Source organism: Halopelagius longus, assembly GCF_900100875.1.
Classification (GTDB): domain Archaea; phylum Halobacteriota; class Halobacteria; order Halobacteriales; family Haloferacaceae; genus Halopelagius; species Halopelagius longus.
Genome location: NZ_FNKQ01000002.1, coordinates 560,124 through 615,571, shown reverse-complemented (window position 1 = coordinate 615,571; position 55,448 = coordinate 560,124). Strand labels below are relative to the sequence as shown.

Below are 55,448 nucleotides of genomic sequence, written 5' to 3'. Positions count from 1 at the left end.
GTTCGCGTTCGTCGACGAGTCGAGCGCGAACACGCCGTTCGGCGCGTCCGCGCCGGTGTCGAACCGGCAGTCGGTCGACCCGCCGCTCCCGTTGAAGAACTCGACGGTGCAGGCGTCGTCGAGGACGTACGGCTCCGCGGGGTCGCCGAGGACGTCCGTCGCGAGCGACGTGGCGACCCTGTCTGCGACTTGGGTTCCGCTCTCGGTTCGCTCGAACGGTTCGAAGATGCCGGGGACGAACGCGACGACGAACGCAACCACGAGGAGGAACAGTCCGACGCCGATGGCGAAGTCGAGCGTCATCTGCCCCCGATCGGTTCGCGTCACCCCACCACCACCCACACCGCGAGCGCGATGGTCTGGAGTATCACGACGAACTTCACCCCGGAGATGAGCTGCGCGCTCCGGATGTAGCCGCTTATGAACCCCGAGAGCGCCGCCTGCAGGGTGACGGCGTGGAAGAACAGCACCGACAGTAAGTTGATGTCGACGCTCCCGCCGAAACTCGGCCCGCCCTGTTGGGCGGCCGCCCCGCCGGAACTGCTCGCCTGCGAGGAGAGGCCGGCCATCACGTCGAGGAACTGCGTCTTCAGGATGGCCATCACCGCGAGCAGGGTGAGGTACGTCATGAGGATGATAGCCACCTGCATTCGCGTCCGGGAGATGCGCTCTCGCTCGATGTCGTCCTGATTCTCGGAGGCCTGCGCCGCCGTCGTCAGCACGTCCGTAATCTGGCTGGAGGCCTCTTGGGCCTTCGAGATGAGTTTGACCGTCCGGGCGAGGCGCGGGATGTGGTACTTGTTGTTGAACTCGACCATGGCGCCGCGGAGGCTCATCCCGTAGTTCACCTTCGCGTGCATGATATCGAACTCGTCTGCGAGTTTGCCCGAGGAGGTGTCCGAAACCGTCTTGATGGACTCCAGTAAGGTCTGGCCGGTGTCGTTCGCGCTCGACAGTTTCCGGAGGTTGTCGGAGAGTTTCCCGACGACGGCCTTCCGCGACCGGACGTTCCACTCGTAGAAGAACGCGAGCGGGATGCCGACGAGGTAGACGGGGATGTACCACCAGACGAACGTCCCCCAGACGGGTTGCTCCAGCATCCCCTCCCACGTCAGGGGCGCGCCGCCGCCGGAGGCGGTGACGCCGACGAACACAAGCGCCGCCGGAACGGTGACGACGAGGGTGTACAGCGGGTTCTCGCGGAAGAAGATGTGCGGTTGTCGGAGCAGTTCCCGCGTCTTGTACGTCCCCTCCCGACTGCGGATGCGGTCGAACACGCCGAAGTCGCCGACGAAGCTCTCGACCAGCCCCATGTGCAGGAGGCCCTCGCGGTGTTGTTGTTGCAGGCGTTTGCTCCCCCCGGACGGTTGGAGGTAGCCGTCGCCGGGTTCGTCCTGCTTCACCGTCGAGACGAGCACCAGAAAGCCCACGCCGGTGAGCGGAATCAGGCCGTAGACGGTGGCGTACAGCAGTTCCTGCTGGGCCTGGTTCAGCATGCTCATGATGACGAGGATGATGATGAGCAGAAGCGGGAACAGAGACAGCGTCATGTACATCTCGCCGAACAGTTCCAGCGTCTCCAGTATCGTCTCCTGTTCCTGTTTCGCCGTCCGGAGGTGCTTCTCCTTCTTGTCGTCTAGGAACTGCTCCATGTTCCCGCCGGAGTTGACGATGGAGAGCATGTCCGTCAGGAACTGCGAGAGGTCGTCCGACGGCGTCAGCATCGCCTGCTCGCGGATGGCGTTCCGGTAGTCGGTGCCGAAGTACTCCGTCTCCTGGACGATGCTCTGGAACTCGCAGGCGACTTCGCCGTAGGTGTCCTCCGCGCGACCCATCGCCTCCAGAATCTCCAGTTGGTTCAGCCCGCCCACGGAGAGGGCGTACATGAACGACACCGCGTCGGGCAGCAGCATGTTTATCTCGCGCTCCCGGGAGGACGCCTTCGAGTAGGGAACCGCCACGAGGGTTCCGAACCCGAGGCCGAATCCGGCGCTCCCGAAGACGAGGCCGGAGACGAGGACGCCCGCCGGCATCGTGAGCGACTTCAGGAACTGCGCGGTGGACTCGTCGGCCACGGGGATGCCGAGACTCAGCGAGTCCGCCGAGAGGATGCCGAACGCGAACAGCGAGTACCCGAGCACCGACCCGACGACCCAAAGCAGGAGGCCGGCGAGGGTGCCGACGGCGAGGGCGTTCGAGAGGTACAGCTCCACCGTCGCGGGTATCCGCGCCTGTTGGAGCTTCAATTCCACGTCGGCCACGAAGTCGCCGTCCTCGTCGAACAGCAGCCGAAACAGCGGGTAGAACGCGTCGCCGAGGGCGTCCGTGCTCCGGTCGAGGCCGCCGGACTCCGACGTCTTCGAGTCGAGACTCACGCGTCAGTCCCCCTCGCCCGTCGCTTCGTCCGACGCGTCGGAGTCGTCCGCCTCGGGTTCGACGCTCTCGAACTCCCCGAAGCCCCACCCGTCGGCGTCGTCGGCCAACTCGGCGGTGTCCACCTCTTGGTTGAGGATGTCCTCGATGCCGAACTCCTCGTCTTCGGTCCACGCGCCGTCGGACGGGGCGTCGGGTTCGTCCCCGTTGTCGGCGTCAGCCGCCTCCGATGCGGGGTCGCCCGCCTCCGTCGACGTGCCGTTCGGTTCCGTCGGCGCGTCGTCCGGTTCCGTCGGCGCGTCGTCCGTCGCCGTCGCGGGGTCGCTTGCGCCGTCAGCGTCGCTTTCACCGTCCGCGTCTTCGCCGTCTGCACCGTCGGACGCCGACTCGCCCGCCTCGGCGGCGTCGTCGCCGGCGTCCAACGCGGGCGTCGAACCGCCGTCGAGTTCCGAGGGTTCGTCCTCGCCCTCGTCCAGTTCGGAGGGGCCGTCCTCGCCCTCGTCGAGTCCCGGCGGTCCGTCGCCGCCTTCGTCGAGTTCGGGGTCGGTCGTCCGTTCGTCCAAGGCGTCGAGTTCGTGTCTGTCGCCGTCGGTGTCGGCGGTCACGTCGGGCTGGTCTCTGAGGTGGGTGAGCGCGTCCGCCACGTCGCCGGGTTCCTGCCCGCGGAAGTCGGGGAACAGTTCCTCCTCGGCCCGCCGGAGAATCCGCTCGCAGAGGTCGAGTATCTCCTCGCTCGGGTCCGGTCGCGGGACCATCTCCTCCTTGTCGGGGTCGACGTTGATCTGGACGGACTCCATCTCCCGGAGGTCTTCGAGGCTCCGTTCGAGTTCGTCGTTCGCCATCAACGCGAGGATGGTGTCGGGGTCGTTGATGTACGCCTGCAGGGTCGCCGCCACCTGCGTGTACGTGTTCAGGCCGTGCTTGATGAGGTACGCGAGGACGACCTGTCGCTTGAACAACTGCAGTTCGAGCGTCTCTTGGCTCCACCCGCGGTCGAACTTTATCTCCTCTAAGGTGTTCGAAGAGCCCATCTTGAGGTACTCGTCCGTCTCGGCCTGCCACTGGAAGACGTCCTGAACGTTTATCTCGTCGTTCTCGGGGTCGTAGTGGTTTATCTCGGTGAGCGACTTGTTCCGTCGGACTTTGTTCCCTTGCACGCGCGTGGAGGTCTGAATCGACACCAGGTCCAGCGCCGTGAACATCGTCTTCGAGACGTTGATGGGTTCCGTGGTGAACCGCTTCAGCACTTCGCCGACGCTGTCGGCGTGGAACGTCGTGTACGTCGTGTGCCCGGTGGACATGACCTGAAACAGCGTCCGTCCCTCCTCGCCTCGAATCTCGCCCATCACGATGTAGTCAGGACGTTGCCGGAGTGCGGCCTCGAGCAGGTCGAACTCGTCCACGTCGCCCTTGTCGTCGTCGCTGAACGACGGCCGGGTGACGGAGGCGATCCAGTTTCGCTGGGGCAGTTCCACCTCGCGGGTGTCCTCGATGGAGACGATTTTCGAGTTCGAGGGGATGAAAAGCGACACCGCGTTCAGCGAGGTGGTCTTCCCGGAGGCGGTCCCCCCGGCGAAGATGAGGCTCTTGTTGTTCTCGATGCAGAGCCACAGGAACGCCATCTCGTCCAAGGAGAAGGTGTTCCAGTTGATGAGGTCGATGGGAGTGAACGGGACGTCCTTGAACTGCCGGATGGTGTAGTTCGTCCCGTGGTCGGACACCTCGCGTCCGAGCGTCAGTTGCGCGCGCGACCCGTCCGGGAGGGTGGCGTCCACCTGCGGTCGTCGCTTCGAGATGCCCTTCCCCGACCGCTGGGCGAGTTTGACGACGAAGTCGTCGAGTTCCGTCTCGCCGTGATAGACGTTCGAGATTATCTGCTCGTAGTCCGAGTGGTAGACGAACACCGGCGAGTTGTAGCCGTCGCAGGAGATGTCCTCGACGTTGATGTCGTGTTTGATGCCGTCGATTCGCTCGTAGCCGATGAAGTCCCGGCGGAGGAAGTACAGCATCTTCTCGACCTGATACTCCGTGAGCGTCTCGGCGTTGTCCGCCAAGACGGCGGACTCGGGCCGGGCGGCGATGCCGTCGAGCGAAGGCGACTCCGCCTCGGGCGGGGAGGCGAACAGGCCGTCGAGACGCCCGCCGAACGCGCCCTCGTTCAGTCCGAGGCGACGCGCGAACGACCCGAGCGAGGAGTCCGTCGGCCCGGCGTCCGCGCCGGACGCCGAGGCGTCGTCCGCGTCGCCGCCGTCGGAGTCGATACCGAACCTGGAGAGAAGCGCCTCCACCGCGCCCGGACCGGCCTCTTCGGCGTCGTCCGTCTCCGACGGCTCGGGTGCCAGAGAGAGCAGATCGGAGTAGCCGTCGTCCGGCCGTTCGTACACGTCGTAGCGGTCCAACAGGTCCAGCGCCTGCCGTTCGATGACGCGGCGGCGGGTCCCCTCTCCGACGCCGACGCTACTCTCGTCGTCGTACTTGATGGCCGTCCGGAGTTTCCCGGTGAGGAACTCCGTCAGGTCGGCCTCGATGCGGTTCTGGTAGGGTTCTATCTGGTAGTACTTCTTCTCGTTCTCCTTTATCGACTGGAAGATGACGATGAAGGAGTGGGGCTTGTTCACCCAGTAGCGCTCTACCTCCTGAAAGTGCGTCTTCTTCTCCATCGGCACGGCCTTCTCCAGGTCGTACCGGTTGACGACAGTGGTCGCGCCGCGTTCGTCGGAGAAGAAGGCGTCCTCGTCGAGTTCCTCGTTGACGTCTACGGTGCGTTCTTCGACGACGTCCGCGAGTTCGTCGGCGCGTTGACCCGCGCGCGCGAGTGCGTTCTCGGTGTACTCGGGGTCGAATCCGAGGGCGTCCTCGGCGTCGAAGCGGACGATGTCGCCCTCGTCGTCGCGGGGGCGGGCCCCGTCGTCCTCGTAGTAGTACTCGCGCTTGTAGTGTTCCCACATCCAGACGTCCTTGACGACCGGCGTGGTCTCGGGGTCGCAGAACGCCTCGAACTCGGCTTGGATGCGGTGGGCCTCCGAGGCGCACTCGCCGACCTTCTCCTCGGTTTCGACGGCGTGGAAGTCGAGGTACTCCTCGGAGTCGACGCTGACCTCCTCCCAGTCCTCGCGCGTCGGCGTCGAGGGTTCGACCGGTTCCTCCTCGGAGTCGTCCCACCGCGAACTCGACGGTTCCTCCGGTAGGTCCCGGGGGTCCACGCCGCCGTACAACGACTCCACGTCGCCCGGTTCCCCGTACTCATCGAGGAAGTGCGCCCACGTGTACTCTCCGACCGCAACTCTCGGTCCGTCGGTCGTATCCTCGTCCGACGCCGGGTCGGTCGCCGCCTCATTCGGCGGCGCTCCCCGGGCAACTTCCCCCTCCAGAGCCGACTGCCCCGAGTCGGCCCCCCTCTCCAACGCGTCGAGGTCCGACCCGTCGTCGTCAGAATCGGACTGACGAACGGGGGCCACCTCGACGTCGTCGTCGCTAGCCATTGTTCTCCGGTGGATTCCCCCCATCAAAAAGACTTCTGGCAATTTAACAAGTCATTTAGTTTGAAATCTTACAGTATTCTACAGGAATAAGGTATATAATATGCGATCCGAGAGGCGAATTAATCTGCGAGACGAATCGAACGGACCGGTAGAGCCGACAGCGCCATCTACGACGTTCCAAATATAAGTGTGACTTAAACGTCACTTGAAGGGGCCGGGCGGCGACCGTAATCGGTCGTTAAGTCGCGGCGCGCGCGGGGCCGTCAGCCGACTTGTCACTCGGCATACATTGGTGTCGGCGCAGTACTGTCAGATGGATGTAGCGTGTCTTTCGGCGGTGTCGAGTCGGGACCGCTTCCGGACGTACGGCGTCGAAAGGCGACGCGAAAAATCGGAGAACCGAGCGTCAGTCGTCGGACTGCGTCGTCTCGGTCGGTTCGCCGCCGTCGGCCGCGGCGGGCGCGGCGTCGTCCGGCGTCGCGGTCGGAGGAGAGTCCCCCGCTTGGACCTCGAACTGTTCGAGGAGGGAGTGCAATCGTTCGGCCCTGTCGGCGAGCGACTGGACGCTGGTCGAGACTTCGGTCAGCGACGACGTCTGTTCCTCGGAGGCGGCGGAGACGTTCTGCGCCTCGGCGGTCGTCTGAGCGCTCACGCCCGCCACGTCCTCAACCATGCTGACCACCTGTTCGGTCGTCCGCGCCTGCTCTTCGGTCGTGTCGTCTATCTCCTGTATGCCGCGGTTCGTCTCCTCGAAGGCGACGACGACTTCCTCGACCGCTTCCAGCGCCTGTTCGACCACGTCGACGCTGTTGGAGACGTCCTCGCCGGTGTCGTGCATGTCGGTGGCGGCCTGTTCGGTCGAGGCGACGGCGTCGGAGATGAGCGAATCGATCTGGTCCGTCGCTTCGCTCGCCTCGGTCGCGAGCGTCTTTATCTCGTCGGCGACGACGGCGAACCCTTCGCCCGCCTCGCCGGCGCGGGCGGCCTCGATGGAGGCGTTCAGCGCCAGCAGGTTCGTCTGCTCCGCGATGCTGTCTATCATCTCGACGATTTCACTGATCTGCTTTATCTCCGTTTCGAGCGACTCCACTTCGTCCACGCGGCGTTCGGTCCGCGTCTCGATGACGTTCATCTCCTCGATGGCGTCCTGCGCGTAGTCGCGGGCGTCCTTCCCGCGTTCGACGGCCCCCTCCGCCGTGGTGGCGACTTCGGACGCCGAAGAGGTGACTTCCTCGATGGTCGCGGACATCGATGTCATCTCGTCGTTGACGGTTTCGAGGTGCTCGTTCTGCCTCGCCGCGCCGTCCGATATCTCTTGGACCGCCCCGCTGACCTGTTCGCTGGCCTGCTGAATCTCCTCGGTGCTCGACGTCACCTGCTCGCTCGCGGCCGCCACCTCGTCGGCGAACGACCGGATTCTGACGACCGTCGCTTCGAGTTCGTCCATCATCCCGTTGAACGACATCGCGATGTCCCGCATGGCCTCGTTCTCGTCGTCGGGGTCGAGGCGTCGGGTCAGGTCGCCGTCGGCGCAGGCGGACATGACGGCGCTGTAGTCGGCCGCCTGCCGTTCGAGGTGTTCCGTCGTCCGGCGGGAGTCCTCGATGCGTTCGCGGACGGTGTCCCGCATCGACCCGAACGCACCGTACAACTGCCCGATTTCGTCCTCGCGGGAGCTCTCGATTTCGACTTCCAAGTTACCGGCTTCGAGTTCCTTCGCCTTCGATCGGAGGTCCTTCAGCGACGAGACGGTGCTCCGACCGACCGTGACGCCGAGAAACGCGAGTCCGGCCAGCGCGGTTCCCAGAAGCAGGAGGAAGTCCTTCCCGACCGACGTTGCGAGGACGTACGCCTCGGACTTCGGGGCGTGGACGGCGACCGACCAGTCGGTCCTCTCGACGGGGGCGTATCCGAGGAGGGACGGTTCGTCTATCAATCCCTCGACGGGGGCCATCTCGATCATTCCGGACTGGCCCGCGGCCTGCGCCGCCGCGTCGGCGAGGACGTACTTTTCGTTTATCGCCTCCCCGCGTTCGTCCATCATCACCTCGCCGTCGCCGGTGTCGACGACCATGCTGAACCCGCCGTTGACGCTCGTGTCCAACTGCGAGGAGATCTTGGAGACGTCGGCGTTGATGACGACGAGGTAGTCATCGTGACCGTTGACCGGAGAGACCCACGATATCGTCGGCCTGTCTCCGACCATGTAGATGTCGGAGCGGTACACGTCGTCGCCGTCCGTCAGGTTACGTTCGTCGGCCGCCCACGCCGCCTCCTTACCGGTGTAAGTCTCGCCCAGCGTGGAGGTGTTGGTGCTCGCTAAGACGGTGTTCGTCTCCGCCTCGACGTAGTGAACCGAGTACACGTCGTCCGGGATGGAGTCGATTTCGCTCATCAGGAACCCGTTGATGCTCAGTGCGTTCTCCGTTTTCATCACCTGATACTCGGAGAGCATCTGCACCGTCTGATTGCGCTGACCCACCCATCGGGCGACCTGACCGGCTTGTAACTCCGCGGACGTCGCTATCTCGTTCGAGACGTCCTCCTTGACCGAATTTTGGCTGTCTGTGTAGGCGTACCCTGCGATGCTTCCCATTGCTAGTAGAACGACTAGGACAACCGTGAGAAATGTGAGTGCGTAGCTCGACCGAATCCGCTTCGGGAGCACGCCCCGTAACGATGGCATACGTCGAAATTATAAACGAGTGCTATATTCTTGCCGCCCCAATTATCAGAACGTGATATCGAGGACCGGCCGACTGGGGTCGGCTCCCGTCGGAAAGGGACAAGGATTTCAACTCATACGGGGATGCGACGGTCATGTCTCGCGACACTGCGACGACTGACGCCGCCGTCAACGGGATGGTCGCACTCGCCCTCTTCGCCGTCGGCGCCCTCGTCGCCGCCAGACTGACGACGGGTCTCGACGGGTGGGTCGGAATCCCTCTCGCGGTGGCGGTGGGGGGCGCCTGTAGTTACTTCGCCTTCCAGCAGATTGCACACGGCGTCTACACCCTCGTCGAGGACGCGACGTCCGGGAGAGCCGAGTAATATCACAAAGCCCATACTTCGGTCGCCGAGTGTCCCCGCGAATGAATCGTCGAACGTTCCTCCGCGCCGGCGTCGCACTTTCGTGCGGACTCGCCGGATGCCTCGACAGCATTAGACCCCCCACGTCGTCCTCGTCGGACGGCCTCTCGTGTCCATCGACGGTCCCCCGCATCGAAAACGCCGACTTCGAAGGCGAGTTCGAGATGAGGTGCAACGCGCCCACCGAATCGGAGACGGAACCTTCGGACACGGCTCTGGCCCCCGACTCTCGTTCGGTCTCGCTCCCGGACGCGGAGATCGCGTTCACGCTCACGAACCGCCGTGACCGGTACTTCAACGCGAACTTCTATCGGTGGGAACTCCAGAAACGCGTCGACGGCGAGTGGTACGCGACGGTCCCCACGCGGGCCGCCGCGAACGCGGGGTCGTCGCTCGCACCCGACGAGTCGCACACGTGGTCCGTCTCCGTAACCAACGACAACCTCGGTACGCCGGTCGAACCGGTCACCGCCGACGAGTCGCTCTCTCTGCGGGCACTCGGCGGGGGGACGTACGCGTTCCTCGTCGTCGGTTCCTACGGCCGGCGGGGTCAGTCGCCGCAGGAGAATCAACCGATAATCGCCTACGCCGCGCCGTTCACGTTGTCGGGCGACGCGCTTCAGTTAGTCCCGACGAACACCGTCCGCGACGTTACCCGCGACGGAAACGCCGTCACCGTGACCGTCGGAGGGGCCGATTCGAACGGTTCCGTCACGGTGACGAAACGGCCCGAGACGGACCCCTCGGACGATGCCGTGTCCGCCGCCTACGTCACGGAGTCCGTCTACGGCGTTCCGGCCCTCCGAAACGCCCTCGCGCACTTCGAGGACGGCGTCGAAGCGGTGACGGTCCGCGACGACGACCTGTTCGGGACTCCGCTCTATCGTGGATTGACGTTCGCCTACGAGGGAACCGTCTACGAAGTGACGGACCGGAGTCTGTGACCGAACGGGAGGGGCACGTCCGCGCGGCGGTCGGTTCGTCCTCCGGAACCCCGGAACGGAAGCGTCGGTTCGCTCGCCGCGTTCACGTATCGGCGGCCGAAAGCGTAACCGAGAACGTCGACCCCTCTTCGGGTTCGGACTCGACTCGGACGTCGCCGCCGTGGCGTTCGACGATGCGCTGACAGAGGGCGAGACCGATTCCGCTACCCGAACACTCCTCTCGGGTGTGGAGTCGCTGGAAAATCTCGAAGATGCGCTCCTGTTCGTCCGGGTCGATGCCGATTCCCTCGTCCCGGACGGAGACTATCACCTCCGACTCTCCGTTTCGCCGGGCGGAGACGTGCACCGTCGGGGGGTCGTCGCCGCTGTACTCGAGAGCGTTACTCACCAGATTCTGGAACAGTTGGCGCAGTTGGTCCTCCTCGCCACGCACCGTCGGTAACTCCTCTATTTCCACCGCGGCACCGCTCTCCCGAATCCGCATTTCGAGTTGCTTTCGAACGTCGTCGAGAACCCCGTCGAGGTCCACCTTCCGGAACGTCTCCTCCTCCGTCCCGAGTCGGGACAGTTCGAGCAACCCGTCGATCATCGCGTGCATCCGTTCCGCGCCGTCGACGGCGTACTCGAGGAACTCTTCACCGTCCTCGTCCAGTTCGTGGCCGTATCGGTCCTCGATGAGGGAGAGGTAGTTCGTGACCATCCGAAGGGGCTCCTGCAGGTCGTGGGAGACGACGTAGGCGAACTGCTCTAAGCGCTCGTTGGACTCCTCCAGTTTGTGGTTCGACTCTTCGAGCCGTTCGACCGCTCTCCGGAGTTCGTCCCGCGTTCGCTCCAGTTCGGCGTTACGCGATTCGAGGCGGCGGGCGTGCGTCTTCGCCAGCGCGTCGCGGCTCCCGACGGCGAAGCCCGCGACGCTCCCGAACGCCGTGAGGACGAGGTAGCCCCGAATCGGGTCGCTGATGCTCTCTGCGGGTTCGAGTTGATAGAGCGCGAGGCTAGCGAACATCAGCCCGAACCCGCCGAGACACCACCGCGCGATGGTCGGGTAGAACTCGGGTTCGATATCGGTACGCGGTAACCGATATCCGCCGTAGAGCAGCACGATACCCGCGGAAACGACGAACAGCGACACGACGAGCACGTTCGACACCGGTTTCCCTTCGAGGAGTTCCACGAACGCCAATCCCACGCCGAGGGCGAGGTAGAAGCCGCCGAACGCGACGACTGTCTCTCTTCCGCGGGAAAGAGATACGGCGTCCGTCCAAAACGTCATCACCGATACTCCGTGCCAAGTGTATTTCAAATTTCACACTGGGAGCGCTATCTTCGTCGTTGCTGTCGTCTCTTGCTCGATATTACGTTCTCGGCCGTTCGGGCGGCGACTCCTCGAATTGACAGAAAATGCACGGTTCGTTTTCGCGTCGAGCGAAACCGAAAACGGGCGTGACGGGATTCGAACCTCGGTCGCTCACTTCGTTCGCTCCCTGATTCGAATCCCTCGGGCCGTTCTCACGGCTCACTGTCGTTCGCCGGAGAACGGGCGTGGCGGGATTCGAACCCGCGATCGAGAGGTTAGGAACCTCTCGCCCTGTCCGCTAGGCCACACGCCCTCGACGGAGAGTAAGAGAGCATCGACTAAAAACGGGTGTGATTCGAAAGACCGCGGGCGGAAAACGGAACTGCTCAGTTGGTTTCGGTCGAGGTGGACGTGGACGTCGCCGTCTCGGTGTCGGCCTCTTCGTCCTCCTCCTCGCCGTTCTCGAACTCCTTCAGTTCCTCCTCGATTTCGTTGCGTCCGCGCTTGAACTCGCCCATCGCCTGACCCGTGGAGCGAGCGAGTTTGGGAATCTTGTTCGCGCCGAACAGCAACACGAGGACGAGCAGAACGATGAGCAGTTCCGGCCCGCCAGGTATCCCCGGGAAGAGGGGGGTCATGGTCGGTGACATCACTACCAAATGCTAACCTAGTCTCGATTATAGGCTTTTTGCTCCCTCAACGTAACGTTTCCCGCTCCGAGAACGGGAGATACCCGCCGAATATCTCCGGTTTAGTCCCTGCACCGCTGATATTCGAACGCCGGTCCCGAGAGAGCGGTCGGTCCCGCGAACGCCCGCCGTTCGCGGGTCGAAACTACTCGCGGCCGACGCCGAACGCGCCTCGGTTGGGGAAGGTTCAACACCGCCGCGTCCGAACCGCGCCCATGGTCGAAGTCGGCGACGACGCCCCTGACTTTACGGCACCGCTCGCGGACGGTGACGTGAGCACCGTGACGCTCTCGGACCGCCTCGACGACGCGCCTCTCGTCCTCGCGTTCTTCCCCGCGGCGTTCACGAGTACGTGCACGACGGAGATGTGCACGTTCCGCGACCGGATGGCGAACTTCGAGGATATCGGCGCAACCGTGTTCGGAATCAGCGTCGATACGCCCTTCGCGCTCAACGAGTTCCGCGACCAGAACGACCTGAACTTCCCGCTCGTCAGCGACACGAACCGCGAGATAGTCCGCGAGTACGGCGTCTCGATGGACTTCGAGAAGTACGGCGTCGAGGAGGTAGCGAAGCGGGCGGTGTTCGTCGTGGACGGGTCCGGCGAGGTGACGTACGCGTGGGTGAGCGACGACCCCGGCGCGGAACCCGACTACGAGGAAGTCGCCGACGCCGCCGAGACGGCGCGCGCCTGACGGCGCCGACGCCGCCGATACCCGGAGGTATTTGCGCCTGCGTCACGAACCGAACGGCGCATGGACGTGACCGACATCGACGACGACGGCGGGCGTGAGTACCGGTCCGGAGAGGACCACGCCTACCCCGACGAGAAACTGAACGAGATTCTACCGGAACTGCTCGACGACCCCGAGGTGACGGCGTATCTCGAAGCGCAGAACGTCAACGCGGTCACGCGGAAGGGGTACAACGACCACGGGCCGAAACACATCGAAATCGTTCGGAACCGTGCGCTTCGCCTCTACGACCTGCTGAAGGCGGGCGGCGTCGAGTTCAACGGCGCGTCGGACCAAGGCCTCGAAGAGGCCGACGAACCGGTCATCGTCGCCCTCGCGGCCACCCTCCACGACATCGGACACATCGTCCACCGGGACGAACACGCCTACTACTCGATCCCCCTCGCCGCGGACCTTCTGGACCGCTTCCTCCCGAAGTTCTACGACAGGGCCGACGCCGTGCGGATGAAAGCGGAGGTGCTTCACGCCATCCTCTGTCACCACACCGAGGAGGACCCCCTCACGCGGGAGGCTGGCGTCATCCGCGTCGCGGACGCACTCGACATGGAACGCGGCCGGTCGCGCATCCCCTACGAGAAGGGCGGCCGCGGTATCAACACCCTCTCCAGTCGGGCCATCGACAACGTCGCCCTCGAACCGGGCGACAGTCGGCCCGTCCTCGTGGAGATAGAGATGGTCAACGCCGCGGGCGTCTATCAGGTGGACAACCTCCTGAAGGCGAAACTCAACAACTCGATGCTCGAAGACTACATCCGCATCGTCGCGGTCAACACGAGAGCCGAGGACCAACTGGTCGAACGCATCGAACTGTAAACTCGGCCGAAAACGGGAGTCTCGCGTCGGTCGCCGTTCAGTCGTCCGCGCTGGCGCGGAGCGAATCCGAGTCGGCGATGGTCAGGTCGCCGCTGAGCGTTCGGTTCGGGTACGGGATGTCGATGCCCGCCTCGTCGAACCGTTCCTTCACGCGTTGGACGTACTTCGCGCGCGTCTTCACGAAGTCGGAGCGACTCGGGTTCGAAATCCAGACGCGCGAGGTGAGCGTCACCGAGGAATCGCCCAGTTCCGTCAGGCGAACGGACGGCGCGGGGTCGTCGAGGATGTCCGAGTCGGCCTCCGCCTCCTCGACGATTATCTCCGTCGCGGCGTCGATGTCGTCGTCGTAGCCGATTCCGAACGGCACCTGCAGGCGGAGTTTGTCCTTCGCCACGGGGTTCTTGATGACGTCGTCGGTCAACTGGGAGTTCGGCACCGTCAGCAGTTCGTTGTCGAACGTCCGCACCCGCGTGACGCGGAAGCTGATGTCCTCGACGATGCCGGAGTTGTCCTCCCACTCTATCCAGTCGCCGATTCTGAACGGCTTGTCGGTGAAGATGAACACGCCCGCGACGAAGTTCTGCAGAACGTCCTGCATCGCCAGCCCGATCGCGAGGGTCGCCGCCGCGGCGATGGTCGCGACGGACTGCAGGAAGTTCGGTAATCCCGCCGCGGTCAACGCGACGGTCAGCGCCGCGAACACGACGATGACGCTGGCGATTCGTCTGAGCGGTCGCCGCGCGTGCGGTTCGAGTCCCCGCCGGTGCATCATCCGCGAGAGGAAGGGGAGGAGGACCACTTTCCCGACGAGGTAGACGACGGCGAAGGCGACGACGAAGGCGACTGTCTTGCCGAGGAGGGCGGCCGACGCCTCTCCGAGGAACCCCTCGAACAGTCGGGCGATTACGCCGTCTAAGCCGTTCACTTGGAGGGTGAGTCCGGCACCGCTCATCGAGTGACGACGGCGGTGTTACCTCTCGTTTCGACGACGTTCGCGTTGACCCGTTCCGCGAGGTCATCGGCGAGTTCTTCGACCGTGGTTCCGGCCCGCACCGCGCGGAGGAACTTCACCTTCACGAGTTTCCTATCGGCCAGTTGGTCGGACAGTTCGTCGGTCACCGCGCCGATTCCGCTCTTGCCGACCCACACCGTCACGTCCACGTCGTGTGCTTCCTTCCGCAGTTCCTGTTTGTCCATACCTCCGTTAACGGCCGAGTACGTTTGAACGTTAAGGGTCCGTGAACGTCGTGCCCGGTCAATCGTGCGGGTAGCGCTTCGTCGCGCCGCAGTCGCAGCGAACGACCACCCGGCCGGGGCGGAGTCGGACGCGCGCGTTGACGCCGGGGCGGAGGTACGCGTCGCAGTCGTCGCAGGTATAGCGGCGGAACGCCCGCGGGAGGCCGGTCCGGTTCCGTTCCGCGATGCGCCGCGCGAGGCGGACGTACTCGCGGGCGCGGGCGAACTCCCGTTCGGCGGTGGCCTCCCGCGCGAGTTCGTGCAGACGTTCGATGCGTTCCGCCGGGATGCCCATGGTCCCACGAGAGGGGCGGCCGGACAAAGACGTTCCGTCTGCCGGACGCGGAAGTCGGTAGCGTCAAACCGTCGCCCGAAAAAGTCCGCGGCAACGTGACCCTGCGCGTCCTCAACTACCTGGAACTCGAATCCGAGTTACACCGAAGCGGCATCGGCACGGCGACGGACCAACAGCGCGCGGCACTCGCTCGCACCGACGCCGACGTGGACGTCGTCACTTCTCCGTGGCGCGGCGGACACCCGGCGCGCGCGCCGCTTTCTGCGGCCCTCGGACGCGGGTTCTTCCGCGAGTACGACGTGGCCCACTGCAACCTCGTCGGGCCGGGGTCCGTCGCCGTCGCCCGGCACGCCAAGCGCAACGACATCCCCCTGATTCTCCACACGCACGTCACCCGCGAGGACTTCGCCGACTCGTTTCGCGGGTCGAACGCCGTCGGCCCACTCCTCGGGCGGTACCTCAAGTGGTTCTACTCGCAGGCGGACCTCGTGCTCTGTCCCTCGGCGTACACGAAGCGCGTCCTCGAATCGTACCCCGTGGGCGCGCCCGTCGTCCCGATGTCGAACGGCGTCGACGCCGAGTCGCTGTCGGGGTTCGAGGGTCTGCGCGAGGAGTACCGCGAGCGGTACGGACTCGACGGGATGGTCGTCTTCGCCGTCGGCAACGTCTTCGAGCGGAAGGGCCTCACGACGTTCTGCGAACTCGCCGAGGAGACCGACCACGACTTCGCGTGGTTCGGGCCGTACGACACCGGGCCGCACGCCTCGAAGACGGTGAAAAAGTGGGTGACGGATCCGCCGGAGAACGTCACCTTCACCGGCTGGATAGACGATATTCGCGGCGCGTTCGGCGCGGGCGACGTCTACCTGTTCCCGACGAAAAACGAGAATCAGGGCATCGCCGTCCTCGAAGCGATGGCCTGCGGGAAGGCGGTCGTCCTCCGGGATATCCCCGTCTTCGAGGAGTTCTACACCCACGGCCACGACTGCCTGAAGTGTTCGACGAGAGACGAGTTCCGCCGCGCGCTCGAACTGCTTTCGCGCGACGAGGACCTCAGGCGGCGACTCGGGGAGAACGCCCGCGAGACGGCGGCGGAACACAGCCTCGACCGGGTGGGAGACCGGCTGATGGCGGCGTACCGCGAGGCGTACGAGGCGAACCGCGAGGGCCGGTCCGTGGACGTATCGCGGCTCCGGTGAAAGTCACAAGCGATTAAACGGACACCGCCGAAGCACGACCGATGGAACCGGTCTCGGTTGCCGCCTTCACAGACACGTACCTCCCGACGGTCAACGGCGTCACGTACACGATAGAGACGTGGCGCGACCGCTGGCAGGAGCGCGGCGGTCGGATGGACGTGGTCTTCCCCGGGAGCGACGAGTACGACCCCACCGACGGCGAGTTTCCGGTTCGGAGCGTCGCCTTTCCCTTCTACGACGGGTTCCGTTTGGGCGTGCCGCGCGTCCCCGAGGCGGTGCGGGACGTGGACCTCGTCCACGCGCACACGCCGTTCGCCCTCGGTCTGAGCGGGATGCGCCTCGCGCGACGGCGGGAGATACCGTTCGTCGCCTCCTACCACACGCCGACCGGCGAGTACGCGGACTACCTCACCTCGCGCGCGCGAGTCGAGTCCGGCATCGAATCGCTCTCGGAACGGTACGAGCGCTGGTTCTTCGACCGGGCCGACGCCGTCGTCTGCCCGAGCGAGGACGCATGCGAGCACCTCGTCTCGGAAGTCGGCGTCGAGACGGAGGTGACCGTCCTCTCGAACGGCATCGACATCGAGCGGTTCGTCCCGACGGACGCCGCGGAGTTCCGCCGCCGCCACGACCTACCGGACGGGCCCATCCTCGGGTACACCGGCCGACACGGGTACGAGAAGAATCTCTCGGAGTTCGTCCGCGCCGCGGAGGGACTCGACGCGACGCTGGTGTTCGGCGGCGACGGCCCCGCCCGGAGCCACCTCGAATCGCTCGCCCGCGAACGCGACGTCGACGCCCGGTTCTTGGGCTTCCTCCCGCGGGAGGAACTCCCGGCGTTCTACTCGGTGCTCGACGCGTTCGTCTTCCCGAGTCCCGTCGAGACGCAGGGGTTGGTCGCCTTGGAGGCCAACGCCTGCGGGACGCCCGTCGTCGGCGTGGACGCGGGAGCGCTCTCTGACACCGTCGCGGACGGCGTGACGGGCTATCACTACGAACGCGGCGACGTCGCGGACTGTCGCGACGCCATCCGGCGCGTGCTGGACGAACGCGAGTCGCTCTCGGAGTCGTGTCTGGCCAAGCGGGAGGAACTCAGCGTCGAACGAGCCGTCGACGAACTGGCGGCGCTGTACGACCGGGTTCGCTCGAAGAAAAGGACCGCTCGTCGCTGAATCGGGGCTTCAGTCGTCTTCTATCGCTTGCGCGATGCGCTGGAGCTGTCGCGTCGCGTCGCGGACTTCGTCGCGGAGTTGCCGGACTTCGCGGACGAGTTCCTCGTTGCCGACGGACTCGCTCTCGCCGCGGCCGCCGGGACCGCCGCCCATGCCGCCGCCGCCCATTCCCGGCGGGCCGCCGCCGCCGCCCATCATCCCGCTCATCATCTGCGCGAAGGGGTTGCCGCCCGCGCCGCCTGGGCCGCCGCCGCCCATCATCTCCTCGGGGGAGGGTCGCTCGCCGTCGCCCTCCTCGCGTTCCTCCTCGCGTCGCTGGCGAATCTCCTCGACTCGCTCTCGGAACGACTTCTCCTCCTCGTCGCCCTCGCCTGCCTCCTCGGTCGGTTCCTCGGGTTCGTCGGGTTCTTCGGACATACCTTCCGGTTCGACCCGTGGCCGCAAAGGACTGTTGGTACGCGAAAACGAGTCGCCGAGGGCGGTCGATTACCGTCCGCTCACCCGAACGCGCCGAGACTCGACTGCACGTCGCGCGTCGTCGCCTCCGGCACCACGTCGTAGCCCACGAGGTCGCGTAAATCGACGGCGTAGGCGCTTCCGGCGCGGTCGAGGACGAGCACCCGCCCCTGCACGCCGCGGACGGTTCCGGTCGCCATCGTCTCGGCCACCGGCCGGTCTTCGAGGTCCAGACCGTAGTCGAAGGAGAACTCCGATATCACGTCGAACCCCGAGAGCAGGCCGGTCCACGACGCCTCGTCCACGTCGCGGTGGAGTCCGTCCACCTTCGTCGGCACGCGGACGCGGTCGGGGATGTTCCGGGCGATTTCGGCTTCGAGTTCCCGCGCGATGCGCCCGTCCGAGACGGTTCGGACGTGCGCGCCGCGGTCCGCGCCCTGTTCGCGCAGGCGCGTCTCCAGTCGCCACTCCTTCGTGACGCCGACTTTGAACGAGTCGGGCGCGAAGGCCGCGAGGTAGACGGCGTGGGGGTCGTGGCAGTCCATCTCGTCTTTCAGGCAGGTGCCGGTGCACTTCGCGCACACCCACGTCGAACTGTGGTCCCGGCAGTACGGCGCGCGTTCGGCGTCGCAGGGGACGTGTTCGTCGTCGGCGACGACGCCGGCGCAGTGGCGGTCTTCGAGCGTGTAGGCGAGCTCCGTTCCCGGTTCCAACGAGACGTACTCCACCTCGCCGCCGTCGCTCAAAAAGAGCCCCGGACCGTCCGTGTCGTAGCCGACGAACTGCACGAATCGGGGTAGGGGAGCCGGGCGTAAAAGGCGTGCCGTTCGACGGAGCGACGTGCCGGCGACCCCGCCCGCCGACGAAACGCCCCGCAAAGGTGTCATCTGGGAAACAGTTATGCCGGCGCAAAACGACCCGACCACCGTGGCACCTCCGTACGTCGACGCGACCGGCGAGAGAGACGCGTTCGAGCGACCGACCGTCGTCGGTCTCGTCGTCGCGTTGCTGGGGATTCCAGCGCTCTCGTTCGCCGCGCGGACGCTCTCGGTCGGTCTCCACCCCGTCGCGGAAATCGCGCTCCTGTGGTCGCTTCTGGGCGTCGTCCTCGGCGTGGTGTTCGTCTGGGAGGACCGCCCGTTGCGTTCGCTCGGCGTCCGCCGCCCCGACCGAATCGACGCCGCGTATCTCCTCGCGGCGACCGTTCTCGGCTTCCTGGCGTTGGCCGCGACCGGTCCGCTCGTCGAGATGCTCGGACTGGCGCAGTCGGGACAGACGGGCATGGGCGTCGAGGAGTACGGCGTCGGAATCGCCGTCGCCGCCGCGGTCACCACCGGCGTGGTCGAGGAGGTGCTCTACCGGGGATACGCCATCGAACGCCTCGCGGAGCGTTCGGAGAGCGCCCTCGTCGCGGGAGGGCTCTCGTGGGCGGCGTTCACCGTCGCCCACGCGGTTAGCTGGCAACTCGGCGACCTCTTACAGGTCGCGCTCGCGGCACTCGTCTTCACGCTCGTCTACGTGCGCCGTCGGTCGCTCTTCGCCGTCGTCGGCGCGCACGTCCTCATCTGGTTGCTCGGGGTTCTCGGTGCCGTGTACGGGTGACGCCCGTCGAATCTCCGTCGCCGGCTTGCGAGCGAAGGCAGGCCCCTCATTACCCGTAGTATCGAATTCCGTAATCCGTTGACGGCGACACCCTCGATACGACGGCCGGCCGGAGGTTGCAACGTTCCCCGACGGAGTTCGGGACCGGCGGCCCGGAACGGTCGGGCCGACGAAGGAATTTCGACGACGGACTTCAACCAATGCAAAAGAGCATCGAAGTAGAGTACTGGGTCGTCGACGAGGACGGCGAACTGACGACGCCCGGTTCCCTCACGGAGATCTCCGAGAACGTCGAAGAGGAGTTCGTTCCGCCGCTCTTCGAGTTGAAGACGCCACCGTGCGAGACGTACGCCGACCTGCGCTCGACGTTCGTCGACCAACTCGACCAAGTGCTGACGCGGGCCGACGAACTCGACAAACTGCTCGTTCCGTTGGGGACGCCGGTCAACGGCGAGCAGATCGAACGGTGGCCGAGCGAACGCAGTCGGATACAGAAGCGGGTTCTCGGGACGAACTTCGACTACGCGAAGTACTGCGCGGGGACGCACCTGCACTTCGAGAAGCGGAACGTCGTGGACCAACTGAACGTGCTCGCGGGTCTCGACCCCGCGTTGGCGTTGCTCAACTCGTCGCCGTACTTCCGCGGCGAACGAGTCGCGAACGGCGCCCGGGCGTACCTCTACCGGAAGAAGTGCTACGAGAACTTCCCGAAGCACGGACAACTGTGGGAGTACGTAGACACCGTCGCCCAGTGGGAACGGCGTCTCGACCGGCGGTTAGCGGAGTTCACCGAGGCGGCCGTCGAAGCCGGAATCGACAAGATGGCCGTCGAGGCCAACTTCACCGCCGACGACGTGGTGTGGACGCCGGTTCGGTTGCGCGACGAGATGCCGACCGTCGAGTGGCGCGCCCCCGACGCGACGCTTCCGAGCCAGATTCTGCGCTTGGCCGAGGAGATGGACGCCGTGATGGAGCAACTCCACCACGCGAACGTCCGCGTCGACGGGACGACGGGCGAGGTGACGGACGACGAAATCGTCCTCCCCGAGTTCGAGACGGTGTGCGACTACGTCGCGGACGCCATCTACGAGGGGTTAGACTCCGCCGACGTCGCGACGTACCTCGAACGGATGGGGTTCGACGTGCAGGGGTACGCGCCGGTGACGCGGAAAATCGACGGGCGCGAGCGCGTCTCTCCGGACGAAGCGAAGGAACTCCGCCTCCGGTACGGGGAACTGCTCCGCGAGGACGTGAACGACCTGCTCCGGAACTGAGACCGCCCGGTTCGACGCCGAGAACTGATATTTAAGCCACACGGCAGGCCGGTTTAGTAACTCCGCGGCCAATTTTGCCGGGATGGTGGAACACACCCGGACGCTCGATTTCAAGATAGCGTTCGCCCTCGGGTTGGGGACGATGATAGCGGCGGGCATCTTCTCGCTGTCCGGGTCCGCGGTCCTCCGCATCGGTTCTACCGCCGTCGTCGCGTTCACCCTCGCCGCCGTCGTCGCCGGACTCACCGCGGCGGCGTACTCGGAGTTCGCGTCCATCTACTCGGAGAACGGCGGCGGCTACCTCTTTACCTCTCGGACGTTCGAGGGATTGGACTTTCTGAAGTACGGCATCGGAATGGCGCTGTTTCTCGGCTACACCGGAACGACGGCGTTCTACTTGGCGACGATGGACGAGTGGTTCTTCCGGTTCATCGTCCCCGGCCTCTCCGGGACCGTTCCGCACGGCACGTTCGGCGTCCTCACGGCGGTTCTCCTCGGCGTCTTGAACGCCCGCGGGACCGAGGAGAGCGGGGCGTTCCAACTCGTCGTCACCAGCGCGAAGGTTGCGATACTGGTCGTCTTCGTCGGCGGGATGTTCGCCGCCGTCGGGTTCGGCCCCGCCACCACCGAGTTCGCCACCAGCTTCCAGTTCGAACCCGTCGAGACGGTGTCCGTCGCGGCGTTGGCGTTCATCACCTTCTTCGGCTTCTCCGCTATCGCCGCCAGCGCCGGGGAGATAATCGAACCGCGGAAGACGGTCCCGCGCGCCATCGCCGCCTCCATCGTCACCGTCACCGTCCTCTACGCGTTCGTCATCGTGGCGATGGTCAACATCTACAACGTGACCGACCGCCTCGCGCGGGACCCACAGACGATTCTCGAACTCGGCGAGACGGCGATGGGCGCCGTCTCGCAGGCGTTCATCCCGGTCACCGTCTCGGTGCTCGGAAACTCCATCGCCGTCGGGGAGGCGCTCATCGTCGCCGGGGCCATCTTCTCGATGGTGTCGGCATCGAACGCGAGCATCCTCGCGGCGTCGGGAATCGGGTCGCTGATGGGGCGACAGGGACACGCCCCCCGGCGGTTCTCCCGCATCCACCCCGAGTACGGGACGCCGTTCTGGTCGGTCACGACGGTGACGCTGACCATCGCGGGCCTCATCGTCGTGTTCATCACGCTCCTCTCGGAGGAAGGCGTCACCGGACTCCACGTCCTCGGACTGAACTCGCTGACCGGATTCGCGACGTTCAACCTGCTCGTCCCCCTCGCGGTCGTCAACGTCGCGCTCATCTACTCGCGGCGGAACTTCCCGGACCTCGAACGGGGGTTCAGGATGCCGGGCGTCCCGGTGCTTCCGATCCTCGGCGTCGTCGCGAACCTCGCGCTCATCCTCAACCTCCCGACGTCGGGCGTCGTCGTCGGCATCGCAGTCGTACTCGCACTCTCGGGTCTGTACTTCCTCTGGGGCGGCGGTCCCGACATCGAAGACCTGTACGAACGCGCCGTCGAACCGAGGGGACGACCCGGCGGCGAGACTCCGGCGGGTGCGGCGAGCGAACCCGGCGGTCTGCCGGAGGACGCCTACCGGGTGCTCGTCCCCGTCGCCCGCCCGAGTCGCGCAGAACGGTACGTCCGACTGGCGGCGCTCATCGGGCGGGCGCGCTCCGAGTCGCCGGCGATTCAGGTCGTCAACGTCACGGAAATCCCCGAGCAGACGCCCAACGAGTTGGTCCGGGAGACGGCCGAGGGACGGGCCGACCGGATATCCGAGACGCTCGCGGCGGCGGACGTAGACGTCGAGTACACCGTCGAAGGACACATCAGCAGGGACGTGGGGTTCGACATCGTCCACACCGCCCGCGGCGACGAGGCCGACCTGATACTGATGGGCTACCCGACCGAGCACCCCGAGATAGCCGAGGCGGTCGAGTACGACTCGCCCTGCGACGTGGTGTACGCGAGCGGGTTCCCCGACGACCCAGAACGACTGTTCGAGACGGTCACCGTCGGCGTCGGTGGCGGCCCTCACCACCGGGCGCTGTTACCGTTGGTGAACGCCTTCGGCGCCGAGGGCAGACGGATACGGTTGGTGAGCGTGGACCCCGCCGACGGGCCGAGAGACAAGGCCGAAGACCCCGAAGCGACCCTCTCCGAACTCGAACACAGGGAGGCGGTGGACGTGCGACACGTCTCCTCCGCCAGCGTCGCCGAGGGACTGGTCTCGTCGGCGGCGGAGTCCGGCGGCGTGTTGCTCATCGGCGCGTCCCGCGACCGGCGCCTCAAGCGGTGGGTGTTCGGGAGCACCCCTGATCGGGTGGTCAAGCTTGCGGCGGGAAGCGACCCCGAACTGCCGGTGCTCGTCTACGCGAGTGCCGCGAGCGTTCCCCAGCGCATCGAGGCCACCCTGTTCCCCGTCTACAAGTATTTCAAGCGGTTCGGACGGACGAGCGACACGACGCGGACCGAACGAACGAACGGGCCGGACGCGACGCGGACCGAAAAGAGGACGGAACCCTAGGGAAGCGCTACTCGCCTGCGGGCGCGGCGTGTTCCGCGCGGAGTTCCTCGATGAGTTCCCGCGCGGCGCGGCGCACCGCCTCGTCGCTCGACCCCTCCGGCTCCCATCCGAGCGCGGAGAGTTTCTCGATGGAGAGGCGCATCCGCGGGACGTCGCCGGTCCATCCCCTGTCGCCGCCGGTGTACTCGTACTCGGGGTCGAGTCCCATCTCCTCGCTGACGATGTCGGCGATGCGGGTGACGGAGGTGGTCGTCCGCGTCCCGAGGTTGTACGTGTTCAGCGAGTCGTCGGCGTTCTCGACGACGTGGGCGATGGCGTCCACGCAGTCGGTGACGTGGAGGTAGGACTTCTCCTGTCGGCCGTCGCCGAGGATGGTGAGCGTCTCGGGGTCCTCGAGCAGTTTCTCGATGAAGTCGGGGACGACGTTGCCGCGTTGGTGCGGGCCGACGATGTTGGCGAAGCGGAACAGCCAGACGGTGAAGTCCTTCGCGTGGGCGTACGTCGAGATGAGACCCTCGTCCGCGAGTTTCGACGCGCCGTAGACGCTGATAGGTTCGAGGGGGGCGTAATCCTCCGGCGTCGGACGCGGCGCCTCGCCGTACACCGTCGAGGAAGAGGTAAAGGCGAGGTTCGTCACGCCCACCTCCTCCATCCGTTCGAGGACGTTGTACGTCATCTCGGTGTTCTCCTCGAACAACTGCCGCGGGTCGGCGTAGTTCGTGTCCGTGTACGCCGCGAAGTGGAAGACGACGTCCACGTCTTCGGTTATCGCCTCCGCGACGTCGTCGGGGTCGGTCATGTCCGCCTGCACGAACTCCGCGCCGTCGGGGACGCGCGCCTCGTCGCCCTTCGAGAGGTCGTCGGCGACGACGACGTCGTTCTCGGGGAGGAGACGCTTCGCGAGGTGAGAGCCGACGAGGCCCGCACCGCCGGTGACGACGACTCGCTTCTCGGAGAGGTTCATGGAGATTACTGCACCGTATCTCCCTAAGTGCGTTCTGGTAACTTTCACGGCCGCCGAATCGTTCGCTCGTTTCGGGAGGCGTTCGCGGGGGCGGAACGGCGGACGGGACGGCGGGCGGAATCGCTCGGGCGCGGCGACGGCGCGGGGGAAACGAAGGGTCTTACCGGTCGGACCGACACCGACCGAGCATGCAGGACGAACCGGACGTCGCGGTCCTCCGTCTCGGACACCGGCCGGGCCGAGACGACAGGATGACGACTCACATCGGACTGACGGCGCGCGCACTCGGGGCGGACCGAGCGCTGTTCGTCGGCGACGCCAGCCAATCGAAGGAGACGGTAGACGACATCACCGCGCGGTTCGGCGGGCCGTTCGAGGCTGAGGTCATCGAGTCGTACCGACCGATAATCCGCGAGTGGGACGGCGTCGTCGTCCACCTGACGATGTACGGCGAACGCGTACAGGACGTGGAAGCCGAGGTGCGCGAGGCGCACGCCGACGAACCGGTCCTCGTCGTCGTCGGCGCGGAGAAGGTTCCGTTCGACGTCTACGAGGAGGCCGACTACAACGTGGGCGTGACGGGCCAACCCCACTCGGAGGTGGCCGCACTCGCCGTCTTCCTCGACAGACTGTTCGACGGGCGCGAACTCGAACGGGAGTGGGAGGACGCCGACCGGCGCGTCGTCCCGATGGAGACTGGCAAGCGAGTCGTCGAAACCGACGACGAGGAGTGAGGCGCGCGCCGTCGCCGACGCGTGTGAACACACGGCACAGAGGGCCGCCGAGGGCGGCGATAGAAGTGAATTAAATCCGGTAGTTTTCGCGGAATCAGTTTCTCGCCGTCACGTTTTCGCCGCGTAGCGCCCCTGCAGTGGTAAGCCGCAGACTCAAACGTCGTACTAGCCTCTTGTTAGCACATGTCAAAGAAGGGAGCGAAAGGCAGGGACAGTACGGCGACAGGCGGGCGGTTCCGTCGGGTCGCCGCCGCAGTTGTCGCTTGGACCGTGGTCGGGAGCGCACTCGTCGCGGGGGTCGGCGTCGCGGGCGCGGCGTCCGCGCCTGACCGGGGTTCGGCGGCCGCGGCGTTCCAAGTGAGCGACGACGACGCGCAACTGACCGACGAGGAACGGCAGGCGGTCGAGCAGGGCGTCCAGCGAGGCGTTCGGCTAGCGCAGATGCAGGGCGCGACGGTGAACCAGTCCCAACGGCAGGCCGCCGTGAACGGGACGCTCGAGGGGGTGGCGCAGACCCAAGAGGCGAACGTCACGCAGATTCAGCGCGTCGCCGCCGGTGCGGCCCACGGGACGCTGATTCAGACCCAGAACGCGAGTGCCGAGCAGATACAGGCGGCCGTCGGCGGCAGTACGGCCGGTGCGCTGTCGCAGGCGCAGAACGCGAGCGTGCGGCAGATTCAGGCGGCCGCGTACGGCGCGTCGCACGGGGCGGTCGCCCAGCGCCAGTCGGTGACCGTCGAGCAGATGCAGGTGGCGGCGGCGGGCGCGGCCGCGGGTGCCTGCGCGGAACGGACGAACGAGACGGTGAGCGTCGCGACGATACAGGAGGCCGCGCAGGGCGCCGCCTACGGTGCGCTGGAGAGTAGCGACGACGCGGAGTTAGAGGCGGTCGAAGCGGGTGCCAGAGGCGGCGCCGAGGGCGTCCTGACGCAGACGCAGTCGGTCGATATCAAGCAGGTTCAGGTCGTCGCGCTTGGCGCCGCCTCGGGCGCGGTGAACCAGAGCCAACGGGCGACGGTCGAACAGGTCCAGTCGGCCGCACTCGGGGCGGCGAGCGGGACCGTCAGTCAGGTGCAGAACGTCAGTATCGTGCAGACGCAGATAATCGCGGAGTCGGCCGCCGGCGGGTCGCTCTCGCAGTCGCAGCAGGCCTCGGCGACTCAGATTCAGGCGGCCGCCGCGGGCGTGAGCGAGGGTGCGGTCGTCCAGATAATGCAGACGCAGGTGGTGAACATCTACCAGATACAGGTCGTCGTCACGCAGTCCGCCGCGACGACCGCGGAGCAAGCGGCCGAGAGCGGAACGACCGACTTCGAGGAGATAGCCGAGAACGGTCGCGAGAGCGTAGACGAGAACCTCTCGGAGCGGGAGGGAGCGGACACCGACGCGGGAACCGAGACTGACACGGAGACGCCCGACGAGGACGACGGGGCAACTCCGGCAGAACCCGCGCCGGAAGAACCGGAAGAGCCCGAACTGCAGAGTGTGAACGCGACCACGGGTCAGAGCAACGTCACGGTCGAGAACCCCAACGACGTTCCGGTGACGGTGACCGTCTCGAACGACACCGGCGAGGTGACCGCAGATATGGTTGCGGCCGGCGAGAACGAGACGATCGAAAATCTCCCGCCGGGTAACTACACCCTCACCGCGGAAACCGAGGACGGCACGTCCGTGGACGTGAACGGCCAAGCCGAATACGGATTCACGCTCGAACCGCTCTCGACTTCGGCCAGCGTGCAGAACCGGTCCGTCGAGGTGGCGAACCCGAACGTCGTGGCCGTCACGGCGAACGTCACGAACGAGACGGGCGACGTGGTCGAATCGCTGACGGTGCCCGCGGGCGAGAACGCCACGACGGCCGAACTTCCGCCGGGCAACTACACCCTCACCGCGGAAACTGAAGACGGGATATCCGTCGGCGTGAACGACCGAGACGAGTACGCGTTCGATATCGAACCGCTCTCGACCACGGCGACGGTCGAGAACCGGTCCATCGAGGTGACGAACCCGAACGCCGTGCCGGTCACGGCGAACGTCACGAACGAGACGGGCGTCGTCGAGTCCGTCACCGTCCCCGCCGAGGGGAACGCCACGACGGACGAACTCTCGGCAGGTGACTACACCGTCACCGCCGAAACCGAGGACGGGACGCCCGTCGACGTGAACGAGAACGCCTCGGCGACGCTGACGGTCGAAGCACCGCCCGTCGAAAGCCTCGAAGCGACCGTCGGCGACGACAACGTGACCGTGTTCAACCCGAACGACGCGCCGGTCACGGCGAACGTCACGAACGAGACTGGCGTCGTCGAATCCGTCACCGTCCCCGCAGACGGGAACGCGAGCGTCGAGGGACTCGCGCCGGGCGACTACGCCCTGACGGCGGAGACCGAAGACGGGACGCCCGTCGACGTGAACGACGAGGCGGTCTTCGCGTTCAGTATCGAGGCGACGGAGACGCCGACCGAAACTACGACCCCGAACGAAACGGCGACGCCGAACGAGACGGCAACTCCGACTGCGACGCCGAACGAAACGACGACGCCGAACGAGACGGAGACACCCACCGAGACGGAAACGGCAACAGAGACTGCGACGGAGACCGAGACGCCGACGGAGACGCCGACTGAGACGGAAACGACGACGGAGACGCCGACTGAGACGGAAACGACGACGGAGACGCCGACTGAGACGGAAACGACGACGGAGACGGAAACGACCACCGAAACGGAGACCGAGACGCCGACGGAGACGCCGACTGAAACGGAAACCGCGACAGAGACGGAGACTCGGACCGAGACTGCGACGCCGACTGAGACGGCGACCGCAACTCAGACGACGACGACGAACGCGACTGGGATACAGTAGACGGGACCCGAGACGGAGGCGCAACGCGGGCGGAACGTCCGTCCCGTCCTTCGGCGACCGGCGACGTTAGGCGGCGCGTTCGGCGCGTCACCGACCGGCTACTTTTATTCGCGCGGGACCGACGCCCGCGCCGTCGTGGTACTGCCGAACACTCCATCGAACGGCGGGCGCACGTCCGCCGCGGAACCGTCGTCGTTCGACGCCTCCGGCCGGGCCGCGGGCGAGATTAACAGCGTGGTACAGGGGGTCGACATCCTCGACGTGTCGAATCCGCTCTACGCGACCCTCGCTCTCGTCTTCGGCCTCGCGGTCGGTATCGAACTCGTCCGCCTCGCGGGCGACAGTCTCGACGACCGGTTCGGGACGACGACCGCGGAGTTCGTCCAGACGGTGCTGACGTCCGGACTCATCAGCGTCGCGGTGGTGGGAATCGCGTCCGTCTGGAACATGACGTACCTCGTCGAGTTCGCCGTCGACGCGGTGGTGGTAGACCGCTGGACGGCGATGCGACAGGTCATCACCGTCGCCCTGTTCGTCACCGCGTACCTCCTCGTCCGGTCCGTCAACCGCTCCATCGACAAACTCGGCGAGACAGAAGCGCTCACCGAACACCAATCGGAGATCGCCTACCACCTCGCGGACCTCGGCATCTTCCTCGTCGCGGGGAGCATCGCCCTCTCGCTTTGGGGCGTCGACCTGACGAACGTGTTCATAAGCGCCGGTGCGCTCAGCGTCGTCGTGGGGCTGGCCGCCCGGGCGACGTTGTCCGCCATGGTCGCGGGCTTCGTCCTCCTGTTCTCGCGGCCGTTCGAGGTGGGCGACTGGATACAGGTCAACGGCCAGTCGGGCGTCGTCATAGACGTCACCCTGTTCAACACGAAACTCCAGACGTTCAGCGACAAGCACGTGCTGATTCCGAACGACCGGGTCACGAGCAACGAACTCCTCAACCTCACGGACAACGACCAGCTTCGAATCGACGTGTCGGTCGGGGTCGATTACGACACGGACCTCGAACGAGCGCTCGATGTCGTGGAGGAGGCCGCCGAAGACAGCGACGCGTTCCGAACCTCGCCCGCCCCGAAGGCCGTGCTCCGGGAGTTCGGCGACTCCGCGGTCGTGATCGGCCTCCACGCGTGGATAGACCGCCCGACGAAGCGACGCGTCGAGGACGCCCGAACGGAGGCGATTCGAGCGATACGGAGCGCCTTCGACCGCGAAGGAATCGACATCCCGTACCCCCAACGAGTCGTGGACTCGCGGGACGACTCGGGGTTCCGAATCGCACCGGACGACGCCACGGCTTCGGTCCCGGACCGCAACTGACGGCTTCGTCTCGGTCGAGAGGGCGGCGTTATCCGTTCTGGTAACTAAACCAGAAGTACAATACGTCCGAACTGTCTCGGTAGAGTCACGATGACGAGTAAACAAAGCGACGAGCGGACAGTTCGTCGCCGTACGATAATCGGCACGGTCGGCGGCCTTGTCCTCGGCGGCCTCAGCGGTTGTACGGGGAGCACGTCCGACACTGGGGCGCGTACCGGTACCGAAACGAAGACAGCGACTGCGACGCCGACACGGAGTCCCACCGACACCCCGACGGCGACGCAGACGCGGGAGCCGACAGACACCCCGACGGAGGAACCCACGGACACTCCGACGGAGGAACCGACCGAGACATCCACGGCAGAACCGACCGACGCGCCCACGGAGGAGCCGACCGACACTCCGACGGAGACGCAGACGCCCGAACCGTCGTCCAACTACCCGTCGTACTCCGGCACGCAGACGATTAGCGGCGACGACGATTACTGGTCGTTCGAACTCGATATCTCGAACGACTTCGTACTGGAGTACACCGTCACGAACCAGAAGTCGCACGACTACGATTTCGACGCGTTCATCTTCGACAGAGCGGAGTACAAGGACTACCTGAACAAGGTTCAGGGCGGCGACGCGAACCCGGACGCGATAAACGATGCGTCGGTCGAAGGCGTCCAGTCGAGCGCGCAGACCGAAGTCGGGCTTTACGCGGGGCAGTACTACTTCGTCGTAGATAACACCGACATCGGCGATGCGGGGGACGTGGGCCACGAAGAGACCCGCAGCGTCGAAATCGACCTCGAAACGAGGGCGTACTCGTAAGACGGCCGGATGCGGTCGTCGGAGCGTCGGTCGAGAACCGTCCGAACGGGACAGACGGACGCACCGACGGAATCGACAGAGCGCGCTGCGGTCCGAGCGTTACTCCCCTCGCAATCGCACCGGGACCTCAAAAGACTTAATGGGCGCACCGACGGTTATTCGATAATGGCTTTTGAGGAGCTGCTGAACGACCCTGTCATCCAAAAGTACCTCCACGAACTTGTCGGACCGACGGGGATGCCGGTGGCCGCCGCGCCGCCGGACGGCGAGGTGACGGACGAGGAACTCGCCGAAGAGCTCGGCCTCGAGCTCAACGACGTGCGACGGGCGCTCTTCATCCTCTACGAGAACGACCTCGCGTCGTACCGCAGAGTTCGCGACGAGGACTCCGGGTGGCTCACCTATCTCTGGACGTTCCACTACGAGAACATCCCGGAGAACCTCGAAGAGGAGATGTACCGACTTCTCGAAGCGCTCGAAGAGCGACTCGACTACGAACGGACCCACGAGTTCTACCTCTCCGAACCCGCGGGCATCCGCTTCGAGTTCTCCGAGGCGATGGAACTGGGCTTCCAGTGCCCCGAAACCGGCGCTCCGCTCGAACCCATGGAGAACGACGACATGGTCGAGGCGATGGAGCGACGCATCGAGGACCTGCGAGACGAACTCAACGTCGACGTGAAGAGACAGTCCAACTGATGGTCGTCCTCGCAACGAAGTGCTACGTCTCGGGCGACGCCCAAGAACGCGCACTCGACAGCCTCGATTCGCTCGTTCGGAACGACATCGGCGAACTCGACGTCGAGTGGGACATCGGCGTCCGCGACGACGACTTCATCTCGGTGACGGTGACGGGCGACGACGAGACCATCGCGCGGAACGTCCTCGCCGAGGAGTGGGGCGAAGTGACGCCGCACCTCTCTGCGGGCGAGACGTACGTCGGAACGCTCGAATCGTGGGACGACGAGGGGTTCGTCCTCGACGCGGGCTACGGCAACGAGGTCCGCGTCCCGACGGACGAACTCGGACTCGGAACCGGGACGGCGACGCAGATTCGCGACCGGTTCGGAATCGTCCAACACGTACCGCTCGAGTTCGTCCACGGCGAGACGCCGCGCCTCTCCGACGGCGCGCGCAACCGCCTGTTCAACTGGACCCGCGAGGAGACGGGCGGGCGCGTGAACGTCAACAGTTCGACCCGCGGCGAAGTCCGCGCGACGGTGAACCGCGCGGGCCACGCCGAGGACATCGTGACGGTCGAACGCCTCGGACTCCTCGAACAGAGCATCGTCTGCGCGGAGGGGACGGACCCGCCCGGACTGTTGGCGAGCATCGGTTCGTACCTCCCCGCGGAACTGAAGTGCGTCATCCCCTGACCGACGAATGAACCGACGACTGCTCCTCGCCGGGGTCGCACTCGCCGTTCTCGCGGTGACCGCCGGGTGTCTCGGCATCGGGACGGGCGACGTGCCCGCCGAGCGTATCGACGCCGCGCCGCAGTCGGACTACGCGTGGGACTCGAACGTCACGACGCACATCACCATCCAGAAGAACGCGGACTTCCGCGCCGTCTACGAGATGAACCGAAGCGAGATAGAACTGTTCCGCCGCGACGGGTTCGGCGGGCGGAACCCCCTCTCGGTGGAGGCGGTTCGCTACCGCTACCCCAACGGGACGGTCATCAACGGGACGGAGATTCGCGAACGCGGCGGCGAGGTGAGTCAGACGCGGAGCGTCACCACCGTTCGACTCCCGAACGACGCCCCGGCGAACGGCGGCGGCCAACTCGCGTTCACCAGTAGCGGGTCGCCGAAGCGATTCTCCCTGCCGACGTACGTCGAAGGCTCCTACGAGGTGGTCCTCCCGGAGAACCGCCACGTCGAGTTCCCCGTCTTCGGGTCGGTCAATCCGCCGGCCGACGAACAGACGACGACCGACGACGGACGGGTGCGCCTCCACTGGACCGAGGTGACGACCGACACCGTCGCGGTGCAGTACTACCTCCAACGCGACCTGTACATCTTCGCCGGCATCCTCTCTGTGCTCGCGGTCGTCGGCATCGGCGGCCTGCTGTACTACCGGCGGCAGATAGAGTCGCTGAAAGAGAAGCGTCAGGAACTGGGCCTCGACGTCGAGGAGGACGACGACGTCGGCGGCGGACCGCCGCCGGGGATGAAGTAGTCCGGTCTACTCGTCGTCGGGCGACCCGCCGTTCCACATGAGGTTCGGGTAGTCGGCGATGAGGCCGTCCACCCCGGCCGCGGCCAGTTGTTCGGCCTGGTACCACGTGGTGACGGTCCACGTGTTCACCGTCCGTCCCTCGTCGTGCGCTTGCTGTACGAGGTCGATGTCCTCGAAGGAGTCGGCTTCGACGTAGTACTCGTCGTTGAAGAACGGCGCACCCTTGATCATGTTGTACGGCGGGTGGACCGCCTCGCAGTCGTACTCGCGGGTGATCTTCAGGCCCTCCTCGATCGAGTCCCAAAAGAGGAACGCGATGGGGACGTCGGAGTCGACGTCGCGAACGGTAGCCAACGCCGCCTCGTAGAACGAGGAGACGAGGATGTCGTTCTCGAACTCCGAAGCCACGTCGAGGGTGCGTTCGGCCAACGGCCGCCACAGTTCTTTCTGCGTCTCCAACGCGTCGCCGGAGAGGTTCGTCGCGAACTCCAGTTCGTCGCTGGGCGCGCCGGGGTTCTTGAACTCGATGTTCACGGCGACGTCGGAGGGGATGACTTCGAGCGACTGTTCGAGGGTCGGAATCGTCTCTCCGCTCTCCTGGACTTCGATGTCGTTCAGTTCGTCCGGCGTGTAGTCCCAGACGTACCCGTCTTCCTCCGTCAGGCCCCGTTCGCCGCCGTCGCGGCTACTCATCTTCGGGTCGTGGGTGACCATCACCGTCCCGTCGGAGGCAGGGATGATGTCTATCTCCACCATGTCCGGGTCGTGGCACATCGTGGCGCGTTCGAACGCGCCGAGGGTGTTCTCGGGGTACTGCCCGGCGAACCCCCGGTGGGCTATCGTCTTCGGCGTCTCGTCTTTCTTCTTCTCCTTTTCTTTGTCCTTCTCTTTCTCCTTCGAGGAGCCGTCCTCGTGGGCGCTTGCGACCCCGCCCACCGACGCGGTTCCGACCGCGGCACCCGTTCCGGCGACGAACGCTCTCCGACCGAGTGTGAGTTTGTCACGCGACATACCTGGATACGCAATCGGTGAGAATATATGATTTTATATTGCCATTATATACTTCTAATTCCTTTATGGGTTAGAACGGGAGAAATTACACATTCCCGAACACGGAGGCGGCGGCCGCGGAGTTTTTCCCCGACTCCGAGTAAGTGGAGGCATGCGAGTCGCAGTCGTGACCGTCGGCGACGAACTACTGGCGGGCGATACGGTGAACACGAACGCGGCGTGGTTGTGCGGCCGACTCGACGCCCGCGGCGTCGACGTCGAACGAGTGACGACGATCCCCGACCGGGTCGGGGACATCGCTCGGGTCGTAAACGAGTACAGGGCCGAGTACGACGCCGTCGTCGTCACCGGCGGCCTCGGACCCACGCACGACGACCTGACGATGGAGGGCGTCGCCGCGGCGGTCGGACGGTCCGTCGAGGAACACCCCGAGGCGACGGCGTGGTTGACCGAACAGGGCGGCTACGACGCCGACGACCTCGCGGAGGGGACGACGCACCTCCCGGCGCGGGCGCGGATGCTCCCGAACGAGGAGGGCGTCGCCCCCGGCGCGGTGGTCGAGGGTATCTACGTCCTGCCGGGCGTCCCCGAGGAGATGAAGGCGATGTTCGAGTCGGTCCAAGAGGAGTTCAGCGGCGAAGCGACGTACACGGAGTCTATCGTCGCCGACGAACCCGAGAGCGAACTCGTGGGTCGGTTGCGCGAGGTCCGAGACCGGTTCGACGTGACCGTCGGCAGTTATCCCGGCGAGACGGTCCGACTGAAACTGACCGCGACGGACGAGGGCGTCCTCGAGGAGGCGGCGGCGTGGCTACGGGAACGGGTCGAGACGCGAGAAGGCGGCGAGGAGAAGACTCAGCGGTAGAGGTGCCAGAGCCACGCGACGGTTATCAGGATACTCACGAGGAGAACGACCGCACCGGTCGCCTCGATGGGAAGCGCTTCCTGTGTAGCAAGCGGAATCATTGTCGTGTCTGAGGGTCGCGGGGCCTCTTCTTAAACGTTCGAGTTTCGGACGCGTCAGCGACGCGACCCGACCGACGCCTCCGATTCCCCGACGCGCCGCACCGCGGCGTTTTTGTGCCGCCCGACGCTCCCTCGAACCATGCGAATCGGCGTCGTGGTAAACCCCGTCGCGGGGATGGGCGGGCGTGTCGGTCTGAAAGGCACCGACGGGAAAGTCGAGGAGGCGCGCGCCCTCGGTGCCGAACCGCGCGCGCCGGACCGCGCGCGCCGGACGTTCGAGGCGTTGGCCGACGCCGACGCGGACGTCGATATCCTCACGTGGGGCGGGCCGATGGGCGAATCGGAGGCGCGGGCGGCGGGCCTCGACCCGACGGTTCTCGGCCACCCCGAAAGCGAGGAGACGACGGCCGAGGACACCGTCCGCGCCGCGGAGGCGTTCGTCGAGGCGGGCGTCGACTTACTCCTCTTCGTCGGCGGCGACGGGACGGCCGCCGACGTCGCGGAAGCGGTCGGAACGGACGTTCCCGTCCTCGGCGCGCCCGCGGGCGTGAAGGTGTACTCCTCGGTGTTCGCCGTCTCGCCGGAGGACGCCGCCGCCGTGGCGACGACGTTCGAACGGACCGAACGGCGGGAGGTGATGGACATCGACGAGGACGAGTACCGCGAGGGCGAGGTGCGCCCCGAACTCCGCGCCGTCGCCGTCGTCCCCGTCGCCGACGACGTGCAGTCCTCCAAGCAACTCGGCGGCGGCACCGTCGAAGCACTCGCCGCGGGCGTCGCGGACGACGTTCGCGCGAGTCCGGAGAAGACGTACGTCCTCGGCCCCGGGAGCACCGTCGGCGCGGTGAAGGCGGAACTCGGCTTCGAGGGGTCGCCCATCGGCGTCGATATCTGGCGGGACGGGGAAGTCGTCGCCCTCGACGCCGCCGAATCGGAGATTCTCGACGCCCTCGGGGAGGAGAACGTCGTCGTCGTCTCGCCCATCGGCGGCCAAGGGTTCGTCTTCGGGCGCGGCAACCCCCAACTGTCGCCCGCGGTCATCCGAAAGTGCGACGTGGAAATCGTCGCCTCGCGGTCGAAACTCGACGACGTGGGCGAACTGAGAGTGGACACCGACGACCCGGAACTCGACGAGGAACTCCGCGGGTGGGCCCGCGTCCGCGTCGGGCGATTCGAACGTCGGATGATGCGCATCGTCTGACCGTCCGTCGGCGGGGAGCGTTCTCTTATTCGTCACTCTGCATATAAGGGTGATATAGTGAAGATTAAGGTAGTCGGATGCAAGGGGTGTGATATGGAGACACGCAAGGTACAGCGCCTCGGTCCCTCGACGCTGGCGATGACCCTCCCGGCGGAGTGGGCCAAAGAACACGGTGTGGAGAAGGGCGACGAGGTGTCGCTTCGGATGGGCGGTAAGGGGACGCTGACGGTCCTCCCGGAGTCGGCGAGTCAGGAGGACTCGACGGCGAGCATCCGGGCGGACGCGTTGAACGCGGACGCCCTCGAACGGGCCATCGTCGCGCAGTACGTCCTCGGGCGGCGCGTCATCCACATCGAGAAGGGCGACGGTGCGCTCGACTCCGAACACATCAACGCGGTGTACAAGGCCGAAACCCAACTGATGGGTCTCGGCGTCATCGAGGAGACGCCCGAACGCATCGCCATCCGGTGTTCGGTGGACCCGGAGGATTTCACGCTCGACAACCTCCTCGAACGACTGGAGAACACCGGAAGCACGATGCGCGGCGAGGCGGTCAAAGCCCTCGCGCACGGCAATCCGGACCTCGCGCAACGCGCCCTCAACCGCGAACGGCAGGCGAACAAGATTTTCGTCCTCCTGCTTCGACTCATCTTCACGGCCTACCAGAATCCGAACCTCTGTCGGGCGGTCGGTCTCGAATCGGGCTTCCCCCTCATCGGCTACCGGTCGGTGGCGAAGAACCTCGAACTCACCGCCGACAACGCCGAGGACATCGCGAACATCGTCATGAACGCCGAGGGACACACCCTCGAAGTCGAGGCGGGCACGATGCGCCGCATCCGCGAGTTCACCGACCAGGTGGACGAGATAACCTCGAAGGCGGTCCAGTCGGTGGTCGAACGGGACTACGACCTCACGGTGGAGTGCCGCGAACTGTTCCGGGAGATAAAGGACCGCGAGCAGGACATCCTTCAGGACCTCCCAGAGATGGACAACGAGGAACTGCTACAGGTGCGCGAAGTCCTCGTGAGCCTCCAGCAGACGGCGCAGTACGCCATGCGGAACGCCGAAATCGCCGCCAACTTGGCGCTCAACGAGGAGTCCGAACACGTCACCATCGGGTGAGGCCGCGGCCGAACTCCCCGTTTCTCTTCTGACGGCGGTCAGTCCGCCGTCGCGTCCGCGGACTCTCCCGTACCGACCGACTCGGACGACGCCGACGCCTCCGACGTCGATTCGTCCGACTCGGACGACTCTTTCACGGCCGTCAGCGGATTTCGACAGGAGATGCGGCAGTCGAACGCCGGATGCTCGCCGAAGTGCCGGACGAGCATGTGCCGCCGCGACCCGGTGATGCCCGTCCGGCCGACGTCGGCCGCCGTGAACTCCGCCGGCAGGCGGTCGTACAGGCGCACGAGGTTCTCGAAGTCGTCGAACACCTTCGCGTTGCCCGTCGAGTCCGCGCCGCGTCGGGAGACGACGTAACAGCCGTCGTCGCGGTACTCGCCGGCGGTTCGGAAGAACTCCCGTTTCTCCGTGATGGCCGCGCCGATGGCCTCCTGCAGGTCGGCGGCGTCGGTTCTTGACAGTTCGCAGGATTGGTCTCCGATCTGGACGACTACCGCGTCGTCGTCTGCGGATACGACGACGGAACTCTCGTCACACGAGAAGAACTCGATCAGGAGCGTGGGTACTCCGCGTCATTGTACTCCCGCGTTCCGCCGGATTCGACAAAATACTGTCGGTACGACCGACCGCCCCGACTACGACTCCGAGAGGGCGAACAACCCGTCGCCGGTCGTCGTCGCCGTCCCCGTCGCCGTACTCGTCTCCGTCGGCGTCGGTGCCGCCGTCTCTGTCGGCGTCGACGTCGTCGTCTCCGCCGTCGATTCGGTCGAGTCGTCGCCGAGGAGGCCGCCCGAGTCGGCGGTCGTCTCCGTCGCGTCGGCGTCGGTGGTCGTGGACGCGTCGGTCGTACGTTCGTCCGTCGGGGTGGCCGTCTCCGTTCCGTTCGCGGCGGTGTCGTTCGGCGCGGACGCGTTCTTCGTCCCGAAGATGTCCGTCTCGATGGTCTTCTCGTAGGTGAGGGGGTCGAGCGGAACTTCGACGGTCTGCCCGCCGCTAACCTCGAACTGCGCGGCGAAGTCGATGCGGAGGTCGGTCACCTGATTCCGTTCGAGGTGGGTCACCCACCACTCGTCGAGTCGCTCGTTTCGGATGTACGTCGTCGCCTCGATGGTCTTCGTGGACTTCGGCGGGACGACGTACCCCGACTCGGTCGTGCCGTTGCCGACGGCCACGTCGTTCATCGAGATGTCGTAGCCGAGTTTCGAGACGGTGATGGGGTAGGATTTGGGGTTGTAGACGACGAAGCGGAGTTTCAACGGCGTCACCGACTCGTTCACCTCGCCCCACGAGGCGTTCGTCTCGTTGATGTACAGCACCGGGTCGGAGACGATTGGCGAGTTCGCGTTCACCTCGCGCGTCTCCGAGGAGTTGAACTGCGAGAGCATGTCGGTGTCCACCGACCGCGTGACGTTCGGCGCGTCGGCGGACCGCCCGAGCGTCGAGGACTCGGCGGTGGCGTCGACGGTCACGTCGGACTGTTCGCCGTTGCTCACGTGAGAGCGCCACCACGCGGAGATGCGCTCGTTCCGCATCGTCGTCTCGAACGAGAGCGTCGAGTTGCCCGACCCGATCGCGACGCCCTCCTTCGACCCCTCGGCCATCTTCACGTCGTTCATCCACACGTCGTAGGAGACGGTGACGCCCCCGAGGGAGACGCCGACGGGGTTGGGGTTCGAGACGACGAGGTCCGTGTGTATCACCGTCGTCGAGTCGTTCACTGCGCCGAAACTGTTCTCTACACCCTCGACGGCCGGAGCGCCGAGGAGTCCCGCCGCGACGCCGCCGCCGACGACGACGGCGACTGCGAGGACGAGGGTGCCGACGATTCGAAGTTTGCTCCCGAGGAGCATCGATGCGAGGTGCCCGGACATACTCTCGCGGATACGCTTCTCTCGTATAGGTTGTTTGGACGAGCGTGACTGTGCGCTCCGTTGACGTGCGACCCCGCCGTGTGAACGGCTGTCGAATGAACTAAGTGGTCGGACTCGAAGCGGAATGTATGGAAACCGGTACTGTCGGTTCGGACAAGGGAATCGGGTTTGCCGTCCTCTTCTCGGTCGTAGCGCTCTTCGCCGCGGCGGCGATGCTCGCCGCCGGCGACCAGTTCGTGACGGCGATCGGGTTCGCCGCCGCCATGGTCGCCGCGTGCCTCGCCGTCGCCGCGACGCACATCTACTGGTGAGACGACGCTCGCGTCCGTGACCGCCCGCGCGCCCGACCGCGCGCCGGCGGAACTCGGGCCGTCCGGCCCGTGGTCGCGACGAAACGAGTACCGAACGAGAAACCGTTAAGACGCGAAATCACCTAGGAGTGGTGAAGATGTCCGAGTACACCGAGGAAGAACAGCGGATTGTCGCCTACCTGCGGGAGAGCGTCTCCCGCGGTGAGCGATACTTCCGGGCGAAGAACATCGCCGAAGCGATCGGCCTCTCGTCGAAACAGGTCGGTTCTCGCCTCCCTCGACTCGCGGAGAAGTCCGACGACGTGGATATCGAGAAGTGGGGCCGGGCCCGTTCGACCACGTGGCGCGTCACGCTGAGTTAGTCGGGTGGCTTTTTTACTCCCGCCCCGTACGTCGATACCATGACGGTCCGCGTTCGCCGGGCGTTCGAGTTCGATGCACCGCCGGAGCGAATTTGGGATTTCATCTCCGATCCGGGAAAGCGGGCCAACGCCATCAGCGTCGTCGAGAGTTACGAACTGGAGGAAGGGACGAACCGCGCGACGTGGGAGGTGAGCCTCCCGATTCCGTTCTTGAACTCCACGGCGACGGTGCAGACGGAGGACGTGGAGTTCGAACCGCCGCGACACGTCAAGTTCGTCGGCCGGTCGAAGGTGATGCGCGTCACGGGCGAACACACCGTCGAGGAGATAGACGGCGGGACGAGACTCCTCAACGAGTTCGTCGTCGACGGCCGCGTTCCGGGCGTAGAGCGGTTCTTCAAGCGTAATCTCGACGAGGAACTCGAAAACCTCGAAGCCGCACTGCGTCGAGAGACCGAACACCCGGCGTGAACCGGTCGATTTTGGCGGGCTTAGTGACACGTTATAGCCGGATATTGCCGTGAAACACCCGGAGGGTTTATTGATACCCGTCGTCTAGAGTGAATTGCCGACGCCCGACGCTTTTCTCGTCGAGAGTCGGCACGACCCGCCGCACCACGCCGTAGTGCACGGGGTCCACTACGGCACACACGACGCCACGGCGTCGCTCGCCGCCTCCGAACCCGGCGGAGGCGGTTTCCACCTCCCTTCACCCTCTCGCCCGGCAGGGCTGCCAGCCTACTGCCGAAACGCGCGCCGCCTCGTCCGGTGGCGCGCGACCTTTCACACTTTCAGTTCGCTTCGAGCGAGAGCGACGACGACGCGAAAAAAGCGGTTCTTCCGAGGTTCAGTCGTCCTGCGTCTTGATGTCCGCCGAGAGGCCCTGCGCCATCTGGATGTCCTTCGAGTTGTTGAGCGTCCACGCCGTCCGTTCGGTGACGGCTTCGATGACCTCGCGGGCCGACGGGTAGCCGTTGCCGGACTTCTTGACGCCGCCGAAGGGCAGGTGGACCTCCGCGCCGATGCACGGGAGGTTCCCGTAGGCGAGTCCGACCTCCGCGTGGTCGCGGAAGTAGTTTATCTGCCGGTAGTCCTCGGAGATTATCGCGCCGGCGAGTCCGTAGTCGGTGTCGTTGTGGATCTCGACGGCCTCCTCGATGTCGCCGGAGTACTTCAGCAGGGCGACGTGCGGGCCGAACACCTCTTCGTGGGTACAGCGCAGGTCCTCGTGGGGGTCGGCCTCGTAGACGAACGGTCCGATCCAGTGGCCGTCCTCGTGGCCGTCGGGAATCTCGTCGTCGTCGAGGTCCGTCCGGTCGACGAGGACGTTAACGCCCTCGCGTTCGGCGAGTTCGTTGTACTTCGTGACCTTCTCCTTGTGACCCTCCTCGATGAGGGGACCCATGAACGTGTCCGAGTCGAGGGGGTCGCCGACCGAGACGTTCCGCGCCATCTCGACGAATCGCTCCTTGAACTCGTCGTACACCTCCTCGTGGACGACGAGGCGTTCCGAGGAGACGCAGCGCTGGCCGGTGGTCTTGAACGACGACATCACCGCGGAGTGAACCGCGACGTCCAAGTCCGCCTTCTCGGTGACGACGACGTTGTTCTTCCCGCCCATCTCGCAGGCGGCGAGTTTGCCGGGTTCGCCGCCGACCTTCGAGGCGATCTCGTGGCCGACTTCCGCCGACCCGGTGAAAAGGACCGTGTCCACGCGGGAGTCGTCGACGATGGCGGACCCGGCGTCGCCGAAGCCCTGCACCATGTTGAACACGCCCTCGGGGATGCCCGAGTCCTCGAACATCTCCGCGATGATCTGCGCGCACCACGGCGTCTGCTCGGCGGGCTTCCAGACGACGACGTTCCCCTCGACGAGGGCGACGGCCATGTGCCAGAAGGGGATGGCGACGGGGAAGTTCCACGGGGTGATACAGCCCACGACGCCGCGGGGCTTGCGGCGCATGTAGGCGTCCTTCGACGGAATCTCCGAGGGGATGACGTCGCCCTTCGGGTGGCGGGCGTCGCCCGCGGCCCACTCGACCATGTGCCACGCCTCGGTCACGTCGGCTTTGCCCTCGCTTATCTCCTTGCCGCACTCCTTCGTGACGATTTCGCCGAGTTCTTCGTGTCGCTCCTTCAGTTCGTGGTAGATGTCCCAGAGGTACTCCGCGCGGTCGATGTGCGAGAGGTCCTGCCACTCCTCGAAGGCGTCCTCGGCGGCCGCGAGAGCCTCGTCCACGTCGTCTGCCGTCCCCCGGCGGAACTCGCCGAGCGTCTCGCCCGTCGCGGGGTTCTCGCTCACGAACGTCTCGTCTCCCGACCCGTTCGTCCACTCACCGTCGATGTAGTGGTTGTACACTTGGTCGCTGTTCGCCATGGTAGCAATGTTCTCGAACGCGTCTTAATAACCCACATCCCGTCCATGGACGGTACCCCGAACCGATATCGTGAGGATAGTCAACCATATACGTGACAGTCGTCTACGGTCGGGCGATGAGTGCCCGAACGGCTACCGAAACAGGAACCAGACTGACGCTGGACCTGTGGCATCCGAACTGCTGGGCTATCGAGGCGACGGACCGCCTCCCGGGGGGGATTCTCGCGCACGCGATCTACACCGCGCCGGAGACGCTCGGGGAGGGCGAGACGGTGAACGGTCTGTTCACGGCCTACGGAGAGTCGGCCGAGGAGGTAGAGCGGTTGTTAGACGCAATCGAGGAGTCGGACCGCGCCGGGGAGGTCCGAGAGCTACAGGAACGGTTCGGCCGTAGCGCCGCCCGCGTCGCGCCCGGACGGGTCGCGCGGGAGTTCTTCTTGGAGTACGACCCCGGCGACATGATCTGTCCGGTCTTGCTCCGGCACGGGTTCGTCCACAGTGCGCCCTCGCGCATCGAGGACGGCCGCGAGTACTGGAAGGTGTGCTTCGCCGGCGAACGCGGCGAGATAGAGGAAGAACTCGACGCGGTGTGCGAGGAGAGCGGCGCGGAGATATCCGTCGCCCGCATCGCCTCCTCCGACACGGTGGAACCCGAGCGCGAACGGCGACTCGGGACGCTGACGCCGACGCAACGCGACGTGTTCGAACTCGCCCGCGAGAAGGGGTACTACCAGTGGCCGCGCGGCATCTCCACCCGCGATTTGGCCGACGAGTTGGACATCTCGAAGACGACGCTTCTGGAACACCTCCGGAAGGCCGAGGCGAAACTGCTCGACCCCGAGTCGAACTGAGTCAGCTCAGCACCGCCCGAAGCGCGAACAGGGCGTTCTCCTTCCGTTCGCGCACGCGACGGTAGAAGTACGACATCCACTTGTCCCCGTAGGGGATGTACTGGTACACCGGCATCCGCCCGACGAGTTGCTCTTGGACGTCCTCGCGGACCCCCATCAGCATCTGCACCTCGAACGGCGTCCGGTGCTCGCGGTAGAGGTCCGCCGCGAAGTTCACCATCGAGAGGTCGTGGCTCCCGACGGCGACGCCGTCGTCGAACTCGCGGAACATGAACTCCAGATACTCGCGGTACTTCTCGTCTACGACGGACTTGTCCTTGTACGCGAGGGACTTCGGTTCGTCGTACGCCCCCTTGACGAGTCGGACCTTCCCCGGCACGTCCGCGAGTCGCGCTAAGTCCTCGCCCGTCCGCTTGAGGTTCGCCTGCACGCAGACGCCGACGTTACCGTCGGACGCACGGGCGTTCGCCTCGAACGCGTCGAGGGTCGCGTCGGTCGTCTCGTGGTCCTCCATGTCGACCCACACGAACACGTCCCGTTCGGTCGCGCGTTCGACGATTCGTTCGAGGTTCTCCTCGAACGCCGTCTCGCCGGCCCCGAGCCCTATCTGCGACGGTTTCACCGAGACGGTGCAGTCCAAGTCGCTGTCGCCGATTCGCTCGACGAGTTCGAGGTACTCCCGGGCGTCGGCGTCGGCGTCCGCCCGCGAGTCGTAGTGTTCGCCGAGAAGGTTCACTATCCCCCGGATTCCGCGCTCGTTGACGTCCGAGACGTACGAGAGCGCCGACTCCGCGTCCTCCCCAGCCACAAAGTTGTTCGCCACCGGTGGTATCATCCTTCGCCACTGTCCACCCTACGGGCTTAGTGGGAGACCCTACCATACAATTCCCGGAGTATGTGTGAGAAATTAATCCGATTTCGGGCGATTGCGGTGGGCTCCCTCCAGAGTCACGAACTCCAACCCGACCATGGTCGGTCACACCCTTATTCATGATTACCCGTGAGGATACCCTGTCATGCAATCGAATGGCACGGACGGGAAACTCGACCGTCGCACGCTACTGAAGCTCTCCGGAGTCGGTCTGGTGGGGGCCACGGCCGGCTGCCTCGAAGACTCGGGGAGCGCGGGAACCGCAACCGGCGAGGAGGCCACCGGGGGGTCAGGCGGGGACGTCACCGACGAGAGCACCGACGCGAACGCCGGCGGGCAGAACGCCTACACCATCGGTATGGTGGACGCACTCACCGGTTCGCTCGCGCCGTACGGCAAGCGGAACCAACGAGGGAAGGACCTCGCGCTGGCGGCCATAAACGAGGTGGGAATCGGCTCCGAGGGAGCCGAATTGAGCATCTCGGTGGAAGACTCTGAGTCTTCGAACCAGTCCGGCGTGACGGCGGCGCAGAAGCTCGTCGAACAGAACGGCGTCCCCCTGTTCATCGGGGCCGTCGGCTCCGGCGTCTCCATCGCCATGTACGACTCCGTCACGAAGGGCGCGGGCGTCGTCCAGATATCGCAGAACTCCACGAGTCCCGAACTGACGAACAAGCCGGGACTGCTCCGGACGAGTCCCGCCGGGTCCGCGAAGGGGAAGGCCCTCGCGGAACTCATCGCCGGGGACGGCCACGACAAAGTCGCCATCACGTGGGTCAACAACGACTACGGCACGGGACTTTCGAACGTCTTCGCCGACACGTTCGAGGGCGAAGTCGTCTACAACGAACCCCACGACCAAGGGCAGTCGTCCTACAGCGGAATCCTCACGGAGATGGCCAGCACGGGCGCTTCCGCGTGGTTGTTCCTCACCTACGCCAACGAGATGACGGTGATGGCCAACGAGGCGTTCGACCAGGGGTACAACACGTCCGCCGACTACTACGGCGCGGAATCGACCGTCGCAGACGAGATTCTGGCGAACACCCCGGAGGGGAGCTTAGACGGGATGAAGGGCGTCACGGAGTCGGCGCCCGCGGATCAGGAGAACTACAAGAACTTCGTCTCGGCGTTCGAGTCCGAGTACGACGCCAAGCCGACCGTCTGGGCGGCGTACGCCTACGACGCGGTCCACATCGCGGCGCTGGCCATCGAGGCGGCCGACGAGTTCACGGGCGAGGCCCTGAACGAAGTCGTCCGCGACGTGACTCGCCCCGAGGGACAGGAGGCGTTCACCTTCGAGGAGGCGGCCCAGATACTCCGCGACGGCGGGTCGCCGAGCGACGTGGACTACCAGGGCGTCAGCGGCCCCGTCGATTTAGACGAGAACGGCGACCCGCCGGGGTTCTATCAGGTCTACAGCGTGCAGGATCACACCTACGAGTACGGCGAGTACATCACGAGCTAAGATGAACGACCCGGGTGGACAGTCGGGGTCGGGGCCTCCGGGGAGGGTCGTATGATCCCCCTGCAGGGTCTGAACCCGTTCCAGTTCGTCGTCAACGGACTCGTCTTCAGTAGCATCATCGTGTTGGCGTCCATCGGGCTGTCGTTAGTGTACAGCATCGCCGACTTCGCGAACTTCGCCCACGGGGACACCTTGACCGTCGGCGCGTTCGGCGCGCTTGCGGCCGTCCCCGTCGTCGCGCCCGCGATGGAGGGTATCGTGCTGTTCGGACTCCCGGTGTGGCTGTTCGTCGTACTCCTCGTGGGGATGGTGGTGGCCGCCGCCGTCGTCGTCCTCACGGAGTACGTCGTCTACAGACCGCTCGATGCGGGCTCCATCGAACTGCTCATCACGAGCATCGGGGTGGCGCTGTCGTACCGGGCCGTCGTCTTCCTGCTCTTCGGTACGGAACCGCAGCGATACGGCGTCCCGCGGGCAGGTCCCATCCCCGAGATTCGGGAGGCGCTGAACCTCGCGGTGACGCCGCGACAGGTCGCGGTCGTCCTCTCTGCGGTGGTGTTAGTTGGCGCGCTCCACTTCGTCCTCCAGTACACCACGCTGGGCCGGAAGATGCGCGCCACCGCGGACGACCCGAACCTCGCGCGGGTGAGCGGTATCCGCACCCGCGAGGTCATCCTCGCGATGTGGATAATCGGCGGCGTCCTCGCGGCGGCGGGCGGCGTCTTCCTCGGACTGGAGACGCTCGTCCGCCCCCGCATGGGGTTCGACATCCTGCTCATCGTCTTCGCGGCGGTCATCCTCGGCGGCATCGGCTCCGTCTACGGCGCGATGCTCGGCGGATTCGTCATCGGCATGCTGTACGAACTGACGCCGATGTTCTCGATGGTGGGCGTCCCCATCGGGTCGGAGTACGCCGAGGCCGTCGCGTTCCTCATCATGGTCGCCATCTTGCTCGTTCGACCGAGCGGAATCATGGGTGAGACGACGTGAGCGTCGCAGACGACATCGCGGGACTCGCCCGGACCGACGGCGAGCGAACCGTGCTGGCCGGCGTGGCCGGCGCGTTGCTCGTCTTGCTTCTTGCGACGGCGCTCGGCGTCGTGAAACTCCCGTTCCTGCTGTCGCTTCTGTCGCTGGCGGGGATGTACGTGCTCCTCACGCTGGGACTGAACGTCCAGTGGGGGTACGCCGGCCTCATCAACTTCTCCGTCGCGGCGTTCTGGGGCATCGGCGCGTACTGCGCGGCGCTCCTGAGCGCGCCGAGTTCGCCGCTCGGACTCGGATTGAACCCGGTCTTCGGGTTCCTCGCGGCCGTCGTCGTCAGCGCCGTCGTCGCGGTGTTCATCGCCGTGCCGACGCTCCGCCTGCGCGAGGACTACCTCGCCATCGCGTCGCTCGGGTTGGCGGAGGTCATCCGCCGCCTCATCCTCAACGAGGAGCAGTGGACGGCGGGGTCGAGCGGCATCTCCGGCATCCCGCGGTTGCTCCCGGAACTGCCGCTGACGCAGAACGCGACGAACCTCGCCGTCGTCCTCGTCCTCATCGCCGTCGTGTACGGCTTCCTCCGGCGGGTTCACCGCTCGCCGTGGGGCCGCGTCCTCCGGACGATTCGCTCCGACGAGGACTTGGCGAAGGCGCTGGGGAAGAACACGTACGCGTTCAAGATGCAGGCGTTCGTCCTCGGGTCGGTCATCATGGCGATAGCGGGGGCGTTCTACGTCCACGTGAACCTCTACATCGACCCGACCGACCTCGTTCCGCTGACGACGTTCTACATCTGGATCGCGGTCATCCTCGGCGGCACGGGGAGCAATCGGGGGGCGGTCCTCGGGGCGGCGACGGTCATCGCCATCCGCGAGGGGACGCGCTTCCTCAACGACGTGGCGGCGTTCACCAGCCTCGGAATCGACCTCGCACCGCTCCGACTGCTGTTCGTCGGACTGCTCATCATCCTCGTCGTGCGACTCCGGCCGGAGGGACTGCTCCCGCCGCGCGACGAACTCGTCTGGCCCGCCGCGCGCGGGACGGAGGACGAGACGTGAGCCGACCCGACATCGACGTGACGTACGAGGGCGCGAACCTCGAGAAGCCGAACCAGATTCTACGGACGGAGAACCTCCGGAAGACGTTCGGCGGACTGGTGGCGACGGACGGCGCGTCCATCGCCGTCGAGGAGGGGACCATCACCGGGATGATAGGGCCGAACGGCGCGGGCAAGTCCACGCTGTTCAACCTCATCTCGGGGTTCTACGACCCCGACGACGGCCGCGTCTGGGTCAACGACACCGAGGTGACGGACGCGAAACCGCACGAGACGGCGCGGGCCGGACTCGTCCGGACGTTCCAGACGCCCCGGCGTCTGGAGGACATGACCGTCCGCGAGGCGATGCTCGTCGGCGCGCGCCCGCAGACGGGCGAGTCGATACTCCCGCTTTGGCTGAAGCCCTCGACGGTGACCCGAGAGGAACGCGCGAACGTCGAACGCGCCGAGGAACTCCTCGAACGCTTCGAGATAGCGCACCTCATCGACCAACCCTCCGCGGACCTCTCCGGCGGGCAGTCGAAACTCGTCGAACTCGCCCGCGCCATCACGACGGACCCGGACATTCTGCTCTTGGACGAACCCGTGGCCGGCGTGAACCCGACGCTGGCGAACGACATCAAGCGGTTCATCCGCGAACTCAACGAGGAGGGTCAGACCTTCCTCATCATCGAACACGACATGCCCTTCATCATGGACCTCGCGGACCCGGTCATCGTCTTAGACCAAGGGAAGGTCCTCATGGAGGGGACGCCGGAGGAAGTCCGGTCGGACCGACGCGTCATCGACGCGTACCTCGGAGGTGCCTGAGATGAGTACCGAAACACCACGGCGGACGGAGCAGAGCGACGACATCGCACTCGCAGTCGAGGGCATAGACTCGGGATACGGCGAGGCGCAGGTGTTAGACGACCTGAGTCTCCACCTCGCAAGCGACGAAATCGTCTGCATCATCGGCCCGAACGGCGCGGGGAAATCGACCGTACTGAAGACCGTGTTCGGTCTCCTGAAGCCGTGGGCGGGGACCGTCCGACTCGGCGAGGAGGACATCACCGGGACGGAACCCGAGGACTTGGTTCGCAAGGGCGTCGGCTACGTCCCGCAGGTGGACAACGTCTTCTCCTCTCTGACCATCGACGAGAACCTCCGGATGGGCGGCGTCGCCCGCAAGTCCGGCCTCGACGAGGTCATCGGCCGACTGTACGACCGCTTTCCCGTCTTAGACGAGAAGCGCGAGGCGAAGGCGCGGACGCTCTCGGGCGGCCAACGACAGGTGTTGGCGTTCTCCCGAGCGCTCGTGATGGAGCCGGACGTACTGCTCATCGACGAACCGTCGGCGGGCCTCGCGCCGAGCATCGTCCGGGACGTCTTCGAGAACGTCCAGACGGTCAACGAACTCGGCACGGCCATCCTGATGGTCGAACAGAACGCCCGCGAGGGGCTGGCCATCTCGGACCGCGGGTACGTCCTCGACCAAGGCACCGTCGCCTACGAGGACGACGCCGACGAACTCCTCGACAACCCCGAGGTGTCGCAACTGTACCTCGGCGGCGCGGACTACGAGTAACCCGCTTTCGGCGTCCCGCCCTCTAACTCGCGCACTTCTCTATCTCGCCTTTCAGCGCCGCGGCGTCGAAGTCGTGGTCCGGGCGGATGTTGACGAAGTCGAGAAACTCCAGCGCCGAGAGCAGTTCGTCGGTGTCGTAGGACTCTCTCGCGGCGGCGACGGACGCCTTCGCGCCGATGAGCGGTTCGAAGGCGGCCAAGGCGCAGGCGATGTCGTACGACCGGGCGTCGTCCTCGCTGCCTTCGCTGACGTTCGTGGCGTCGATGAAGAACACCTCGTCCTCGACGATGAGGACGTTCTCCGCCCGCAGGTCGCCGTGGGCGAGTCCGTCGTCGTGCATCCGACGGAGCGAGGCGAACACGTCGGGTGCGAGGTTCGCCTCCCGTTCGCGGTCCAACTCGTCGATGGGGCGGAAGTTCGGGAGGTACTCCAACACGAGGACGCCGAGTCCGTCCACCTCGAAGGCCTCGACGGGTTCCGGCGCGTTGACGCCTATCTTCCGCATCCGTCGGGTCGCCTCCAGTTCGTGTTCGGCCATCTGGAACGGCGTCCCGAAGTGCTCGAAGAAACCCTCCCTTCCCGAGGAGAACGCTCCGAGGTTGCGGGTCGTAGTGAAGAGAGCGTGAACTAGCGAGTTCTGGCGCGAGATGACCTTCACGAACCACTCGTCGTCGACGACCATCGGCGTAGAGAGCCAGTTGTCCGCTTCGAGAAAGCGGATGCGTAGTTCCTCTCGTCCGTAGCGCGTCTGTAGTTCGCGGGCGACTGCTTCGAGTCGCGGCCAATCCACGCGCCCCCGAACGAGGCGGCGGAGTTCCATACACGCCGTACGGCGGGCGCGGGTATAACTCTCCGGGCGACCGGAGAGCGTCAGTCGGCTCTCACTTCTCGGTTCGGACGGTCATGACGTTGACGGGAGACTCCCGGAGGTATCGCCCGACGACGCCGCCGAGTCGGTACGGTTCGTCGCAGAACGCCCCGCGTTCCGGCATCACGACGAGGTCGCTCTCTTCGTCCACGTACGTCTCTATCGCGTCGGTCGGCGGTCCGCGCCGGGCCGCCTCGACGACGTTCACGCCGCCGGCGAACGCGCGTTCTTCGACTCGGTCGGGGACCGCAGGTCGGTCGTCGCGGGCGGGCCACACGTCGTTGAGGTCCGTCGCGGGCGTCTCGGCGTCCACCGTCTCCGGATCCTCGATGCGGAGGACGTGCAGGTCGGCGTCGTACCGTTGCGCCACGTCGAGGGCGCGGCCGACCGTCCGTCCGTCGGCGTCGGGTCCGGAGACGCCCGTCGGGACCAGTACCCGGTCGTACATCGAAATCCAGTACCGACGCCCGACGCAAATGCCTATTGTCCGTCTAAACGGACAGTCTAGTCGGCGAAGATGAGTCCTTAATGGTCGTTCGATTGGTTTAATGCGCTCACGTCTGAAGGTCCTCCATGGACTTCGAGTTACCCTCCGAACATCGGATGATTCGGGACACCGTCCGGGAGTTCTGCGAGGCGGAGATATCCCCCATCGCACAGGAGATAGAGACGGAGCACCGGTTCCCGGAGGAGGTGTTCGAGCAGTTGGCGGAACTGGACATGCTCGGCGTCCCGGTGTCGGAGGAGTACGGCGGACTCGGCGGCGACCAACTGATGTACGCCCTCGTGACGGAGGAACTGGGGCGCGTCTCCGGCGGCGTTGGCCTCTCCTACGCCGCCCACGTCAGTCTCGCCTCGAAACCCATCGAGATGTTCGGCACCGAAGACCAGAAAGAGCGGTGGCTCCGCCCCCTCGCGGAGGGCGAGTATCTCGGCGGGTGGGCCCTCACCGAACCGGGGTCGGGGTCCGACGCGAGCGACATGGACACCACCGCAGAGAGAGACGGAGACGGATACGTCCTGAACGGCACCAAGCAGTTCATCACGAACGCGAACGTCGCCGGGTCGATACTGGTGAAAGCCGTCACCGACCCCGGGGCGGGGTACGACGGCATCTCGACGTTCGTCGTGGACCCGCGGAACGACGACGGGTTCGAGGTGACGACGGTGTGGGACAAGATGGGGCTGAACTCCTCGCCGACCTGCGAGATTCGGTTCGACGACCTGTACCTCCCGGCGGACCGCTTGCTCGGCGAGGAGGGCGAGGGGTGGACGCAGACGAAGAAGACGTTAGACGGCGGGCGCATCTCCATCGCGGCGCTCTCGACGGGCCTCGCGCAGGGGGCGTTCGAGGCGGCGAAGTCCTACGCCCTCGAACGCGAACAGTTCGGCAAGCCCATCTCGAAGTTCGACGCCATCCGCGACAAACTCGTGGACATGCACCGGAAGACCGAACGGGCGCGTCTCCTCACCCACCGCGCGGCGACGACGTACGACGCGGGCGAACCGGTCACGCGGGAGTCTGCGCTCGCGAAACTCGACGCCAGCGAGGCGGCCCGCGAGGTGGCCGAAGACGCCGTGCAGGTTCTCGGCGGGTACGGCTACACCGAGGACTTCGCGCCTCAGCGATTCTACCGCGACGCCAAACTGATGGAGATAGGCGAGGGGACGAGCGAGATACAACACCTCGTCATCGGTCGGGAACTCGGTCTGTGACGGCGAACTCCGTCTCGTCGAGAAGCACCTCCACCACCGTCGCCGGGTCCTCCGAGGGCGCGACGCGGCGCGCGTACCACCGGAGGGCGTCGGCGAACACCGCTCGGATGTCGTCGCCCTCGACCACCGTCTCGTCTTCGGCCACGTCGGTCCGAGCGCCGAGTTCGAGGTAGTAGCGGCCCGCTTCGCTCGTCTCCGGCGTTCCGTCAGTCGTCCCCCCGTCCGTCGCCTTCGGTTCCGCCGACTCCCCGTCTCTCGTTTCACCCTCGATCTTCGCTCCGGCCGTCGTCTCCCCGTCCGTCGCTCCGTTCTCGGGCGCGACGCGCCGTTCTCTCTCCGTCCGCCGTCGGTTCCCGCCGTTCGCGTCGCCTCCGCCGGCGTCTCCTCCGACGGCGACGACGTACCGCCCGTCGCCTAACTCGCGGACGCTGTCGTCGCTGGCGAAGTCGAGTTCGTCGGGCGTGAGGTACGTCCGGTCGGTCATACGCCACGCGAGGTGGGTATCGGTCTTGGTTATGGGCCCGGTGACGCCGGAAGCGGCGGACTAAACGCCTCGGTAAGCCGTTTTCGCCGGCGCGGTAGGGAGTCCGTACCGCGACTTCCTGGCGCGTTCGAGGGAGCGAATCGGCCAGAAAGGTTATCAACTATGATATCGGGGACAAACCGCTTAAGTAATCGTTTATCATCGCTCCGGGTGACAAGAAGCGGCGGAAACAGGGAACAGTCATCGGCCGGACGCAGAACGAAGAGAGACGAAATGGTGCGACCATTCAGATGGCACTGACGACGCAGCTCGCCGTACTACCGCTCGTAGCGGGTGCGCTGTGCGGCGCCGTCACCGTCGTCGTCCTCGTTCGGTTCCGGCTCTACTCCCGTCGGGTCCGCCTCCCGTTCTCGCTTCTGATGCTCGCGGCGGGGCTGTGGGCGACGGGGTACGGCCTTCGACTCGCCGCCGACTCGCTTGCGACGAAGGTGTTTCTGTACCACGTCAGTTGGGTCGGCGCGGTGTTCGTCCCGACGCTCTGGTTCGCGTTCACGCTCGCGTACACCGGCGAGGAGCGACTGCTGAACCACCGGGGCGTCGCGGCACTGGTGGTCGAACCGGTGTTGGTGTTGACGCTCCTGGTGGTCGGTAGCGGCGGCGTGCTGGTCGGCGACCACGCGCTGGCGTCGGTTCCCGGCGGCGTCGTCCTCACCACGAGGTACGGTCCGGCCTACGGCCTCCACCTGCTGTACACCGCCGCGGTCGGACTCGCCGGAGCGGTGATGATGGGTCGGCTCTTGGTTCGCGGGAACGGCGCCTACAGCAAGGGCGCGTTCGCCCTCCTCTTCGCCGCGAGCGCTCCGCTGTTCGCGTTCGGTCTCACCCTCCTCGGCCTCTGGCCGCACTGGTTCGATCCGACGCCGGCGACGTTCGGCGTCTCCGCCGTCGTCGTCCTCGTCGCCCTCCGCGGCGACGGTCTGTTCGACGTGACGCCCGTCGCCCGCGACTTCGTCTTCTCGCAGATGCGAGACGGCATCGTCGTCCTCGACGACAGGGGGCGCGTCGTCGAGGTGAACCCCGCCGCGGCACCGCTGTTCACCGTCGACCGCTCCGAGGCCGTCGGTTCGTACGTCGCCGACGTCTGCTACAACCCCCTCGGGATGCAGGCGCTCCTCGCCGACGAACGGGAGGTGCTCGAAGTGACCGTCGACACCGAGGAGGGGAGGCGGCACTTCGAGGCGGCGGCGACCCGACTCGGCGGCGACAGCGGTCACGAACGCGGGTGGACCGTCCTCTTCCGGGACGTGACCGACTACCGGCAGACCGAAGAGCAGTTCCGCGCGCTCATCGAGAACTCTCGGGACCTCATCACCATCATCGACCGCGCGGGGCGGCGGAAGTACGTCAGTCCGTCGGCGTCGCACGTGCTCGGCGTCGAAGCGGAGGAACTCGTCGGCGAGAACTCCTTCGACCGGATGCATCCCGACGACCGCGACGACGCCCGCGACGTGATGGAGGAGATAGCCAACACGGACGAGGCGGTGCGGACGCAGATTCGGTCCCGCCACGCCGACGGCACGTGGCGGACGCTCGACGTCGTCTGCGTGAACCTGCTCGACGACCCCGCCGTCGGCGGTATCGTCGTCAACGCGCGCGACGTGACCGACCGCACGAGTTACCAACAGCGTCTGCGCGTCCTCAACCGCGTCCTCCGGCACGACCTGCGCAACGACATGAACGTCATCCTCGGGCACGCCGACCTCCTGATGGACGAGATCGACGAGTCGTCCGCCCACCACGCGCGGACGATTCGCCGCAAGGGGGAGTCGCTCGTCGAACTGGGCAAACGCGCCCGCGAGATCGACCGGACGCTCGACGTGACGAACCGCACGCGGAAACCCGTCGAGGTGACCGAACCCCTCGGCGAGCAGTTGGACTCCCTCGCCGAGACGCACCCCGGCGTCGTCGTCAACCGGCACCTCCCGGACGAGGCGTGGGTGAAGGCGACGGCGCACGTGACGATGGCCATCTCGAACGTCGTCGAGAACGCCGTCGAACACAACGACCGGGCGCTCCCCCGCATCGGCGTCGCCGTCTCGAAACCGCGCGAGGACGTCGTCGAAGTTCGCGTCGTCGACAACGGTCCCGGCATCCCGGACTCCGAACTCGACGCCCTGCAGTCGGGGCGGGAGACGCAACTGCAACACGTCAGCGGACTCGGGTTGTGGCTCGTCAAGTGGGTCCTCACGGGGTCGGACGGGAGCGTCTCGTTCGAGAACCACTCCCCGCGAGGCACGGCCGTCGTGATGCGGTTCGCCGCCGCCGACCCGGCGCGGGAGGAGTCGAACGCGTCCGCCTCGGACGGCGACGCCGTCGAAGGCCGTTCGGCGGGCGGCCGGGCGTCGGACGACGGTGTCGGAGAGCGCCGCTCCGCGAACGACCGTCCCTCGGAGGGTGACGCCGTCGCGGCGGAGAACGACGACTGACTCAGGGGCGCGTCAAAACGAGCGGGAGCCTGCCGTCGTCGGGGGCCGCATCAGACCCGAGCGTCGCCGCCAGTTGGTTCGCGTGGAGGGCTCTGAGGGCGTCGAACTCCTCCAGCGAGAGCGAGAGCGCGTCGCCGTACTCCCCCCAGACGGTCGCGTCCACCGCGAGGAAGTACGCCTCCGTCCGCCGTTCGACGAGCGGGTTCTTCGGGAGCGACCGCCGCCACTCGTAGACGATGTCCTCGACCCCCGGGAGGTCACGAACCGTCTGTTGGTGGCTCCGCGCGACGCTTCTGATTCGGTCCGCGCCGACCCCCGTCTCCTCGGCCGTCCGCGAGACGACGTCGTCGTCGAACACCGCCAACGGGTCTCGTTCGTCGCGCGTCATCGTGACACGGATACATGCACTCCGACGGCTTGAACGCCGGGGGTTTCGGTCGGCCGGTGCGCCGCGGCGGCCGAAAGCGGCGAACCCGTCGTTCGGCGGGGTCGGGCGGACGAATAGTGTCGTTCAAGCGAACTTTCGCTGTCGAAATCATTACTCCGTCGGCTTCGGCGGGTGCGTCTATGCCCTCCACCGCCGTCTGATTCTGAGGCGACTGACGGACTTTTCTCGCGCGCGGACCAACGGCTCCCATGCTCGGAGACGCACGAACCGGATTCGTCACGCAACTCGGCATGGACGAAGCGGAGGCCGTCGCGTTCGCCGGCGACGCGGGCCTCGACTTCGTGGAACTGATGATGGACGGCGGCGGTCACCGGAGCCGACTCCGCGAACGCGCCTCGGACCTGCGGGCGGCGGCCGACGAGGCGGGCGTCTCGCTCCTCGTCCACCTGCCGTTCGGCGGCGTGGACGTCGGAAGCCCGCACGAACACGTCCGGCAGGGGTCGCGCCGGGAAATCGCCGCCGCACTCGACGCGGCGGCGACGTTCGACGCCGAGAAGGCCGTCCTGCACGCGAGCACGAACGCGTGGGGGCCGGCGTGGGACGAATCGACGCTCCACGGACACCTGCTGGACTCGGTGCGCGAACTCGACGACCGCGCTCGGGAGCGAGGAATCGAACTCTGCGTCGAGAACGTCCCCCGCGGCGCGTTCGACACCAACGACTTCCCGACGCTGTTCGAGGAGACGGACGCCTCGATGACGCTCGATACGGGGCACGCCCGGATGGACGGACGCGACGGCGGCGGCATCGCGGCGCTCTGCCGGGAGTTCGGCCACCGCATCTCCCACCTCCACCTCAACGACACGCGCGTTCCGAGCGACGAACACCTGCCGTTCGGGTCCGGGACGATAGACTTCGAGGCGGCGTTCGACGCCCTCGGCGGGGAGTGGGACGGGACGCTCTCGTTGGAGGTGTTCACCGACGACTTCGGCTACCTGCGGACGAGCGCGGAGCGACTCGACGAACTGTTGTGAGTCGGCGGGGAGTCGCTCCCGAATCGCGGGGCCGCCACGAGGTTTCAACTACTCCGTAACCGTACCGCATGCCATGACCGACGAACACCGGACCGAACCGGACGGCGGTTCCCCGCGCGTCGTCGTCGCGGGCGAGACGCTCATCGACTTCCTGCCGAACAGCGAGGGGCCCCTCTCGGGCGTCGAGTCGTTCACTCGCCGGGCCGGCGGCGCGCCCGCGAACGTCGCCGTCGCCCTCGCACACCTCGACGAGACGCCGCGGTTCTGGACGCGCATCGGCGAGGACCCGTTCGGAGACTTCCTCGAAGACACCCTCCGAAAGCGGGGCGTGCCGACCGACCACGTCGAACGGGACCCGGT

The 55,448-nt window shown here is 66.0% G+C and carries 53 protein-coding genes and 1 tRNA gene (2 of these 54 cut by a window edge); 32 read left to right on the top strand and 22 right to left on the bottom strand.

Annotation, left to right across the window (positions count from 1 at the left end; genetic code table 11):
- The 4 genes from BLS11_RS08900 to BLS11_RS08885 all read right to left on the bottom strand — a co-directional run.
- On the bottom strand, nucleotides 1-327 hold the 5' portion of the coding sequence (locus BLS11_RS08900) for a DUF7287 family protein (RefSeq protein ID WP_245698814.1). The gene continues 156 nt to the left of window position 1, outside the view; 327 of the gene's 483 nt are visible here — the first part of the coding sequence; it begins with the start codon at nucleotides 325-327; the stop codon falls past the left edge of the window.
- The gene (locus BLS11_RS08895; protein WP_092536166.1) at nucleotides 324-2,375 is read right to left on the bottom strand and encodes a type II secretion system F family protein; all 2,052 of its coding nucleotides are present in this window, start codon (nucleotides 2,373-2,375) and stop codon (nucleotides 324-326) included. The genes BLS11_RS08900 and BLS11_RS08895 overlap by 4 nt, the downstream gene beginning before the upstream one ends.
- A 3-nt stretch (nucleotides 2,376-2,378) precedes the next feature.
- The gene (locus tag BLS11_RS08890) at nucleotides 2,379-5,855 is read right to left on the bottom strand and encodes a type II/IV secretion system ATPase subunit (protein ID WP_092536163.1); all 3,477 of its coding nucleotides are present in this window, start codon (nucleotides 5,853-5,855) and stop codon (nucleotides 2,379-2,381) included.
- 406 nt (nucleotides 5,856-6,261) lie between these two features.
- Nucleotides 6,262-8,451 (bottom strand): methyl-accepting chemotaxis protein, encoded by a 2,190-nt coding sequence (locus BLS11_RS08885; protein WP_175454413.1) that lies wholly within the window; start codon nucleotides 8,449-8,451, stop codon nucleotides 6,262-6,264.
- A 224-nt stretch (nucleotides 8,452-8,675) separates the two neighbouring features.
- On the opposite strand from BLS11_RS08885, the gene BLS11_RS08880 reads away from it, so the two are divergent.
- Entirely contained in the window at nucleotides 8,676-8,906 is a 231-nt protein-coding gene (locus BLS11_RS08880) for a hypothetical protein (protein WP_092536157.1), read from the top strand.
- A gap of 41 nt (nucleotides 8,907-8,947) precedes the next feature.
- Nucleotides 8,948-9,889, top strand: a complete 942-nt coding sequence (locus BLS11_RS08875) for a hypothetical protein (protein WP_092536154.1) — start codon at nucleotides 8,948-8,950, stop codon at nucleotides 9,887-9,889.
- A gap of 82 nt (nucleotides 9,890-9,971) precedes the next feature.
- Here the strand turns inward: BLS11_RS08875 and BLS11_RS08870 are convergent, their stop codons facing one another.
- From BLS11_RS08870 to BLS11_RS08860, 3 genes are all read right to left on the bottom strand, one after another.
- Nucleotides 9,972-11,162: a sensor histidine kinase gene (locus tag BLS11_RS08870; protein WP_092536151.1), complete on the bottom strand. Its 1,191-nt coding sequence runs from the start codon at nucleotides 11,160-11,162 to the stop codon at nucleotides 9,972-9,974.
- A gap of 264 nt (nucleotides 11,163-11,426) precedes the next feature.
- A tRNA-Arg gene (locus BLS11_RS08865) sits at nucleotides 11,427-11,499 on the bottom strand.
- Nucleotides 11,500-11,572: 73 nt separating this feature from the next.
- Nucleotides 11,573-11,836 (bottom strand): Sec-independent protein translocase subunit TatA/TatB, encoded by a 264-nt coding sequence (locus tag BLS11_RS08860; RefSeq protein WP_092536148.1) that lies wholly within the window; start codon nucleotides 11,834-11,836, stop codon nucleotides 11,573-11,575.
- A gap of 254 nt (nucleotides 11,837-12,090) precedes the next feature.
- Here BLS11_RS08860 and BLS11_RS08855 point away from each other — a divergent pair, with 254 nt between their 5' ends.
- Both BLS11_RS08855 and BLS11_RS08850 read left to right on the top strand, forming a co-directional pair.
- The gene (locus BLS11_RS08855) at nucleotides 12,091-12,570 is read left to right on the top strand and encodes a redoxin domain-containing protein (protein WP_092536145.1); all 480 of its coding nucleotides are present in this window, start codon (nucleotides 12,091-12,093) and stop codon (nucleotides 12,568-12,570) included.
- A 60-nt stretch (nucleotides 12,571-12,630) separates the two neighbouring features.
- On the top strand, nucleotides 12,631-13,443 hold the full coding sequence (locus BLS11_RS08850; RefSeq protein WP_394327392.1) for an HD domain-containing protein: 813 nt from the start codon (nucleotides 12,631-12,633) through the stop codon (nucleotides 13,441-13,443).
- Nucleotides 13,444-13,480: 37 nt separating this feature from the next.
- Here BLS11_RS08850 and BLS11_RS08845 read toward each other — a convergent pair whose 3' ends face one another.
- From BLS11_RS08845 to BLS11_RS08835, 3 genes are read right to left on the bottom strand one after another with little or no spacing between them, the layout of a single operon-like run.
- Entirely contained in the window at nucleotides 13,481-14,395 is a 915-nt protein-coding gene (locus BLS11_RS08845; protein ID WP_092536142.1) for a mechanosensitive ion channel family protein, read from the bottom strand.
- Nucleotides 14,392-14,640, bottom strand: coding sequence for a YhbY family RNA-binding protein (locus BLS11_RS08840; protein ID WP_092536139.1), 249 nt, complete (start codon nucleotides 14,638-14,640; stop codon nucleotides 14,392-14,394). Before BLS11_RS08840 ends, BLS11_RS08845 begins: the two co-directional genes overlap by 4 nt.
- Nucleotides 14,641-14,698: 58 nt before the next feature.
- Nucleotides 14,699-14,974, bottom strand: a complete 276-nt coding sequence (locus tag BLS11_RS08835; protein ID WP_092536135.1) for a ribonuclease P protein component 4 — start codon at nucleotides 14,972-14,974, stop codon at nucleotides 14,699-14,701.
- Between the two features lie 101 nt (nucleotides 14,975-15,075).
- Between BLS11_RS08835 and BLS11_RS08830 the strand changes: the two genes are divergently transcribed.
- Nucleotides 15,076-16,173: a glycosyltransferase family 4 protein gene (locus BLS11_RS08830; RefSeq protein ID WP_092537222.1), complete on the top strand. Its 1,098-nt coding sequence runs from the start codon at nucleotides 15,076-15,078 to the stop codon at nucleotides 16,171-16,173.
- A 41-nt stretch (nucleotides 16,174-16,214) separates the two neighbouring features.
- A complete protein-coding gene (locus tag BLS11_RS08825) occupies nucleotides 16,215-17,345 on the top strand; it encodes a glycosyltransferase (protein WP_092536132.1) in 1,131 nt (376 codons plus the stop codon).
- A 9-nt stretch (nucleotides 17,346-17,354) separates the two neighbouring features.
- On the opposite strand, the gene BLS11_RS08820 is transcribed toward BLS11_RS08825, so the two are convergent.
- Nucleotides 17,355-17,762, bottom strand: coding sequence for a hypothetical protein (locus BLS11_RS08820; protein ID WP_092536129.1), 408 nt, complete (start codon nucleotides 17,760-17,762; stop codon nucleotides 17,355-17,357).
- Between the two features lie 80 nt (nucleotides 17,763-17,842).
- Complete coding sequence (locus BLS11_RS08815; protein ID WP_092536126.1) at nucleotides 17,843-18,589, bottom strand: DUF2797 domain-containing protein; 747 nt, start codon at nucleotides 18,587-18,589, stop codon at nucleotides 17,843-17,845.
- 139 nt (nucleotides 18,590-18,728) lie between these two features.
- On the opposite strand from BLS11_RS08815, the gene BLS11_RS08810 reads away from it, so the two are divergent.
- From BLS11_RS08810 to BLS11_RS08800, 3 genes are all read left to right on the top strand, one after another.
- Nucleotides 18,729-19,403, top strand: a complete 675-nt coding sequence (locus BLS11_RS08810; RefSeq protein WP_217628992.1) for a CPBP family intramembrane glutamic endopeptidase — start codon at nucleotides 18,729-18,731, stop codon at nucleotides 19,401-19,403.
- A gap of 200 nt (nucleotides 19,404-19,603) precedes the next feature.
- Nucleotides 19,604-20,677, top strand: coding sequence for a glutamate-cysteine ligase family protein (locus tag BLS11_RS08805; RefSeq protein ID WP_092536122.1), 1,074 nt, complete (start codon nucleotides 19,604-19,606; stop codon nucleotides 20,675-20,677).
- Nucleotides 20,678-20,759: 82 nt separating this feature from the next.
- Entirely contained in the window at nucleotides 20,760-23,195 is a 2,436-nt protein-coding gene (locus BLS11_RS08800) for an amino acid permease (RefSeq protein WP_092536119.1), read from the top strand.
- Nucleotides 23,196-23,202: 7 nt separating this feature from the next.
- Here the strand turns inward: BLS11_RS08800 and BLS11_RS08795 are convergent, their stop codons facing one another.
- On the bottom strand, nucleotides 23,203-24,165 hold the full coding sequence (locus BLS11_RS08795) for an NAD-dependent epimerase/dehydratase family protein (RefSeq protein WP_217629008.1): 963 nt from the start codon (nucleotides 24,163-24,165) through the stop codon (nucleotides 23,203-23,205).
- A gap of 182 nt (nucleotides 24,166-24,347) precedes the next feature.
- Between BLS11_RS08795 and BLS11_RS08790 the strand changes: the two genes are divergently transcribed.
- From BLS11_RS08790 to BLS11_RS08760, 7 genes are all read left to right on the top strand, one after another.
- Nucleotides 24,348-24,893 carry a tRNA (cytidine(56)-2'-O)-methyltransferase gene (locus BLS11_RS08790; protein ID WP_092536113.1) on the top strand — a complete coding sequence of 182 codons (546 nt, stop codon included), beginning with the start codon at nucleotides 24,348-24,350 and terminating at the stop codon, nucleotides 24,891-24,893.
- 183 nt (nucleotides 24,894-25,076) lie between these two features.
- Nucleotides 25,077-27,761, top strand: a complete 2,685-nt coding sequence (locus BLS11_RS19615) for a collagen binding domain-containing protein (protein WP_217628991.1) — start codon at nucleotides 25,077-25,079, stop codon at nucleotides 27,759-27,761.
- Between the two features lie 135 nt (nucleotides 27,762-27,896).
- Complete coding sequence (locus tag BLS11_RS08780; RefSeq protein ID WP_092536110.1) at nucleotides 27,897-29,087, top strand: mechanosensitive ion channel family protein; 1,191 nt, start codon at nucleotides 27,897-27,899, stop codon at nucleotides 29,085-29,087.
- A 90-nt stretch (nucleotides 29,088-29,177) separates the two neighbouring features.
- Complete coding sequence (locus BLS11_RS19855) at nucleotides 29,178-29,906, top strand: hypothetical protein (protein WP_175454412.1); 729 nt, start codon at nucleotides 29,178-29,180, stop codon at nucleotides 29,904-29,906.
- Between the two features lie 165 nt (nucleotides 29,907-30,071).
- Nucleotides 30,072-30,605: a transcription factor gene (locus tag BLS11_RS08770; protein ID WP_092536107.1), complete on the top strand. Its 534-nt coding sequence runs from the start codon at nucleotides 30,072-30,074 to the stop codon at nucleotides 30,603-30,605.
- A complete protein-coding gene (locus BLS11_RS08765; RefSeq protein WP_092536104.1) occupies nucleotides 30,605-31,282 on the top strand; it encodes a DUF2110 family protein in 678 nt (225 codons plus the stop codon). Before BLS11_RS08770 ends, BLS11_RS08765 begins: the two co-directional genes overlap by 1 nt.
- A gap of 7 nt (nucleotides 31,283-31,289) precedes the next feature.
- The gene (locus BLS11_RS08760) at nucleotides 31,290-32,087 is read left to right on the top strand and encodes a DUF5803 family protein (protein WP_092536101.1); all 798 of its coding nucleotides are present in this window, start codon (nucleotides 31,290-31,292) and stop codon (nucleotides 32,085-32,087) included.
- A 6-nt stretch (nucleotides 32,088-32,093) separates the two neighbouring features.
- On the opposite strand, the gene BLS11_RS08755 is transcribed toward BLS11_RS08760, so the two are convergent.
- Nucleotides 32,094-33,098 (bottom strand): glycerophosphodiester phosphodiesterase, encoded by a 1,005-nt coding sequence (locus BLS11_RS08755; RefSeq protein WP_092536098.1) that lies wholly within the window; start codon nucleotides 33,096-33,098, stop codon nucleotides 32,094-32,096.
- A 151-nt stretch (nucleotides 33,099-33,249) separates the two neighbouring features.
- On the opposite strand from BLS11_RS08755, the gene BLS11_RS08750 reads away from it, so the two are divergent.
- The 3 genes from BLS11_RS08750 (at nucleotide 33,250) to BLS11_RS08740 (ending at nucleotide 36,390) form a co-directional block, all read left to right on the top strand.
- Nucleotides 33,250-33,963 (top strand): competence/damage-inducible protein A, encoded by a 714-nt coding sequence (locus BLS11_RS08750; RefSeq protein ID WP_092536095.1) that lies wholly within the window; start codon nucleotides 33,250-33,252, stop codon nucleotides 33,961-33,963.
- 240 nt (nucleotides 33,964-34,203) lie between these two features.
- The gene (locus tag BLS11_RS08745; protein WP_092536092.1) at nucleotides 34,204-35,265 is read left to right on the top strand and encodes an ATP-NAD kinase family protein; all 1,062 of its coding nucleotides are present in this window, start codon (nucleotides 34,204-34,206) and stop codon (nucleotides 35,263-35,265) included.
- Between the two features lie 93 nt (nucleotides 35,266-35,358).
- Entirely contained in the window at nucleotides 35,359-36,390 is a 1,032-nt protein-coding gene (locus BLS11_RS08740; RefSeq protein WP_092536089.1) for a phosphate signaling complex PhoU family protein, read from the top strand.
- 38 nt (nucleotides 36,391-36,428) lie between these two features.
- Here BLS11_RS08740 and BLS11_RS08735 read toward each other — a convergent pair whose 3' ends face one another.
- Both BLS11_RS08735 and BLS11_RS08730 read right to left on the bottom strand, forming a co-directional pair.
- Complete coding sequence (locus BLS11_RS08735) at nucleotides 36,429-36,854, bottom strand: DUF7528 family protein (protein ID WP_245698869.1); 426 nt, start codon at nucleotides 36,852-36,854, stop codon at nucleotides 36,429-36,431.
- Nucleotides 36,855-37,028: 174 nt separating this feature from the next.
- On the bottom strand, nucleotides 37,029-38,264 hold the full coding sequence (locus BLS11_RS08730) for an LEA/WHy family protein (RefSeq protein ID WP_092536086.1): 1,236 nt from the start codon (nucleotides 38,262-38,264) through the stop codon (nucleotides 37,029-37,031).
- A 128-nt stretch (nucleotides 38,265-38,392) separates the two neighbouring features.
- On the opposite strand from BLS11_RS08730, the gene BLS11_RS08725 reads away from it, so the two are divergent.
- The 3 genes from BLS11_RS08725 to BLS11_RS08715 all read left to right on the top strand — a co-directional run bounded on the left by BLS11_RS08725 (nucleotide 38,393) and on the right by BLS11_RS08715 (nucleotide 39,408).
- Nucleotides 38,393-38,575 carry a DUF7525 family protein gene (locus BLS11_RS08725; protein ID WP_092536083.1) on the top strand — a complete coding sequence of 61 codons (183 nt, stop codon included), beginning with the start codon at nucleotides 38,393-38,395 and terminating at the stop codon, nucleotides 38,573-38,575.
- 137 nt (nucleotides 38,576-38,712) lie between these two features.
- A complete protein-coding gene (locus BLS11_RS08720; RefSeq protein ID WP_092536080.1) occupies nucleotides 38,713-38,937 on the top strand; it encodes a DUF7123 family protein in 225 nt (74 codons plus the stop codon).
- 39 nt (nucleotides 38,938-38,976) lie between these two features.
- On the top strand, nucleotides 38,977-39,408 hold the full coding sequence (locus BLS11_RS08715) for an SRPBCC family protein (RefSeq protein ID WP_092536077.1): 432 nt from the start codon (nucleotides 38,977-38,979) through the stop codon (nucleotides 39,406-39,408).
- Nucleotides 39,409-39,784: 376 nt separating this feature from the next.
- On the opposite strand, the gene BLS11_RS08710 is transcribed toward BLS11_RS08715, so the two are convergent.
- Complete coding sequence (locus BLS11_RS08710; RefSeq protein WP_092536074.1) at nucleotides 39,785-41,314, bottom strand: aldehyde dehydrogenase family protein; 1,530 nt, start codon at nucleotides 41,312-41,314, stop codon at nucleotides 39,785-39,787.
- Between the two features lie 116 nt (nucleotides 41,315-41,430).
- Here BLS11_RS08710 and BLS11_RS08705 point away from each other — a divergent pair, with 116 nt between their 5' ends.
- Nucleotides 41,431-42,165, top strand: coding sequence for a helix-turn-helix domain-containing protein (locus tag BLS11_RS08705; protein WP_092537220.1), 735 nt, complete (start codon nucleotides 41,431-41,433; stop codon nucleotides 42,163-42,165).
- Between the two features lies 1 nt (nucleotide 42,166).
- On the opposite strand, the gene BLS11_RS08700 is transcribed toward BLS11_RS08705, so the two are convergent.
- Nucleotides 42,167-43,000, bottom strand: a complete 834-nt coding sequence (locus BLS11_RS08700; RefSeq protein ID WP_092536071.1) for a proline dehydrogenase family protein — start codon at nucleotides 42,998-43,000, stop codon at nucleotides 42,167-42,169.
- 181 nt (nucleotides 43,001-43,181) lie between these two features.
- Here BLS11_RS08700 and BLS11_RS08695 point away from each other — a divergent pair, with 181 nt between their 5' ends.
- The 5 genes from BLS11_RS08695 to BLS11_RS08675 are packed head-to-tail and all read left to right on the top strand — an operon-like array spanning nucleotide 43,182 to nucleotide 48,112.
- Nucleotides 43,182-44,504 carry an ABC transporter substrate-binding protein gene (locus BLS11_RS08695; protein ID WP_092536068.1) on the top strand — a complete coding sequence of 441 codons (1,323 nt, stop codon included), beginning with the start codon at nucleotides 43,182-43,184 and terminating at the stop codon, nucleotides 44,502-44,504.
- A 51-nt stretch (nucleotides 44,505-44,555) separates the two neighbouring features.
- On the top strand, nucleotides 44,556-45,494 hold the full coding sequence (locus BLS11_RS08690) for a branched-chain amino acid ABC transporter permease (protein WP_092536065.1): 939 nt from the start codon (nucleotides 44,556-44,558) through the stop codon (nucleotides 45,492-45,494).
- A gap of 50 nt (nucleotides 45,495-45,544) precedes the next feature.
- Nucleotides 45,545-46,546, top strand: coding sequence for a branched-chain amino acid ABC transporter permease (locus tag BLS11_RS08685; protein WP_394327394.1), 1,002 nt, complete (start codon nucleotides 45,545-45,547; stop codon nucleotides 46,544-46,546).
- Nucleotides 46,543-47,355, top strand: a complete 813-nt coding sequence (locus tag BLS11_RS08680) for an ABC transporter ATP-binding protein (protein WP_245698811.1) — start codon at nucleotides 46,543-46,545, stop codon at nucleotides 47,353-47,355. The genes BLS11_RS08685 and BLS11_RS08680 overlap by 4 nt, the downstream gene beginning before the upstream one ends.
- 1 nt (nucleotide 47,356) lies before the next feature.
- Complete coding sequence (locus tag BLS11_RS08675) at nucleotides 47,357-48,112, top strand: ABC transporter ATP-binding protein (protein WP_092536059.1); 756 nt, start codon at nucleotides 47,357-47,359, stop codon at nucleotides 48,110-48,112.
- Nucleotides 48,113-48,134: 22 nt separating this feature from the next.
- Here the strand turns inward: BLS11_RS08675 and BLS11_RS08670 are convergent, their stop codons facing one another.
- A complete protein-coding gene (locus tag BLS11_RS08670) occupies nucleotides 48,135-48,932 on the bottom strand; it encodes an RIO1 family regulatory kinase/ATPase domain-containing protein (RefSeq protein WP_092536057.1) in 798 nt (265 codons plus the stop codon).
- 61 nt (nucleotides 48,933-48,993) lie between these two features.
- Complete coding sequence (locus BLS11_RS08665; RefSeq protein ID WP_092536054.1) at nucleotides 48,994-49,428, bottom strand: universal stress protein; 435 nt, start codon at nucleotides 49,426-49,428, stop codon at nucleotides 48,994-48,996.
- 125 nt (nucleotides 49,429-49,553) lie between these two features.
- On the opposite strand from BLS11_RS08665, the gene BLS11_RS08660 reads away from it, so the two are divergent.
- Nucleotides 49,554-50,696 carry an acyl-CoA dehydrogenase family protein gene (locus tag BLS11_RS08660; RefSeq protein WP_092536051.1) on the top strand — a complete coding sequence of 381 codons (1,143 nt, stop codon included), beginning with the start codon at nucleotides 49,554-49,556 and terminating at the stop codon, nucleotides 50,694-50,696.
- Here BLS11_RS08660 and BLS11_RS08655 read toward each other — a convergent pair.
- Entirely contained in the window at nucleotides 50,671-51,180 is a 510-nt protein-coding gene (locus BLS11_RS08655) for a DUF7500 family protein (protein WP_092536048.1), read from the bottom strand. The genes BLS11_RS08660 and BLS11_RS08655 overlap by 26 nt on opposite strands.
- Nucleotides 51,181-51,470: 290 nt before the next feature.
- Here BLS11_RS08655 and BLS11_RS08650 point away from each other — a divergent pair, with 290 nt between their 5' ends.
- Nucleotides 51,471-53,666 carry a histidine kinase N-terminal 7TM domain-containing protein gene (locus tag BLS11_RS08650; protein WP_092536045.1) on the top strand — a complete coding sequence of 732 codons (2,196 nt, stop codon included), beginning with the start codon at nucleotides 51,471-51,473 and terminating at the stop codon, nucleotides 53,664-53,666.
- Between the two features lies 1 nt (nucleotide 53,667).
- Here BLS11_RS08650 and BLS11_RS08645 read toward each other — a convergent pair whose 3' ends face one another.
- Nucleotides 53,668-54,054 carry a DUF8048 family protein gene (locus BLS11_RS08645; protein WP_092536042.1) on the bottom strand — a complete coding sequence of 129 codons (387 nt, stop codon included), beginning with the start codon at nucleotides 54,052-54,054 and terminating at the stop codon, nucleotides 53,668-53,670.
- 248 nt (nucleotides 54,055-54,302) lie between these two features.
- On the opposite strand from BLS11_RS08645, the gene BLS11_RS08640 reads away from it, so the two are divergent.
- Both BLS11_RS08640 and BLS11_RS08635 read left to right on the top strand, forming a co-directional pair.
- On the top strand, nucleotides 54,303-55,088 hold the full coding sequence (locus BLS11_RS08640; RefSeq protein ID WP_092536039.1) for a sugar phosphate isomerase/epimerase family protein: 786 nt from the start codon (nucleotides 54,303-54,305) through the stop codon (nucleotides 55,086-55,088).
- A gap of 73 nt (nucleotides 55,089-55,161) precedes the next feature.
- Nucleotides 55,162-55,448 carry the beginning of a carbohydrate kinase family protein gene (locus BLS11_RS08635; protein ID WP_092536036.1) on the top strand. 706 nt of this gene lie beyond the right edge of the window, so only the first 287 of its 993 coding nucleotides appear in the window; its start codon is at nucleotides 55,162-55,164; its stop codon lies beyond the right edge, outside the window.

What these genes read in the sequence shown, in the direction of transcription:
- BLS11_RS08890 (WP_092536163.1), bottom strand. Translation starts at nt 5,855, where the DNA reads ATGGCTAGCGACGACGACGTCGAGGTGGCCCCCGTTCGTCAGTCCGAT.
- BLS11_RS08885 (WP_175454413.1), bottom strand. Translation starts at nt 8,451, where the DNA reads ATGGGAAGCATCGCAGGGTACGCCTACACAGACAGCCAAAATTCGGTC.
- BLS11_RS08880 (WP_092536157.1), top strand. Translation starts at nt 8,676, where the DNA reads ATGTCTCGCGACACTGCGACGACTGACGCCGCCGTCAACGGGATGGTC.
- BLS11_RS08875 (WP_092536154.1), top strand. Translation starts at nt 8,948, where the DNA reads ATGAATCGTCGAACGTTCCTCCGCGCCGGCGTCGCACTTTCGTGCGGA.
- BLS11_RS08870 (WP_092536151.1), bottom strand. Translation starts at nt 11,162, where the DNA reads ATGACGTTTTGGACGGACGCCGTATCTCTTTCCCGCGGAAGAGAGACA.
- BLS11_RS08860 (WP_092536148.1), bottom strand. Translation starts at nt 11,836, where the DNA reads ATGTCACCGACCATGACCCCCCTCTTCCCGGGGATACCTGGCGGGCCG.
- BLS11_RS08855 (WP_092536145.1), top strand. Translation starts at nt 12,091, where the DNA reads ATGGTCGAAGTCGGCGACGACGCCCCTGACTTTACGGCACCGCTCGCG.
- BLS11_RS08850 (WP_394327392.1), top strand. Translation starts at nt 12,631, where the DNA reads ATGGACGTGACCGACATCGACGACGACGGCGGGCGTGAGTACCGGTCC.
- BLS11_RS08845 (WP_092536142.1), bottom strand. Translation starts at nt 14,395, where the DNA reads ATGAGCGGTGCCGGACTCACCCTCCAAGTGAACGGCTTAGACGGCGTA.
- BLS11_RS08840 (WP_092536139.1), bottom strand. Translation starts at nt 14,640, where the DNA reads ATGGACAAACAGGAACTGCGGAAGGAAGCACACGACGTGGACGTGACG.
- BLS11_RS08835 (WP_092536135.1), bottom strand. Translation starts at nt 14,974, where the DNA reads ATGGGCATCCCGGCGGAACGCATCGAACGTCTGCACGAACTCGCGCGG.
- BLS11_RS08825 (WP_092536132.1), top strand. Translation starts at nt 16,215, where the DNA reads ATGGAACCGGTCTCGGTTGCCGCCTTCACAGACACGTACCTCCCGACG.
- BLS11_RS08820 (WP_092536129.1), bottom strand. Translation starts at nt 17,762, where the DNA reads ATGTCCGAAGAACCCGACGAACCCGAGGAACCGACCGAGGAGGCAGGC.
- BLS11_RS08805 (WP_092536122.1), top strand. Translation starts at nt 19,604, where the DNA reads ATGCAAAAGAGCATCGAAGTAGAGTACTGGGTCGTCGACGAGGACGGC.
- BLS11_RS08800 (WP_092536119.1), top strand. Translation starts at nt 20,760, where the DNA reads ATGGTGGAACACACCCGGACGCTCGATTTCAAGATAGCGTTCGCCCTC.
- BLS11_RS08790 (WP_092536113.1), top strand. Translation starts at nt 24,348, where the DNA reads ATGCAGGACGAACCGGACGTCGCGGTCCTCCGTCTCGGACACCGGCCG.
- BLS11_RS19615 (WP_217628991.1), top strand. Translation starts at nt 25,077, where the DNA reads ATGTCAAAGAAGGGAGCGAAAGGCAGGGACAGTACGGCGACAGGCGGG.
- BLS11_RS19855 (WP_175454412.1), top strand. Translation starts at nt 29,178, where the DNA reads ATGACGAGTAAACAAAGCGACGAGCGGACAGTTCGTCGCCGTACGATA.
- BLS11_RS08770 (WP_092536107.1), top strand. Translation starts at nt 30,072, where the DNA reads ATGGCTTTTGAGGAGCTGCTGAACGACCCTGTCATCCAAAAGTACCTC.
- BLS11_RS08765 (WP_092536104.1), top strand. Translation starts at nt 30,605, where the DNA reads ATGGTCGTCCTCGCAACGAAGTGCTACGTCTCGGGCGACGCCCAAGAA.
- BLS11_RS08760 (WP_092536101.1), top strand. Translation starts at nt 31,290, where the DNA reads ATGAACCGACGACTGCTCCTCGCCGGGGTCGCACTCGCCGTTCTCGCG.
- BLS11_RS08755 (WP_092536098.1), bottom strand. Translation starts at nt 33,098, where the DNA reads ATGTCGCGTGACAAACTCACACTCGGTCGGAGAGCGTTCGTCGCCGGA.
- BLS11_RS08750 (WP_092536095.1), top strand. Translation starts at nt 33,250, where the DNA reads ATGCGAGTCGCAGTCGTGACCGTCGGCGACGAACTACTGGCGGGCGAT.
- BLS11_RS08745 (WP_092536092.1), top strand. Translation starts at nt 34,204, where the DNA reads ATGCGAATCGGCGTCGTGGTAAACCCCGTCGCGGGGATGGGCGGGCGT.
- BLS11_RS08740 (WP_092536089.1), top strand. Translation starts at nt 35,359, where the DNA reads ATGGAGACACGCAAGGTACAGCGCCTCGGTCCCTCGACGCTGGCGATG.
- BLS11_RS08730 (WP_092536086.1), bottom strand. Translation starts at nt 38,264, where the DNA reads ATGTCCGGGCACCTCGCATCGATGCTCCTCGGGAGCAAACTTCGAATC.
- BLS11_RS08725 (WP_092536083.1), top strand. Translation starts at nt 38,393, where the DNA reads ATGGAAACCGGTACTGTCGGTTCGGACAAGGGAATCGGGTTTGCCGTC.
- BLS11_RS08720 (WP_092536080.1), top strand. Translation starts at nt 38,713, where the DNA reads ATGTCCGAGTACACCGAGGAAGAACAGCGGATTGTCGCCTACCTGCGG.
- BLS11_RS08715 (WP_092536077.1), top strand. Translation starts at nt 38,977, where the DNA reads ATGACGGTCCGCGTTCGCCGGGCGTTCGAGTTCGATGCACCGCCGGAG.
- BLS11_RS08710 (WP_092536074.1), bottom strand. Translation starts at nt 41,314, where the DNA reads ATGGCGAACAGCGACCAAGTGTACAACCACTACATCGACGGTGAGTGG.
- BLS11_RS08705 (WP_092537220.1), top strand. Translation starts at nt 41,431, where the DNA reads ATGAGTGCCCGAACGGCTACCGAAACAGGAACCAGACTGACGCTGGAC.
- BLS11_RS08700 (WP_092536071.1), bottom strand. Translation starts at nt 43,000, where the DNA reads ATGATACCACCGGTGGCGAACAACTTTGTGGCTGGGGAGGACGCGGAG.
- BLS11_RS08695 (WP_092536068.1), top strand. Translation starts at nt 43,182, where the DNA reads ATGCAATCGAATGGCACGGACGGGAAACTCGACCGTCGCACGCTACTG.
- BLS11_RS08690 (WP_092536065.1), top strand. Translation starts at nt 44,556, where the DNA reads ATGATCCCCCTGCAGGGTCTGAACCCGTTCCAGTTCGTCGTCAACGGA.
- BLS11_RS08675 (WP_092536059.1), top strand. Translation starts at nt 47,357, where the DNA reads ATGAGTACCGAAACACCACGGCGGACGGAGCAGAGCGACGACATCGCA.
- BLS11_RS08670 (WP_092536057.1), bottom strand. Translation starts at nt 48,932, where the DNA reads ATGGAACTCCGCCGCCTCGTTCGGGGGCGCGTGGATTGGCCGCGACTC.
- BLS11_RS08665 (WP_092536054.1), bottom strand. Translation starts at nt 49,428, where the DNA reads ATGTACGACCGGGTACTGGTCCCGACGGGCGTCTCCGGACCCGACGCC.
- BLS11_RS08660 (WP_092536051.1), top strand. Translation starts at nt 49,554, where the DNA reads ATGGACTTCGAGTTACCCTCCGAACATCGGATGATTCGGGACACCGTC.
- BLS11_RS08655 (WP_092536048.1), bottom strand. Translation starts at nt 51,180, where the DNA reads ATGACCGACCGGACGTACCTCACGCCCGACGAACTCGACTTCGCCAGC.
- BLS11_RS08650 (WP_092536045.1), top strand. Translation starts at nt 51,471, where the DNA reads ATGGCACTGACGACGCAGCTCGCCGTACTACCGCTCGTAGCGGGTGCG.
- BLS11_RS08645 (WP_092536042.1), bottom strand. Translation starts at nt 54,054, where the DNA reads ATGACGCGCGACGAACGAGACCCGTTGGCGGTGTTCGACGACGACGTC.
- BLS11_RS08640 (WP_092536039.1), top strand. Translation starts at nt 54,303, where the DNA reads ATGCTCGGAGACGCACGAACCGGATTCGTCACGCAACTCGGCATGGAC.